Origin of the sequence: Pandoraea sp. (genome assembly GCF_041919235.1) — a bacterium.
Taxonomy (GTDB): domain Bacteria; phylum Pseudomonadota; class Gammaproteobacteria; order Burkholderiales; family Burkholderiaceae; genus Pandoraea.
Window position 1 is genome coordinate 1 of record NZ_JAYRUC010000002.1, and the last position, 56447, is coordinate 56447.

Annotated in this window: 57 protein-coding genes and 1 tRNA gene (1 of these 58 running past the window's edge); 33 read left to right on the forward strand and 25 right to left on the reverse strand. The window is 64.7% G+C overall.

The features are described from left to right. The 3 genes from ACE3UG_RS01505 to ACE3UG_RS01515 form a co-directional block, all read left to right on the forward strand. The coding region (locus tag ACE3UG_RS01505) for an autotransporter domain-containing protein (protein WP_374618674.1) at nt 1–2059 on the forward strand (2059 nt) is incomplete at its 5' end. A 146-nt stretch (nt 2060–2205) separates the two neighbouring features. Next, nucleotides 2206–2670, forward strand: coding sequence for a DUF488 domain-containing protein (locus ACE3UG_RS01510; RefSeq protein WP_374618677.1), 465 nt, complete (start codon nt 2206–2208; stop codon nt 2668–2670). A gap of 356 nt (nt 2671–3026) precedes the next feature. After that, a complete protein-coding gene (locus ACE3UG_RS01515) occupies nt 3027–4397 on the forward strand; it encodes an MFS transporter (protein WP_374618679.1) in 1371 nt (456 codons plus the stop codon). 130 nt (nt 4398–4527) lie between these two features. Here the strand turns inward: ACE3UG_RS01515 and purU are convergent, their stop codons facing one another. The 5 genes from purU to phnF all read right to left on the reverse strand — a co-directional run bounded on the left by purU (nt 4528) and on the right by phnF (nt 8738). Then, nucleotides 4528–5400 carry a formyltetrahydrofolate deformylase gene (gene purU / locus ACE3UG_RS01520; protein ID WP_374618681.1) on the reverse strand — a complete coding sequence of 291 codons (873 nt, stop codon included), beginning with the start codon at nt 5398–5400 and terminating at the stop codon, nt 4528–4530. A 79-nt stretch (nt 5401–5479) separates the two neighbouring features. Continuing rightward, nucleotides 5480–6331, reverse strand: coding sequence for a DUF4743 domain-containing protein (locus ACE3UG_RS01525; protein ID WP_374618684.1), 852 nt, complete (start codon nt 6329–6331; stop codon nt 5480–5482). 237 nt (nt 6332–6568) lie between these two features. Next, nucleotides 6569–7141, reverse strand: coding sequence for a phosphonate metabolism protein/1,5-bisphosphokinase (PRPP-forming) PhnN (gene phnN / locus ACE3UG_RS01530; protein ID WP_374618687.1), 573 nt, complete (start codon nt 7139–7141; stop codon nt 6569–6571). Next, a complete protein-coding gene (locus ACE3UG_RS01535) occupies nt 7138–7980 on the reverse strand; it encodes a DUF1045 domain-containing protein (RefSeq protein ID WP_374618689.1) in 843 nt (280 codons plus the stop codon). Before ACE3UG_RS01535 ends, phnN begins: the two co-directional genes overlap by 4 nt. After that, entirely contained in the window at nt 7977–8738 is a 762-nt protein-coding gene (phnF, locus tag ACE3UG_RS01540) for a phosphonate metabolism transcriptional regulator PhnF (protein WP_374618692.1), read from the reverse strand. The genes ACE3UG_RS01535 and phnF overlap by 4 nt, the downstream gene beginning before the upstream one ends. Nucleotides 8739–8832: 94 nt before the next feature. Here phnF and phnG point away from each other — a divergent pair, with 94 nt between their 5' ends. The 7 genes from phnG (at nt 8833) to ACE3UG_RS01575 (ending at nt 14926) form a co-directional block, all read left to right on the forward strand. After that, entirely contained in the window at nt 8833–9315 is a 483-nt protein-coding gene (gene phnG / locus ACE3UG_RS01545) for a phosphonate C-P lyase system protein PhnG (protein WP_374618694.1), read from the forward strand. Beyond that, complete coding sequence (gene phnH / locus ACE3UG_RS01550; RefSeq protein WP_374618697.1) at nt 9316–9951, forward strand: phosphonate C-P lyase system protein PhnH; 636 nt, start codon at nt 9316–9318, stop codon at nt 9949–9951. Further along, a complete protein-coding gene (locus tag ACE3UG_RS01555; RefSeq protein WP_374618699.1) occupies nt 9951–11210 on the forward strand; it encodes a carbon-phosphorus lyase complex subunit PhnI in 1260 nt (419 codons plus the stop codon). Before phnH ends, ACE3UG_RS01555 begins: the two co-directional genes overlap by 1 nt. Continuing rightward, the gene (locus ACE3UG_RS01560; protein WP_374618702.1) at nt 11207–12124 is read left to right on the forward strand and encodes an alpha-D-ribose 1-methylphosphonate 5-phosphate C-P-lyase PhnJ; all 918 of its coding nucleotides are present in this window, start codon (nt 11207–11209) and stop codon (nt 12122–12124) included. Before ACE3UG_RS01555 ends, ACE3UG_RS01560 begins: the two co-directional genes overlap by 4 nt. Continuing rightward, entirely contained in the window at nt 12121–12963 is an 843-nt protein-coding gene (gene phnK / locus ACE3UG_RS01565; protein ID WP_374618705.1) for a phosphonate C-P lyase system protein PhnK, read from the forward strand. Before ACE3UG_RS01560 ends, phnK begins: the two co-directional genes overlap by 4 nt. Nucleotides 12964–13067: 104 nt before the next feature. Next, nucleotides 13068–13772 carry a phosphonate C-P lyase system protein PhnL gene (gene phnL / locus ACE3UG_RS01570; RefSeq protein WP_374619281.1) on the forward strand — a complete coding sequence of 235 codons (705 nt, stop codon included), beginning with the start codon at nt 13068–13070 and terminating at the stop codon, nt 13770–13772. 17 nt (nt 13773–13789) lie between these two features. Further along, nucleotides 13790–14926: an alpha-D-ribose 1-methylphosphonate 5-triphosphate diphosphatase gene (locus tag ACE3UG_RS01575; protein WP_374618707.1), complete on the forward strand. Its 1137-nt coding sequence runs from the start codon at nt 13790–13792 to the stop codon at nt 14924–14926. Nucleotides 14927–15126: 200 nt separating this feature from the next. Here ACE3UG_RS01575 and phnE read toward each other — a convergent pair whose 3' ends face one another. The 6 genes from phnE to ACE3UG_RS01605 all read right to left on the reverse strand — a co-directional run bounded on the left by phnE (nt 15127) and on the right by ACE3UG_RS01605 (nt 22648). Next, nucleotides 15127–15933, reverse strand: a complete 807-nt coding sequence (gene phnE / locus ACE3UG_RS01580; RefSeq protein WP_374618710.1) for a phosphonate ABC transporter, permease protein PhnE — start codon at nt 15931–15933, stop codon at nt 15127–15129. Between the two features lie 169 nt (nt 15934–16102). Further along, nucleotides 16103–17071 (reverse strand): phosphonate ABC transporter substrate-binding protein, encoded by a 969-nt coding sequence (gene phnD / locus ACE3UG_RS01585; protein WP_374618713.1) that lies wholly within the window; start codon nt 17069–17071, stop codon nt 16103–16105. 16 nt (nt 17072–17087) lie between these two features. After that, nucleotides 17088–17954: a phosphonate ABC transporter ATP-binding protein gene (gene phnC / locus ACE3UG_RS01590; protein ID WP_374618715.1), complete on the reverse strand. Its 867-nt coding sequence runs from the start codon at nt 17952–17954 to the stop codon at nt 17088–17090. Between the two features lie 601 nt (nt 17955–18555). Then, the gene (locus tag ACE3UG_RS01595; protein ID WP_374618717.1) at nt 18556–19794 is read right to left on the reverse strand and encodes an NAD(P)/FAD-dependent oxidoreductase; all 1239 of its coding nucleotides are present in this window, start codon (nt 19792–19794) and stop codon (nt 18556–18558) included. A 16-nt stretch (nt 19795–19810) separates the two neighbouring features. Then, nucleotides 19811–21337, reverse strand: a complete 1527-nt coding sequence (locus ACE3UG_RS01600; protein ID WP_374618719.1) for an amidase — start codon at nt 21335–21337, stop codon at nt 19811–19813. Nucleotides 21338–21361: 24 nt separating this feature from the next. Then, nucleotides 21362–22648, reverse strand: coding sequence for an MFS transporter (locus ACE3UG_RS01605; RefSeq protein ID WP_374618721.1), 1287 nt, complete (start codon nt 22646–22648; stop codon nt 21362–21364). A gap of 105 nt (nt 22649–22753) precedes the next feature. Here ACE3UG_RS01605 and ACE3UG_RS01610 point away from each other — a divergent pair, with 105 nt between their 5' ends. Continuing rightward, nucleotides 22754–23404 (forward strand): helix-turn-helix domain-containing protein, encoded by a 651-nt coding sequence (locus ACE3UG_RS01610; RefSeq protein WP_374618723.1) that lies wholly within the window; start codon nt 22754–22756, stop codon nt 23402–23404. On the opposite strand, the gene ACE3UG_RS01615 is transcribed toward ACE3UG_RS01610, so the two are convergent. From ACE3UG_RS01615 to ACE3UG_RS01630, 4 genes are all read right to left on the reverse strand, one after another. After that, complete coding sequence (locus tag ACE3UG_RS01615; protein WP_374618726.1) at nt 23394–24149, reverse strand: DeoR/GlpR family DNA-binding transcription regulator; 756 nt, start codon at nt 24147–24149, stop codon at nt 23394–23396. The two genes, ACE3UG_RS01610 and ACE3UG_RS01615, sit on opposite strands and share 11 nt — an antisense overlap. An 83-nt stretch (nt 24150–24232) precedes the next feature. Beyond that, entirely contained in the window at nt 24233–24847 is a 615-nt protein-coding gene (locus ACE3UG_RS01620; RefSeq protein ID WP_374618729.1) for a LysE family translocator, read from the reverse strand. A 60-nt stretch (nt 24848–24907) separates the two neighbouring features. Next, on the reverse strand, nt 24908–25459 hold the full coding sequence (locus tag ACE3UG_RS01625; protein WP_374618732.1) for an adenine phosphoribosyltransferase: 552 nt from the start codon (nt 25457–25459) through the stop codon (nt 24908–24910). Nucleotides 25460–25668: 209 nt separating this feature from the next. Further along, nucleotides 25669–27651: a cation:proton antiporter gene (locus ACE3UG_RS01630; protein WP_374618734.1), complete on the reverse strand. Its 1983-nt coding sequence runs from the start codon at nt 27649–27651 to the stop codon at nt 25669–25671. Nucleotides 27652–27841: 190 nt separating this feature from the next. Between ACE3UG_RS01630 and ACE3UG_RS01635 the strand changes: the two genes are divergently transcribed. The 11 genes from ACE3UG_RS01635 (at nt 27842) to rapZ (ending at nt 36945) form a co-directional block, all read left to right on the forward strand. Beyond that, nucleotides 27842–28822 (forward strand): KpsF/GutQ family sugar-phosphate isomerase, encoded by a 981-nt coding sequence (locus ACE3UG_RS01635; protein ID WP_374618737.1) that lies wholly within the window; start codon nt 27842–27844, stop codon nt 28820–28822. 125 nt (nt 28823–28947) lie between these two features. Then, on the forward strand, nt 28948–29433 hold the full coding sequence (locus ACE3UG_RS01640) for a KdsC family phosphatase (protein WP_374619283.1): 486 nt from the start codon (nt 28948–28950) through the stop codon (nt 29431–29433). A 23-nt stretch (nt 29434–29456) separates the two neighbouring features. Then, entirely contained in the window at nt 29457–30116 is a 660-nt protein-coding gene (lptC, locus tag ACE3UG_RS01645; RefSeq protein WP_374618740.1) for an LPS export ABC transporter periplasmic protein LptC, read from the forward strand. Next, nucleotides 30113–30808, forward strand: coding sequence for a lipopolysaccharide transport periplasmic protein LptA (gene lptA, locus ACE3UG_RS01650; RefSeq protein WP_374618743.1), 696 nt, complete (start codon nt 30113–30115; stop codon nt 30806–30808). The genes lptC and lptA overlap by 4 nt, the downstream gene beginning before the upstream one ends. 25 nt (nt 30809–30833) lie before the next feature. Beyond that, nucleotides 30834–31604 (forward strand): LPS export ABC transporter ATP-binding protein, encoded by a 771-nt coding sequence (lptB, locus tag ACE3UG_RS01655; protein WP_374619285.1) that lies wholly within the window; start codon nt 30834–30836, stop codon nt 31602–31604. A gap of 94 nt (nt 31605–31698) precedes the next feature. Then, a complete protein-coding gene (locus tag ACE3UG_RS01660; RefSeq protein WP_374618746.1) occupies nt 31699–33198 on the forward strand; it encodes an RNA polymerase factor sigma-54 in 1500 nt (499 codons plus the stop codon). A gap of 142 nt (nt 33199–33340) precedes the next feature. Next, on the forward strand, nt 33341–33694 hold the full coding sequence (hpf, locus tag ACE3UG_RS01665; protein ID WP_017232648.1) for a ribosome hibernation-promoting factor, HPF/YfiA family: 354 nt from the start codon (nt 33341–33343) through the stop codon (nt 33692–33694). A gap of 226 nt (nt 33695–33920) precedes the next feature. Continuing rightward, the gene (ptsN, locus tag ACE3UG_RS01670; protein WP_374618750.1) at nt 33921–34376 is read left to right on the forward strand and encodes a PTS IIA-like nitrogen regulatory protein PtsN; all 456 of its coding nucleotides are present in this window, start codon (nt 33921–33923) and stop codon (nt 34374–34376) included. Between the two features lie 78 nt (nt 34377–34454). Then, nucleotides 34455–35420: an HPr(Ser) kinase/phosphatase gene (gene hprK, locus ACE3UG_RS01675; RefSeq protein ID WP_374618753.1), complete on the forward strand. Its 966-nt coding sequence runs from the start codon at nt 34455–34457 to the stop codon at nt 35418–35420. A gap of 155 nt (nt 35421–35575) precedes the next feature. Then, a complete protein-coding gene (locus tag ACE3UG_RS01680; protein WP_374618756.1) occupies nt 35576–35896 on the forward strand; it encodes a PsiF family protein in 321 nt (106 codons plus the stop codon). Nucleotides 35897–36069: 173 nt separating this feature from the next. Beyond that, nucleotides 36070–36945, forward strand: a complete 876-nt coding sequence (gene rapZ / locus ACE3UG_RS01685; RefSeq protein ID WP_374618758.1) for an RNase adapter RapZ — start codon at nt 36070–36072, stop codon at nt 36943–36945. 14 nt (nt 36946–36959) lie between these two features. On the opposite strand, the gene mutY is transcribed toward rapZ, so the two are convergent. Then, a complete protein-coding gene (gene mutY, locus ACE3UG_RS01690) occupies nt 36960–38132 on the reverse strand; it encodes an A/G-specific adenine glycosylase (RefSeq protein WP_374618761.1) in 1173 nt (390 codons plus the stop codon). Nucleotides 38133–38214: 82 nt separating this feature from the next. Further along, nucleotides 38215–39045, reverse strand: coding sequence for a bifunctional DNA-formamidopyrimidine glycosylase/DNA-(apurinic or apyrimidinic site) lyase (gene mutM / locus ACE3UG_RS01695; protein ID WP_374618764.1), 831 nt, complete (start codon nt 39043–39045; stop codon nt 38215–38217). A gap of 79 nt (nt 39046–39124) precedes the next feature. Here mutM and ACE3UG_RS01700 point away from each other — a divergent pair, with 79 nt between their 5' ends. From ACE3UG_RS01700 to pth, 7 genes are all read left to right on the forward strand, one after another. Continuing rightward, a complete protein-coding gene (locus ACE3UG_RS01700; RefSeq protein ID WP_374618766.1) occupies nt 39125–41065 on the forward strand; it encodes a tetratricopeptide repeat protein in 1941 nt (646 codons plus the stop codon). Then, nucleotides 41065–41709: an outer membrane lipoprotein LolB gene (locus ACE3UG_RS01705; RefSeq protein WP_374618768.1), complete on the forward strand. Its 645-nt coding sequence runs from the start codon at nt 41065–41067 to the stop codon at nt 41707–41709. The genes ACE3UG_RS01700 and ACE3UG_RS01705 overlap by 1 nt, the downstream gene beginning before the upstream one ends. Nucleotides 41710–41850: 141 nt before the next feature. Then, nucleotides 41851–42720 (forward strand): 4-(cytidine 5'-diphospho)-2-C-methyl-D-erythritol kinase, encoded by an 870-nt coding sequence (gene ispE, locus ACE3UG_RS01710; RefSeq protein WP_374619287.1) that lies wholly within the window; start codon nt 41851–41853, stop codon nt 42718–42720. Nucleotides 42721–42773: 53 nt separating this feature from the next. Next, nucleotides 42774–42850 (forward strand) — tRNA-Gln (locus tag ACE3UG_RS01715). A gap of 49 nt (nt 42851–42899) precedes the next feature. Continuing rightward, the gene (locus ACE3UG_RS01720) at nt 42900–43847 is read left to right on the forward strand and encodes a ribose-phosphate pyrophosphokinase (protein WP_374618771.1); all 948 of its coding nucleotides are present in this window, start codon (nt 42900–42902) and stop codon (nt 43845–43847) included. 154 nt (nt 43848–44001) lie between these two features. Further along, entirely contained in the window at nt 44002–44622 is a 621-nt protein-coding gene (locus tag ACE3UG_RS01725) for a 50S ribosomal protein L25/general stress protein Ctc (RefSeq protein ID WP_374618774.1), read from the forward strand. A gap of 123 nt (nt 44623–44745) precedes the next feature. Further along, nucleotides 44746–45342 carry an aminoacyl-tRNA hydrolase gene (gene pth, locus ACE3UG_RS01730; RefSeq protein WP_374618776.1) on the forward strand — a complete coding sequence of 199 codons (597 nt, stop codon included), beginning with the start codon at nt 44746–44748 and terminating at the stop codon, nt 45340–45342. Between the two features lie 38 nt (nt 45343–45380). Here the strand turns inward: pth and ACE3UG_RS01735 are convergent, their stop codons facing one another. The 3 genes from ACE3UG_RS01735 to rsmD all read right to left on the reverse strand — a co-directional run bounded on the left by ACE3UG_RS01735 (nt 45381) and on the right by rsmD (nt 46846). Beyond that, nucleotides 45381–45638, reverse strand: a complete 258-nt coding sequence (locus ACE3UG_RS01735; protein WP_374618779.1) for a YfhL family 4Fe-4S dicluster ferredoxin — start codon at nt 45636–45638, stop codon at nt 45381–45383. A gap of 64 nt (nt 45639–45702) precedes the next feature. Next, nucleotides 45703–46197, reverse strand: coding sequence for a pantetheine-phosphate adenylyltransferase (coaD, locus tag ACE3UG_RS01740; RefSeq protein ID WP_374618781.1), 495 nt, complete (start codon nt 46195–46197; stop codon nt 45703–45705). Nucleotides 46198–46252: 55 nt separating this feature from the next. Beyond that, nucleotides 46253–46846 carry a 16S rRNA (guanine(966)-N(2))-methyltransferase RsmD gene (gene rsmD / locus ACE3UG_RS01745; RefSeq protein WP_374618783.1) on the reverse strand — a complete coding sequence of 198 codons (594 nt, stop codon included), beginning with the start codon at nt 46844–46846 and terminating at the stop codon, nt 46253–46255. A gap of 272 nt (nt 46847–47118) precedes the next feature. On the opposite strand from rsmD, the gene nodI reads away from it, so the two are divergent. Together nodI and ACE3UG_RS01755 are read left to right on the forward strand one after the other, a co-directional pair. Then, nucleotides 47119–48036: a nodulation factor ABC transporter ATP-binding protein NodI gene (nodI, locus tag ACE3UG_RS01750; RefSeq protein WP_374618786.1), complete on the forward strand. Its 918-nt coding sequence runs from the start codon at nt 47119–47121 to the stop codon at nt 48034–48036. A gap of 55 nt (nt 48037–48091) precedes the next feature. Then, a complete protein-coding gene (locus ACE3UG_RS01755) occupies nt 48092–48898 on the forward strand; it encodes an ABC transporter permease (RefSeq protein WP_374619290.1) in 807 nt (268 codons plus the stop codon). 116 nt (nt 48899–49014) lie between these two features. On the opposite strand, the gene ACE3UG_RS01760 is transcribed toward ACE3UG_RS01755, so the two are convergent. Together ACE3UG_RS01760 and ACE3UG_RS01765 are read right to left on the reverse strand one after the other, a co-directional pair. Further along, the gene (locus ACE3UG_RS01760; protein ID WP_374618788.1) at nt 49015–50454 is read right to left on the reverse strand and encodes a M16 family metallopeptidase; all 1440 of its coding nucleotides are present in this window, start codon (nt 50452–50454) and stop codon (nt 49015–49017) included. 12 nt (nt 50455–50466) lie between these two features. After that, nucleotides 50467–51885, reverse strand: coding sequence for a M16 family metallopeptidase (locus ACE3UG_RS01765; protein ID WP_374618791.1), 1419 nt, complete (start codon nt 51883–51885; stop codon nt 50467–50469). 171 nt (nt 51886–52056) lie between these two features. On the opposite strand from ACE3UG_RS01765, the gene ftsY reads away from it, so the two are divergent. Continuing rightward, nucleotides 52057–53517 (forward strand): signal recognition particle-docking protein FtsY, encoded by a 1461-nt coding sequence (ftsY, locus tag ACE3UG_RS01770; RefSeq protein WP_374618793.1) that lies wholly within the window; start codon nt 52057–52059, stop codon nt 53515–53517. A 117-nt stretch (nt 53518–53634) separates the two neighbouring features. Here the strand turns inward: ftsY and ACE3UG_RS01775 are convergent, their stop codons facing one another. Next, nucleotides 53635–54261 (reverse strand): LysE/ArgO family amino acid transporter, encoded by a 627-nt coding sequence (locus tag ACE3UG_RS01775; protein WP_374618795.1) that lies wholly within the window; start codon nt 54259–54261, stop codon nt 53635–53637. A 15-nt stretch (nt 54262–54276) separates the two neighbouring features. Beyond that, complete coding sequence (gene maiA, locus ACE3UG_RS01780) at nt 54277–54924, reverse strand: maleylacetoacetate isomerase (protein ID WP_374618798.1); 648 nt, start codon at nt 54922–54924, stop codon at nt 54277–54279. 191 nt (nt 54925–55115) lie between these two features. Between maiA and ybiB the strand changes: the two genes are divergently transcribed. Continuing rightward, nucleotides 55116–56072, forward strand: a complete 957-nt coding sequence (ybiB, locus tag ACE3UG_RS01785) for a DNA-binding protein YbiB (RefSeq protein ID WP_374618801.1) — start codon at nt 55116–55118, stop codon at nt 56070–56072. Nucleotides 56073–56293: 221 nt separating this feature from the next. Here ybiB and ACE3UG_RS01790 read toward each other — a convergent pair whose 3' ends face one another. Further along, on the reverse strand, nt 56294–56447 hold the 3' portion of the coding sequence (locus ACE3UG_RS01790) for a nuclear transport factor 2 family protein (RefSeq protein WP_374618804.1). 230 nt of this gene lie beyond the right edge of the window; the window shows 154 of its 384 coding nt (coding positions 231–384); its start codon lies off the right edge, out of view; the stop codon is at nt 56294–56296.

Below are 56447 nucleotides of genomic sequence, written 5' to 3' on the forward strand. Positions count from 1 at the left end.
CACCCTGAGCGGCGACGTCTCGGGCAACGGCGGGCTCGCGCTGAACGACTCGCAAGGCATCACGCTCGGCGGCAACAATAGCTACACGGGCGGCACAGCCGTCAACGGCGGGACCGTGGCCGTCACCTCCCCGACCGGTCTCGGCAGCGGCGCGCTGACGATCTCGCAAGGCACCGTGACTACGCAGGGAGTCGACGTCGCGTTGCCTTCACTGAGCGGCACGGCGCAAGGGGGCCTCGACATCAACGGTGGCTCGGTAACGCTTGCAGCCGGTAACTTCCCGGGCAGCATCTCAGGCAGTGGCGCGCTGACGAAAACCGGCAGTGGCACGCTCACGGTCGGCGTGCAAAACCCGCTCGCCGGTCCGACCACGGTCGCGGGCGGCACACTCAGTATCGGCAACCTCCCCAACTCGCCAGTGTCGGTGCTCACGGGCGCTACGCTGATGACTCCCGCCTCGACCCCGCCATTGCAGGCCGGCGGCAGGCTGCTGCGCCTCGCCGCCAGCGGTGCAGGCGGGCAAACCGGGTCGCTGAGCGCTGCGAGCGGCAGTCAGATCATTGTCAGCGCGCCGGGCGCGATATTGGTCGTCAATGGCAATCTCACGTTGGACCCGGGTTCGACGTTGCAAGTGAGTGTGACCCCCGGCACCGCACCCAGTCAGGTGGATGCGACCGGCAGCGCGTCGATCGGCGGCAGCAATCTCGTCGTCAACGCGACGCCGGGCACGCAACCGGCCGACGTCTCGGGGGCCGTGGTCGTCTCGGCGCCGGGCGGCGTCTCGGGGACGTTCGCGTCGGCGTCGACCAATCTGCTCTATCTCACGCCGCAGGTCACTTACACGCCAACCACCGCGCTGTTGTCATTCGCGTCCAACGGCACGCCGTTCCCGACTGGCGCAGTCACCCCGAATCAGAAGGCGGCGGCAGGCGCGGTCGAGGCACTCGGTGCGGGCAGCGCCCTGTATCAGGCAGCGCTTGGCCTCACCGCCGACACGGCGCCGGCCGCTTTCGAGAGTCTTGACGGCAGCATGTATGCGTCGATCAAATCGATGCTGCTGAGCCAAAGTCAGGTGGCGCGCGATGCCGTCTCACAACGACTACGCGAGAGTCTCTCGCCTGGGCAGGATTGTGACGACGCATCGTCGGACGACGAGCCGTCGCTCACGGGTGTGGCTCCGGTCAAGCGCGCTAGCGACTGCCGTGCACAGCATCGGGTGACACAAGCATGGGCGTCGGTCTACGGTAACGATGGTCAGTTGCGCCCCGAACCGGTGGCCGACGGCGGCTCCGGCGCCTCGACATTGCATCGGCGCGGCATGGGCGTGCTTGCCGGTGTCGACGTGCCGCTGGGCGACACGTGGCGTGCAGGCGGGTTCGGTGGTCTCGGACACAGCACGTTCAACACAGGGTCGAGTGCTTCCGGCAAAAGCAACGATGCGCAGATCGGCGCTTACGTGAATCGTCGGTTCGGACGCTTGGGCGCCACGCTCGGCGGTGCCTACGCATGGCAGCAAATCAGTTCGCAGCGCGGCATTTCCATCGGCCCCATCGTGCAGACGGCGCGGGGGAGCTACGACGCATCGGTGTGGCAGATCTTCGGAGAAGCCGCATGGCGATTGGACGCTGGCCCCGCCAGCATCGAGCCGTTCGCCAACCTGGCCTACGCACGTATGCGCTCCGGCGCGTTCGACGAAACGGGCAGCGTCGCCGCGCTTCACGCCGACGAGCAATCGCAAGGCATCACGTTCTCGACTGCCGGCCTGCGTGGCGAGATGGCCTTCGGCACCGGCTCGGCGGCGGCGGGACGCGTGCGTTTGTCAGCAGGCTGGCGCCACGCCTATGGCGCGGACACGCCGGACATGCGCCTGGCATTCTCCGGCACTTCGACAGCCTTCACGGTGGCGGGCGTTCCCATTGCCCGGGATGCTGCGGTGCTCAGCGCCGGTATCGATGCCTTCATCGGCGCCGCGCTGACCCTTGGCGTGAGCTATACAGGTCAGTTCAGCAGCAAGCTCAGTGACAATGCCGTGTACGGCAACCTCAACTGGCGCTTCTGACGGGTGCCTTGTCAGCCACACGCGGGCGAAAGCTCGCGGCATTCGGACGAGACGCCGTGGGGCGGCGGCACTCGCCGGCATCGCGCCGCTCCGGTAAGCTCTGGGGTGTCGCGCGTTCGCGCGCTCACTCCGGAGGGCCGTGCGTCATGCCGTCGACGAAAACCACTCACGCAGCACCATCGGCCAAGGCCAGTGCCGCACGCAAACGCATTGCCAAGCACCTCGCCATTCAATTCAAGCGCGCCTACGACGCCCCCGATCCCGCCGACGGACAACGCATCCTCGCCGACCGCCTGTGGCCACGCGGACTCGCCAAAGCCAAGGCCCACATCGACTACTGGGCTAAAGACGTGACACCGAGCACGCCGCTGCGACAGTGGTTTCATCAGCATCCGACGCAGTTCGACGACTTCCGTCAGCGCTATCTCGATGAACTCGCCGCGCTCGATGCCGAACACAATGCCACCCTCGCGGACCTTCGCGCACGATTGGCCGAAGGCCCGGTCACGTTGCTGACGGCGGCCCATCGACTCGAAGACGGCGACGCACACACCCACCTTCACGTGTTGCGCGACTTCCTCGCATCGCGTCAAGCGAAGGTGTCGGCGTAGGCGAAGGCGTAGGCGAGCACATGCTCACCGGCATCGCCCGCATCACCGGCATGCCGTTGCCAGCTCAGCGGTTCGCCAGTCAAAACAACGTATCGAGATACGACACAGCATTCCGCCCTTCAAAACGCCGGTGCACGAGACAAGTGCTGCGAAAGCCCGCGTGCGCGCTGGCGCCACACGTCAACGATACGCACAGGCGCGAAGTTTGCTATAAGACACGGAGCGCCGCCGTCGCGTATGCCACGCCCGGCGCTGCCTCCATGTCATCGGTTACCCCCCGGCCACGCACAGCGTCTCGTGCGCGGTGCCGATAGTCCAATGCTTATCCGGTTGCCGCGACGGCAACGCCATGCCTCATGCTTGTTCCACTGATCGTTGCCTGCGCGCTGTTCATGGAGAACATGGATTCGACCGTGTTGTCCACCTCGTTGCCGTTGATCGCGAAAGATTTCGGCGAGAGCCCGATCACGCTCAAGCTCGCGCTCACGACTTACCTCATCAGCCTGGCCGTGTTCATTCCGATCAGCGGCTGGATTGCCGATCGCTTCGGCACGCGCAATGTCTTTCGCACCGCCATCGGCGTATTCGTGCTCGGTTCGATCTGCTGCGGGATCTCGACCAATCTGCCGGAACTGGTAATCGCGCGTTTCGTGCAAGGCATGGGCGGCGCGATGATGGTGCCGGTAGGACGGCTTGCGTTGCTCAAGTCCGTGGAGAAGCGCGACATGGTGCGCGCGCTCAACTACCTCACCATTCCTGCACTGGTCGGCCCGGTGCTCGGCCCACCGCTTGGCGGCTTTATCACCACCTACTGGCATTGGCGCTGGATCTTCTTCATCAACATTCCGATTGGCGTGCTCGGCTTCATCCTCGCGACGAAGTACATTCCCGATCTGTATGAAGACGACATGCCGCCGCTCGACGTCAAGGGCTTCGTGCTGTCGGGCCTCGGACTTTCGCTCGTGATGCTGGGCCTGTCCACGATCGGCCGCCATCTGATTCCCACGCCGCTGGCGCTCGGGCTCGTCGCCATCGGTGCGGCGCTGCTCGGTGCGTATCTGCGTCACGCGAACGGGCTCGCCCATCCGCTGCTGCGACTCGACCTCTTCCGCATCCCCACGTTTCGCGCGGGTGTCGCGGGCGGCAGCCTGTTCCGGATTGGCGTTGGCGCCACGCCGTTCCTGCTGCCGTTGATGCTTCAACTGGGATTCGGTCTGACGCCGATGGCGTCGGGCGCGCTCACGTTCATTTCGGCCGCGGGCGCCATGTTCATGAAGACGCTCTCGCTGCGCATTCTGCAACGCTGGGGCTTTCGGCGCGTGCTGATGACCAACGCGCTCATCGCCTCGGCGACCCTCGGCGGCTACGGTTTGTTTACCGAGCAGACGTCGCATCTGGCAATCCTCGGCACGCTGCTGTTCGGTGGATGCTTCCGTTCGTTGCAGTTCACCAGCCTGAACGCCATCTCGTACGCCGACGTGCCCGGGAATCGCATGAGCCAGGCGACGAGTCTGGCCAGTGTCGCGCAGCAGGTGTCGCTTACCCTGGGCATTACGATTGGCGCGGCCGTGTTGCAAACGTCGTCGTGGCTGCATGGCCGCGATCACGTCACCGGCGTCGACTTCCCGTGGGCGTTCCTGACAGTGGGGCTGATTGCCATGAGCTCGACGATGTCGATCGCCCGGTTGGCCAGCGACGCGGGCAGCGAGCTGGCGCGACGCAGCTAATGTTCCGTTCGCTCCGTTCGCCTCATCCGCTGCGTTCGCTGCATTGGGGAGCGCGCCGCGACGACCGACGGCAACGCCCGGAACCTGGCGTCCCGGGGGCGTCGCGTGCTGTGACTGGCGGGCGCGCCGCTTAGCGGAAGATCACCGTCTTGTGGCCGTTGAGCAGAATGCGATGCTCAGCGTGGAAACGCACGGCGCGCGCAAGCGCCACGCATTCCACGTCGCGCCCGATGGCGCTGAGTTGCTCCGGATCCATCGTGTGATCGACGCGCTCGACCTCCTGTTCGATGATCGGACCTTCATCGAGATCGGACGTCACGTAATGTGCCGTCGCCCCAATCAGCTTCACGCCACGGTCGAACGCCTGGTAGTACGGCTTCGCGCCCTTGAAGCTGGGCAGGAACGAGTGGTGAATGTTGATCGCGCGGCCCGCAAGCTTCTTGCACAGATCGCTCGAGAGCACTTGCATGTAACGCGCCAGGACCACCAGATCGATGTTGTTGTCCTGAACCAGCTCGTAGACCTTGGCTTCCTGCGCGGCCTTCGATTCCGGCGTCGCGTTCATGAGCGGCAAATGATGAAACGGAATGTTGTAGCTCGCCGCGAGTTGGTAGAAATCCTTGTGGTTCGAGACGATCGCCGGAATTTCGATGTTGAGCTGCCCGGTCTTGTAGCGAAACAGCAGATCGTTCAGGCAATGGCCGATCTTCGAGACCATCAGCATGACGCGCGGCTTGATCGCTGCGTCGACCAGTTCCCACTGCATCTCATACTGCTCGGCGAGCGGCGCAAAGTCGCGCTGCAACGTCGCCAGATCGGTTTGACCCGGCAGTTGCTCGAAGTGCACGCGCATGAAGAAACCGCCGGTGAAGCGATCGTTGAATTGGGCCGAGTCGAGAATGTTGCCACCGCGCTCGACCAGGAAACCGGCCACCGTGTGGACGATACCGGGACGGTCCGGGCAGGACAACTTCAGAATGTAGCTGTTTTCGATCGGTGCCATGGATGCTCCTGCGCAAAGGCTTGCAATGTCGTTGCAGTGTTGAAATTCGTGTCGGTGGCCGTGCAGCCGCTTGCCTCGATTACTCGTCTGCCGGCTTGAACAGTGCCTCGATGCCGGCGCAGTCCTTCGCGTGAACGACCCCCTCGCGCAGCAGGAAATCGAGGCTCGCGAGGCCCGCGTCGACGGTCATCTTGCCGCGTCCGATCATGTCCCGCACCTCGCCGGCCAGGCACAAGCCGTGCGCGCTCGCCTCGCCGTCCTGGTTCTCGGGCACGAAGCCGCGCGGCAGCGCGAGATCGTAGACGAAAATCTGCTCCCACTGCACCCCCTCCGGAATCTCCGCGAGGATATGCAGCGTGCGGCCGGGCCGCGCCTCGTTGGTCAGATGCGCGGGAATCCCGGCTTCTTCCCAGCACTCCTTGACGAGCGTGTCGCCCACACCGATCCCGTTGCCGATGCCACCGGCCGCCGTATTGTCGAGACACCCCGGATCGGTCGCCTTGTGCACACTACGCCGCGCAATCCACAATGCCGGCGCTTCGCCGACGAAGCGAGACGGCACATAGCCGTTCACATGCACGGCGAACGTGCGCGTGCCGAAGAAACGAGAGGCCGCGCGCTCGATCCACGCCATCGGCGCGTCGTAGAGCCGCTGACGGATCGCGTAGCGCTCGTTGCGCCAGCCGGTAATGCGTCCCTGCTCCGCCAGCGCCTCGATCACCGACGCCAGCGCCGCCGTGCGGGCTTCGCAGGTGTCGTGGCGCGGATGAATACGCACCGCCAGCGAGTTGATCTCGAACACGTCGGGCCAGCGGCGCAGCGACTCGACGTCGCGACGGCGAATCCACCCATAACGCTGCGAACCGATCACGAGCGGCAGATGCGCCGTGTAGTCGAAGCGGCGCGCCGCCGCAATACAAGCAAAAGACATACGTCGGAGACCGGACGCACCTCCATCGGAGGCACGCGAAATCGAAGCAAAAGCGGCATTTTACAGAAGCGGCGGCAAGTCCGCCTGCGTTGCGCGTCGCGGTGTGCCACGACGCCGAGGCGATCTGCCGTGTCGCGCGCCAGTTCAACGCCTTCTCAAGCGCCCATTGCCGTGCAAACCATCGTCGACACATGCGCGACGGACTCGCCATGAGGTCCTCGATGTCCCGTGCGCCGCTCACGTGAGCGGTGGCTGCATCAGCACGCCGACCAGACGATCGCCCGCCTCGGCGAGCGGCCCGTCGTTGTCGATGACGCACAGCGGAACATCGCCTGGAGGCGACCAAACCACGTTGTGAGAAAGGCGTTCGTCGAGGGCATCGCCCGTTTCGCGGCCTCGACGCGCTAGGCGCAGGGCACGCACCTTTGGGTCGACACGAATCTCCACCAGAGAGAGACGTTCGCCATAGCGATGCACGGCCTGCGCGAGAAATTCACGAGAGCCGTTGACGACGACGCTCGCTCCGGCGGACATCCAGGCATCGATCTCGATGCCGACGCCATACCGGCAGTCGTGGCTTTCCCAGTCGAGCGCGAAGCACCCCAGCGAGTGCCGCACCGCAAATTCGGCGGGCGACAACGCGATGTGGTTTTCGCCCTCGGCGGGCGCCCGCGTAATGTAGCGGTGCGCGAAAAGCACCGGCATGCCGCCGGTCGGCGCAGCATCGATCCGCCCGCGGGCATAGGTCAGCAACGAATCCTTGCCTGCACCCGACGGGCCAATCACGTAAAAGAGACGCGGGCGACTCATGCGACCTCCGCGAAGTCAAAGCGCTCGTGCATTATGAATGGTTGACCGGGCGACGGTTGAACGAAGAGCGCCAGGCCGTCCACGCGCATCGGCCCGAGCGCCTGCACGCGAGGTTGCCACCAATCGACGATCGCAGCAGCGTCGCTCGCGTCGACACGGTCGGACAGCGTCATATGCAAACGGAATTCGTCGAGCACGTACGGATAGCCCCATTGGGCGAGCCTCTCGCGCTGCCGCGCCGTCAGCGGCTGCGCATGGCGCTTCGCCAGTTCGTCGCCGCTGGGCGGCGCGCGCAGGTTGTCGAACGCTTGCACGCAGTCGGCGGCGAGCGCATCGACGGCTTTCGCGCCAACAGTCTCGCCCACGGGACGCAACGTGACAAAGCCATGCCGCGTGCCATGGTCGGTTCCCATGACGTCAATGCGCATTGGGAGATCGAACGGCGCATGGCGCGCGGCCACCGCCGCCGCGACGCCTGACAGATCGCGACGTTGGACGTGCGGTGCGAGGCGCATCGGTGCCTTGAGCGTGGCATGCCATCCGTAACGCCGCGCGTCGACCGTCAGGTCGTGAAGCGCACGCGACAGACCGGGGACTTGCGGCGCATCGAGCCTGCGCCCGGTGATCGCATCGCACCCCAGCCACCGGCTGCCCTCGTTCCACCAGCACGAACCCGCAGGCGGCGCGTAATAGATCGCAAAGCGCGCCTGGGAGAGGTCGAGCGCCTGATCGACCTGATCGCCCTGATCGCCCTGATCGACCGGATTGCCCGGATTGCCCATATCGGCCCCAGTATCGCGCGTAGGGTGCGTACGGCGCGCATCGTGCAGATCACTCATTGCGTCTCTCCTTGCACAACAAGCTGCATGCGATCCGCGGGGAAATAGGCGATGCCGTACTTGATCGGCTGGTTCGCGTCGTCCACATCGGTGCTCTCGACGCTCAGCACCGGTTGCTGACGATTGATGCCGAGATGGCGCGCGATATCGGCGTCGGGAAGCCGGGCGCCGATGCGGCTCTCGCGGCGTGTGTAGTCGGTAACGCCAAAGCTCGCGAGCGCCGCACTGATCGACGTGTGCTGCGCAACGACATCCGCGAAGTCGGGAAAGCGCGCCGCCGGAAACCAGTTCTCGCTATACGCGAGCGGCAGCTCGACGCCTTGTGCATCGAGACTGCGACGCGTGAGCGCCACGCGATAGACCGGTGCGCCCACGCGCAGCCCGAGCGCGTGCGCGACGGTCGCCTCGGCCTTCACTTTCCGAGCCGTCAGAATCTGCTGCGCCGTCTTGAGATTGTGCTGCGAGAGATTCTCGGTAAAGCGCGTGCGGCGTCCGATCGCGTAGCCGATCGCCCCCGCCTGCACGAAAGTGCCTCTGCCATGCTCGACATTCACGAGACCCTGCTCCGCGAGCCCGAGAATGGCGCGGCGGACCGTGTGGCGGTTCACCCCGAAGCGTTGCGCGAGGTCGGTCTCGCTGGGCAGACGGTCGTCGGGCAAGCCTTCGCCATAGCGACGCTGACCGATTTCCGTCGCAAGAATCTGCGCAATCTGCCGCCAGACGGCGACACCGCCACCACGTTCGAGTTGTGCTGTCATCAAATTGACACCCGGCAAAGTTGTAATGATTTCGCGTGCACCCCCTCATTCGAGGTCATTGCGATCATACACACGTCTATACGACTAGACAATTATGCCGAACCCATCTTCCAACACTGTGCGTGACGAAGGCCAGCGCGCCGCGCCTGCCCGTGCGCAATGGCTCGCGCTGCTTGCGCGGGCCACGCGCGACGAACTGGACATCGCCATCGCTCGCTGCCCGGATGCCCCCGAGTTCGTCTGGCTGCGCGCGCCACAGACCGGGCTGGTGATGGTGCAGGGGCGCATCGGCGGCAGCGGCGAGCGCTTCAACCTCGGCGAGACGACCGTGACGCGTTGCACGTTGCGTCAGCACGACGGCGTCGTCGGCACCGGCTACGTGCTGGGTCGCGATGCCGCGTGCGCGGCGCGCGTGGCCCGTCTGGACGCGCTCATGCAGATGCCGCAGCACCGCAACACACTCGCCGCTGGCCCGCTGGCGACGATTGCTGCACGGCTGGCGGCCGCCGCCGCCCGGAACGAAGCCGACGCGGCCGCAAGCCGCGTCGAATTCTTCACGCTGGTAAGGGAGGCCTGAATGTCCATGGCATCGATGCCGGACTGGTCGCAATTGCAGCCAGGTTTTGCCGACCCGGTCCATGACGCGCAAAACGTGTTTCGCGCAGTGCTCGATGCGCTCGCGCGTCCCGGCCGGCTGCGCGGCGTCGGCAGTCGGCTTGCGCCGAGCGAGGAAGCCAGCGTCGCGGCGCGCGCCACCCTCCTCGCGCTGGCCGACGCCACGACCGCCGTCTGGCTGCAGTGTGTGCTGCCGGAACTCGCGAGCGCGTTGCGCTTCCACACGGGCGCGCCGCTGCTCGACGATGCGTCCGCGTTGTCGGGCGCGCATTTTGCGCTGCTCACCGATCCCGCGCATTGCCCCGCGCTCGAGCGCTTTGCGCTCGGCACCGCCGAATCGCCCGAAGACAGCACCACGCTGATCGTCGACGTGCCGACGCTCGCGGCCGGACACACCGGTTGCGAGGGGTTGCGCCTGCGTCTGCGTGGCCCGGGCATCGCCACGCATGCCGACGTCACCGTCGGCGGACTCGACGCCGCGTTCTGGCAGGCGCGTGCCGCCCTCGCCTCACGCTTTCCCGCCGGGCTCGATCTGCTGATCGGTGCAGGCGATACGGTGCTCGGGCTGCCGCGCACCACGCATGTGGAGGTTTGCTGATGTACGTCGCAGTCAAAGGGGGCGAGCGCGCCATCGAACGATCGTGGGATCTGCTGGCGAAGGCACGGCGCGGCAATCCCGAGGTGCCCGCGCTGAGTGTCGCCCAGATTCGCGAGCAAATGCGCCTCGCCGTGGCGCGCGTGATGAGCGAAGGCGCGCTGTATGACGAGACGCTCGCCGCGCTGGCGATCAAACAGGCGGCGGGCGATCTCGTCGAAGCGATCTTCCTGCTGCGCGCCTATCGCACGACGCTTCCGCGCCTGGGGACCACCCAGCCCATCGATACCGCCACGATGCGTCTGTCGCGGCGCATCTCCGCCACGTTCAAGGACGTTCCGGGCGGTCAGGTGCTTGGCGCCACGTACGACTACACCCAGCGGCTGCTCGACTTCGCGCTGCTCGCCGAAGGCGAGACGCACGACGGCGCAGCGCATGACGCAATGCAGGGAGAAGTGCGGACCGAAGCAACCCGGGAGGTCGAGTCGGGCGAGGCGACGGCGACAACGTTCGACGAGGTCGCCATTCCGCCTGTACCGCCTGTACCGCCTATACCGCCTGTACCGCCTATCGCCGCCATCCCACGCGTGACCGACCTGCTCGGACGCGATGGCCTGCTCGAAGCCTCGCACGCGCACGCCAGCGACCCCGAACCCCAGGACCTCGTGCGTTCACCGCTCTTTACACCGGCGTCACGCGCGGCGCGCTTGCAGAACCTCGCGCGCGGCGACGAAGGCTTCCTGCTTGCCCTCGGCTATTCGACGCAGCGCGGTTACGGCAACGATCACCCGTTCGCCGGTGAAATCCGCATCGGGCAGGTGGCCGTCGAGATCGTGCCGGAGGAACTTGGCTTCGCGATCGACATTGGCGAGATGGCGGTGACCGAGTGCCAGATGGTCACGCAGTTCGGCGGCAATCAGTCCGTGCCGCCGCAGTTCACGCAGGGCTACGGTCTTGCATTCGGCCATAACGAGCGCAAGGCGCTCGCCATGTCGCTCGTCGACCGTGCGCTGCGCACCCAGGAGCTTGGCGACGCCGTCACCTCTCCCGCCCAGCAGCAGGAGTTCGTGCTTTATCACAGCGACAACGTCGAGGCGTCCGGCTTCGTGCAGCACTTGAAGCTGCCGCATTACGTCGACTTTCAGGCCGAGCTGGAACTGGTACGCCGACTCCGCACCGAGCATGCGGCCAAATACGCAATGCAATCCACTGACGACGACGACGTCAGCTCTGCCGTGCACAACACCCAGGAGGCGGCATGAACGACGGCGCTGCTTTGCGCGGCACCTCGCGCGACACCTTGCAAACGCTCCCCTGCGCGGGCGCTGCCACCACGGCGCAGGGCTACAACTTCGCGTTCCTCGACGAGCAGACCAAGCGCATGATTCGGCGCAGCCTGCTCAAGGCGGTGGCGATCCCCGGTTATCAGGTGCCCTTCGGCAGCCGCGAGATGCCACTGCCCTATGGCTGGGGCACCGGCGGCATTCAGGTCAGCGCGGCCGTGATCGGCCTTGGCGACACACTCAAGGTCATCGACCAGGGGGCGGACGACACCACCAACGCCGTCAACATCCGCAGCTTCTTCACGCGCACGGCCGGGGTGGCCACCACGACGAAGACGTCGGACGCCACCGTCATCCAGACCCGCCATCGCATTCCCGAAACCGCGCTGCGCGAAGGCCAGATCATGGTCTATCAAGTGCCCATGCCCGAACCGCTCTTCCGGCTCGAGCCACGCGTCGCCGAGACGCGCAAGCTGCACGCGCTCGGGGAGTATGGCCTCATGCGCGTGCGTCTGTACGAGGACATCGTGCGCCACGGCGCGATCGCGACGACCTACGACTATCCGGTCATCGTGAACGGGCGCTATCTCACGTCGCCCTCCCCGATTCCGAAATTCGACAACCCAAAACTGCATATGAATCCGGCGTTGCAACTCTTTGGCGCGGGACGCGAGCGTCGCCTTTACGCGATTCCCCCCTACACGCCAGTCGAGAGCCTCGACTTCGACGATCACCCGTTCGACATCCAGAAGTGGGACGCCCGATGCGCCCTGTGCGGTGCGACCGACAGCTTCCTCGACGAGGTCATCACCGACGACGCAGGCACCCGCATGCACGTGTGCTCCGACAGCGACTACTGCGGTAGCCGCACGGCGGCCGGGGAGGTCGCATGAACGCGCGCTCGGGCAACGCGCCGCGCGCGACGCCACCGGCCGACGAACCGTCGCTGCCGTTGTTGCCGTCGTTGCCGTTGTTGAGAGTGGCCGGGCTCGGCAAACGCTACGGCGAGCGCATCGGCTGCGCCGACGTGACGTTCGATCTCTGGCCCGGCGAAGTCGTGTGCGTCGTCGGCGAATCGGGGTCGGGCAAATCGACGCTGCTGAGTGCATTGGCGCTGCGCCATGAGATCGACGCGGGCACGCTGCACTATCGCGGCACCGACGGGACGCTGCATGACCTGTGCGCGCTGGACGACGCGCACAGGCGTCGCTTGCTGCGCACCGAATGGGGCTTCGTGGAGCAGAATCCGCGCGACGGATTGCGCATGAACGTCTCCGCTGGCGGCAACATCGGCGACCGCCTGATGGCGGTGGGCGCGCGCCACTTCGGCGACATTCGCGCCAAAGCGTGCCACTGGATGGCGCAGGTCGAACTCGATCCGGCGCGCGTGGACGACATGCCCGGCGCGTTCTCCGGCGGCATGCAGCAACGTCTGCAGATCGCCCGGAATCTGGTCACCGAGCCGCGACTCGTGTTCATGGATGAACCGACCGCCGGCCTCGACGTGTCGGTGCAGGCGAGATTGCTCGACCTGCTGCGCTCGCTCGTGGAGCGCCTTCATCTTGCCGCCATCATCGTCACGCACGATATCGGCGTGGCGCGCCTCATCGCACATCGCCTGATGGTGATGCAGGCCGGCCGCGTGGTCGAAGCCGGGCTCACCGATCAGGTGCTCGACGATCCCCAACATCCCTACACGCAATTGCTGGTCTCCTCGGTACTGCCCGCATGAACTCCGGAACGACCTCTCCAACGTTCGCGCCCGGCGCGACGTCTCCCGGCACAGCGGCGCTCCGGCAGGACGCCGTGTCGCTCGCCACGCGAGAGCGCGACGTCATGCTGCGCGCGCAGGCCTTGCACAAAACCTTCCGGCTGCACGCCCAGGGGGGCGCGGCGATTCCGGCGCTCGACGGTGTGGATCTGACGGTGCGGCGCGGCGAATGCGTGGCGCTCGTGGGCCCCTCGGGCGCGGGCAAGAGCACGCTGTTGCGCTGTCTTTACGGCAACTACCTCGTGAGTGAAGGCCGCATCGAGATCCGTCATGACGACGGCCACGCCCAGCGCTGGGTCGACCTGGGCACTGCCAGCGCCCGCGAGGTGCTCTCGGTGCGCCGCACCACGCTCGGTTACGTCAGCCAGTTCCTGCGTGTGATTCCGCGCGTGCCCACGCTCGACCTCGTGGCCGAGCCGCTGCGCCGGTTGGGGTGCGACGCGCACGACGCCGCGGAACGCGCCCGCGATCTGCTCGCCCGTCTGAACATTCCCGAGCGGCTGTGGACGTTGGCGCCGGCGACGTTCTCGGGTGGCGAACAGCAGCGCATCAATATCGCGCGCGGGTTGATCGCTGCGGCCCCCGTGCTGCTGCTCGACGAGCCGACCGCATCGCTCGACGCCCAGAACCGCGCCGTGGTCGCGCAACTGATTGCCGAGGCGCGTGCCGCCGGCAGTGCGATCGTCGGCATCTTCCACGACGAGGCGACCCGCGACGAAGTCGCCACCCGCGCGCTCGCCATGCGCCCCGTGCTGCGCCCAGCCCATTGATTCCCCGGAGTTTGTCCATGCTCATCAAGAACGCCCGCATCGTCACCCCCGAGACCACTTTCACCGGGGTCGTCGAAGTGCGCGAAGGGCGCATTCACCGCGCCGACGAAGGCACGACGCAAGTGCCCGAAGCCATCGACTGGGCGGGCGATCATCTGGTGCCCGGTCTGGTCGAGTTGCACACCGACAATCTCGAGAAGCACCTCGCCCCGCGTCCGGGCGTGCAGTGGAACACACATGCCGCGTTCGCGATTCACGACGCGCAAGTCGCCGCCGCCGGCATCACCACGGTCTTCGACTCGCTGGTCATCGGCGAGCGCGACGCGCCCGGCCTGCGCAGCAGGCAGTTGCAGAACGAGTGCGGTCAGGCGCTGCTCGACACCGTCGCAGCCGGTCTGTTCCGTGCGGACCACTTCCTGCATCTGCGCTGCGAGGTCGCCACAAGCGACGCGGCCGACGCGTTTGCCGAGATGAGCGATCACCCGCTGCTGCGTCTCGTGTCGGTCATGGATCACACGCCCGGGCAGCGCCAGTGGCAAGACCCGGTGCAATATCGCCAATACCACGAGCGCAACGGCAAGGTGTCGGATGAGACCTGGCAAGCGATGCTGGTCGAACTGAAGGCGCAACAAGCCGCGTTCGCGCGGCCGCATCGACGCACGATCGTGGCGATGAGCCACGCGCGCGGACTGCCCCTGGCGAGCCACGACGACACATCGCTCGAACACGTGGACGAAGCGGTGCGCGACGGCGTGGCGCTCTCGGAATTCCCGACAACGCTCGCCGCCGCCCGCGCGGCGCGCGAGCGGTCGATTGGCGTCATCATGGGCGCACCGAACGTCGTGCGCGGCGGGTCGCACTCGGGCAACGTGGCGGCGGCCGATCTCGCGCGCGACGACATGCTCGATATTCTGTCGTCGGACTACGTGCCATCGAGCCTGTTGCAAGCGGCGTTCCAATTGCACAGCGAGCTTGGCTGGCCGCTGTCGAAGGCGCTGCGCACCGTGTCGTTGAACCCGGCGCGATCGGTGGGCCTCACCGACCGTGGCGGCATCGTTCCGGGCTTGCGCGCCGACATGGTGCGCGTTGCCGTGCGCCCCGGCATGCCGCCGGTGCCGCGCGCAACTTATCTTGAAGGACAACGGGTCGCCTGATACCCTCGCCATCGATTGTCGACGGGCCGCGCATGCGGCCTGCCGTGCCGCTCCAGCCACAAAAAAATGACGCCGGTCTCGACAGACCGGCGTCATGCTTGCTGCTTGCTGCTTGCTGCTTGCTGCTTGCTGCTTGCTACTCGCGGCTTGCTGCGTGCTTTGCTGTTCATCGCTTGCGACCGGGGCGGTCGCGCGTGGCGTCAAATCACGGCCTTGCGCACGCGGGCGGAGAACACATCGATGCACGTCACGACAACGATCATGATCAGCATCACGGCACACGTCTGCGCGTACTCGAAGCTGCGAATCACTTCGTAGAGCACGACACCGATGCCGCCCGCGCCCACCATGCCGACCACCGACGCCGACCGCACGTTCGACTCGAAGCGGTACAGCGTGTACGAGATCCACAGCGGCATGACCTGGGGCAACACGCCGTACAGGATTTCGTCGATGGCACGCGCCCCCGTGGCACGTACGCCCTCGACCGGGCGCGGATCGATCGCTTCGACCGCCTCGGCGAACAACTTCGAGAGCGTGCCCGTCGTGTGCACCCACAGCGCAAGCACCCCCGCAAACGGACCGAGACCCACGGCCACGATGAACAGCATCGCGAAGACCATCTCGTTGATTGCGCGGCAGGCGTCCATCACGCGGCGCACCGGCTGATACACCCATGCCGGCACCATGTTCGATGCCGAAAGCAACCCCATCGGAATCGAGCACACCACCGCGAGGACAGTCCCCCATACGGCGATGTGAATGGTCACGAGCATCTCGTGCACATACACACGCCAGTCGCGAAAATCGGGCGGAAAGAAATCGTGCGCGAACTGACGCATGTTGCCGGAATCGCGAATCAGATCGAGCGGACGCATATCGGCACCGCCCCACGACCACACGAGAATCAGAAAGAAGCCCCCCCAACCGATCAAGGACAGCCACGAACGCTTGGGCGGCTCGCCCGGCAGGCGGCCATTTGCGGTGAGAGATACGCTGGGGTTCATGTCGAGTACCACAAGTCATACCGGCGCAGCATCGGCCGGCGATTAATCGAACTGCAAGGCAAAGGCATCGACGCGACCCGGTCGCGCAGCCTGCCGGAATCGAGTGCAGGACAACACACCCGTGTTGCCCTGCGTCCTCGCTTCGGATCAGCGCCGAAGGCGCAGGCGCTTACTTCGTCTTGCTCATTTGCTGGTCGAGTGCGGCGAGCTTCGCGTCGATGTCGGTCAATTGCGACTGCTTCTTGGCCGCATCGAGGTTGGCATCCGAGGCGATTTGCTGCTTCTGCTTGAACAGCTCGAGCTGGCGAATCGGCAACAGTTGCGCATTGCTCGATGCGCGGAAGCCGCCGTAGTTGTAGATGTTCTTCAGCACTTCCTTCTCGTGCGCGTTCTTGCCATAGGCCAGGAAGAAGTCGCGGATCTTCGTCTTCGTCGCTTCCGGCAGATCCTTGCGCCACACCATCGGGTCCGACGGGATCAGCGGCGATTTCCAGATCACCTGCACCTGCTTGGCCTTCTCCGGTTGCGTCGCCTCGAGCTTGGCAATCTCTTCGGTGTTGTTGGTGGCCACGTCGACCTGGTTGTTGAGCACGGCCATCAGGTTCGCACCGTGGTTCGAGCTGCGCGCGGTCTTGAAGTACGTGCGCGGATCGATGTTGTGCTTGGCGAACACGTAGTATCCCGGCACCAGCGTGCCCGACGTGGACGTCGGATCGCCCAGGCCGAAGTTGATCTTCTTGCCGTTCTTGATCACATCGTCGAGCGTCTTGTACGGGCTCGCCTTGTTGGCGATCAGCAGCGAGTAGTAGCCTTCGGTGCCGTCGGCGTACATGATCTTCGCGAAGACCTCGCCTTGCGAGCGGTCCACCGCTTCCATCGCGGCCTTGTTACCCAGCCACGCGAGCTGCACCTTGTTGAAACGCATGCCTTCGATCACGCCAGCGTAGTCGGTGGCGAAGAACGGGGTCACCTTCATGCCCGTTTGCTTCTCCATGTCGTCGATCAGCGGCTGCCAACGCTGACGCAATGCTGCGCTCGAGTCGGTCGAAATGATGCCGAAATTGATTTCCTGCGCGTGCGCTGCCGCCACCGAGGCGATCATGGCCGCGCCAGCCATCAAGGTTTTCCACAGTTTCATGAGAACAAGCTCCTGGTCAGGTAAAGCTTAGGGACATCGAGGTAAGGAAGGGGGCTTCTGCCTCGGCCGGCGCAGGGTCCGCCACGCCCGCCGAAGCATCGGATGTTTCGTCGAGTAGTTCGCTCGCCTGCACGCCGTAGAGGCGCCGCAGCAGGTCGGGCGTGAGCGCCGACGACGGGCCGTCGTACACCACGCGCCCCTGATGCAGCGCAACCGTGCGCACGCAGTAGCGCATGGCCACGTCCACCTGGTGAAGCGAGACGACGACGGTCAGTTTGTGATCGCGGTTCATGCGCGCAAGCATGTCCATCACCTTGCGTGCCGACTCCGGATCGAGCGACGCAATCGGTTCGTCCGCGAGAATGATCTTCGCGCCTTGCACCAGCGTGCGAGCCAGTGCAGCGCGCTGCTGCTGGCCGCCCGAGAGCGTGCTCGCGCGCTGGAACGCCTGGTCGGCAATGCCCACTTCAGCGAGCGCCGCCAGCGCCGCCCGGCGCTCAGCCGGTGTGAAGCGGAACAAGAGACTGCGCCACAGCGGCACGCGCGCCAGCACGCCCGTCAGCACGTTGGTGATCACCGGCAAGCGGCCCACCAGATTGAACTGCTGGAAGACAAAGCCGATGTCGCGGCGAATCTGACGCACTTCGCGCACAATCCGGCCGTCGCGCTGGATCGGGCGGCCGAGAATCTCGATGCTGCCCGGTTGTTGGTCGGCCGCAACGAAGCCCGCAATGTGACGCATCAGCGTCGACTTGCCGGAGCCCGATGCGCCGATCAGGGCGACCATCTCGCCCGGCATGACTTTGAGCGCCACTTCGTCGAGCGCACGGCGGCCGCCCCCGAAAGTCTTGGTCAGTCGCTCGATTCGAATCGCTTCGTCCACGGTTCACCTGTCCATCGAATCGCCGGCCGGGACCGATGTCTTCCAGCCACCCGCCCCCTCCTTTGCAGAGAAGAAGCGCGTCGCCCGCATCGCTCGACTAGCTGTTTTGTGGCAATTTGTGCCAAAAGTGAACGCAGTCTAAAAAGCGCCGATGACAACACAGTGACAATCGACCAGCTTTTTGGCGGACGTCGAAAACCTCATCCGGTCAATGCTTTGGCCACGTTTTCAGCGATGGGGCGAACGTCGCCACATGCTCGTCACAGTCACGCCGGGCGAGCGGTGGCTAGCTCGCGTTTGAGCTTGCGCGGAGATTTTGTCTACATATTCCGGAGATGCCGGAAACGCCACGTCGGCGTGCCAGGCACGGCGCAAGGCCGTTCCATCGGCATCCGGCACAGCGCTCGGCAAGACGCACCTGTCACGGCGCGCGCAAGGCGTGGCGACGTGTGGCGTGCTGCGGCGACCTATGGCGACCTATGGCGACCGGCGCCGACCTATGGCGACCGACGGCGAGCGATGGCGCGTCTTGCGCAGGTGGGCAGCATGCGAGGACGGGGTTTCGCGCCGGGGATACCCAACGTCAACGGCGTTGCGTCGATCAACACTTGAAGCGATCGGCGCGGAACGGGCGCGGGTCCGCGATCGGGTCCGCCCCGACCATCATCTCCGCGAGCAAGCGGCCAGTGACGGGGCCGAGCGTCAGCCCATGATGGGCGTGTCCAAAGGCGAACCACAGGTCCTTGTGCCGACTCGCGGGTCCGATGACCGGCATCATATCGGGCGTGCAAGGACGACTGCCGAGCCAGGGCTGCGCGTCGAGACGCTCGCCCAGCGGAAACAGCGCACGCGCGATGGGTTCGATCGCGTCGAGTTGCACGGGCGTGGCGGGCGCGTCTCGGTAGGCCAGTTCCGCCCCCGTCGTCAGGCGGATGCCACGTGCCATCGGCGTCATCATGTAGCCGATCTCGGCGTCGAGCACGGGCTGATTCAGGTGAGCGCCGTCGCGCGCCGCGTAGTGCATGTGATAACCGCGCTTGACGGCCAGCAAAAACCGATAGCCCAGGCGCGCCGTGAGCACATCCGACCACGGCCCCAGCGCGATCACGGCGGAATGGGCATCGATGCGCCCCGCGTCGGTATCGACACTCCACTGCGGTGCGAGGGTCTGCGCGTCGCCGATGAAAATTCGTCCGCCAAGGGCCTCGAAGTAACGAGCGTACGCGGCGACCAGCGCATTGGGGTCGCTCACGGAGTCCGCCTCGGTGTAGCGCAATGCGCCAATCAAGGCATGCCCCAACGATGGCTCGTCACGCCGGAGTTGCGCCGCATCGAGCGGCTCGAACGCGACGCCGTATTCGGCGCGCCATCGCTCGGCCGTGCGCAACTCCGCCTCCTGCTTGCGCGCGCTGCGAAACGCCTTGAGCCAGCCGCCCGTGCGCAGCAGTGCCTGAGCCCCCGAGGCTTCGATCAACGCGCGATGTTCGTCGACACAATGCTCGATCAATGTCGAATACGAACGGGCAATGGCCGCGTGACGGTCTGGACGGGAGTGGTACCAATACCGATACAGAAACGGAAGCACCTTCGGCATGGCGCGCGCGTGATAGCGCACGTCGAGCGAGCGGTTGCGCGCATAGCGCATGAGCGTGGCGAGATCGCGTGGCAGTGCGTAAGGATAAACACCCTCGCGCTGAATCAGTCCCGCGTTGCCGAACGACGTCTCGTTGCCCGGCGCCTTGCGATCGACGAGCGCGACGCGTAGCCCGCGCCGTTGCAGATGCACGGCCACGCAGACGCCTACCATGCCTGCGCCGAGGACAATCGCATCGAATTTCATGACGGACTCGCCGGATTCAAACGGATGACATCCCGGATCGATGCTCGCCGGCCGAACTCAGGATCGGCGGCGCGGTGACGATCGACTTGAGGGCCGGATTCGGCTGCGCAAGCTTCGACAGATCTGGGCGTGGGCGGCGCAGGTCGGGTTCCGACGCGAAGGCACCCTCCATCGCGCGCGCCACGCACAGCGTCTTCAGATCGCCGCGAAACGGACCGACGATCTGCAAGCCGAACGGCATACCGGCGAGATCGACGCCGCATGGCAGCGAGATTGCGGGATGCGTTGTGAGCGTCACCACGTACGTCAGCGCGAGCCATCGATAGTAATTCTCCTGTGCACGGCCGTTGATATGCGTGGCATAGAGCTCACGCCACGAAAACGGCGAGACGGGCGTGGTCGGCGAAACGATCACGTCGTAGCGCTCAAACGCTGCCTGAAAGCGCCTGAAAATGCGTGTCTGCTCCGCTTGCGCCCACGCGCTGTCGGCCAGCGTCATTGCCGCGCCCATTTCGTAGTTCGCCCGGGTATTCGGCCCAAGCGCCCCAGGATCGCGCGCATACGCGTCGCGCAGTCCCGCGACGAAACTCTCGGCACGGATGACGTCGAACGCGCGGTGCACATCACCCAGCGCGAAATCGACAGGCTCGCATGTTTGCACGCGCCGGCCAAGCGCCGCCATGCGCGAACGAAACACCGCGCGAATGCCGTCGTCGACATCGCACGAACCGAAGTCTTCCGTATAGCCAACGCGCAGCGTGGCGAGATCGAGCGTAGGCAGTGCCGTGAAGCCAGACGCATCGACATCGTAGCCGAGCGGGTCGCCGATCGACAGGCCAGCCGTCGCGGCGAGCTGCAATGCGGCTTCGTCGACGTTGCGCCCCATCGGACCAACGACTGAAATGGGTGTCCATCCGAGCAGCCGCCGTGAGTTCGGCACGAGCCCCGGCGATGGTCTGAAGCCCACAACGCCACATTTCGATGCCGGTATGCGCAACGAACCGCCGGTATCGGAGCCGGTGCACACGGGCAGCATATCGCAAGCGAGCGCCGCAGCCGACCCGCCCGACGACCCGCCTGCGTTCAAGTCCGGATCGAACGGATTCCCCGTCGCGCCCCACACGGGATTGCGCGTGTTCGCGCCCGCGCCAAGCTCCGGCACGTTGGTCTTTCCCACGAGAATGGCACCTGCCGCGCGCAACCGTTCAACGAGCACCACGTCGCGCGACGGCACGTGCCCTCGCGACATCGGCGAGCCGTAGGTGGTGAGCAGATTCGCCGTGTCCTCGAGGTCCTTCACGCCCATCGGCAAGCCGTGCAGCAGTCCGAGCGGCGAACCCGCCATCACCTTGCGTTCGGCGGCTTTGGCGGCGGCACGCGCAGCGTCGTAGCACGTTGCCGTGATCGCGTTGACGGCCGGATTGATCGCTTCGATCCGCTCGATGCAAGCGTCGAGCAATTCGACGGGCGAGATCTCCTTCGCGCCGATCATGCGTCGCAGCTCGACGGCACTGCGGCTCACGAGGTCATCGTTATCTGACATGGGAATCCTCGATGTAGTGAAGTTTCAGTCGAGCGCTTCGCCGGTGCGATCGCGCAGCCAGATCACCGGCACGAGCGAGACCGCGCATGCCGCCGCGACATACCACGCCGGCGCGAGAACGTTGCCGGTGCGCGCCACCAGCCAGCTCGCAATGAACGGCGAGAACCCGCCAAAGAACGACGCGCTCACGACGTACGTCAGTGCGATACCTGTCGCCCGCACGTGCTTCGGGAACAGCTCCGGGATCATCACGAGCACAGGCACGATCTGTCCGGCGACGAACACTGCAAGAAACGCGGACACCGCGCACAGCAGCCACATCGAAGGCTGGGCCGAGAGCCACGCGAATGCCGGATAGATGCTCAGCAACAGGATCACCCGCGACACCACGAGGACACGCTTGCGGCTGTAGCGGTCGGCAAGAATTCCGGCAAGGGGCGCCGCCGCGAACAGCACCAGTGAACTGACCACGCCCGAGACAACCGAGGCCGTCGCGGAAAGATGCAGTGTGCGCACGGCGTGGCTCGGCAGAAAGAAGGCCGTGATGTACACGGACACCGAGCCGCCAAGCTCCGCAAACGTGCCGAGAATCGTCAGCTTCAAGTGCGTGGTGAGCGCCGCCTTCAACGCACCGCACCGAGCCGTGCCGCGGGACGACGCGCCGCTGAGCGTTTCTTCAAGTCGACGGCGTATCAGCATGCCGACAGGCGCCGCCACGATGCCGAGCACGAACGGAATGCGCCAGCCCCACGCCAGCACAGCCTCCTTTGAAAGCATCACGTTGACGAGCGTCGCGACACCCGCGCCCATCGCGAGCCCGAGCGCTGTAGCCGAGAAGTTCCAGCTAGCAAAGAAGGCGCGTGTCGAATCGGACGCATATTCGACGAGTAACGTGGTGCCTGGGCCGAATTCGCCGCCCGCTGCGAAGCCCTGGATCAATCGCGCGGCGAGCACGATGAACGGCGCGGCCATGCCCGCGACCGCATACGTGGGCGCGCTGGCAATGAGCGCGCAACTGAGCGCCATCAACATGATGGTCAGCACCATCGCCTTCTTGCGTCCCACGCGATCTGCATAGGCGCCGATCACAATGCCACCCAGCGGCCTGACGACGAAACCCACGCCGAATACGCCGATCGACAACAAAAACTGGTTCACGGGCGATGCCGACGGGAAGAACAACTGCCCGATCTGAATCGCAAAGAAGCTGTAGATCGTGAAATCGTAGAACTCCAATGCCGTGCCCAGCGTCGTCGCGACAATGACTTGGGTCCTCGATAGACCGGCTTTTTCCATGGCAAGCGTGTACACGGCGACGGCTCCTTCGGAGTGGGTCCAGATTGCGAGTTATCATATACGAGAAAAAAATATTTCTCGTATACGACAAAACCCGCATCCCGATTCGAGAGACCGACGATGGTCAAATCCGCTGTACGGAAGGCCCCTGCCCCCGCCGATATGTCGGCGCAGATCGATCGCAAAGTGATTGGCGCGCGGCTGCGCGAAGCGCGCAAGGCGCAAGCATTGACGTTGATGATGTTGTCGGCGCGGTCCGGCATCGCCGTGTCGACGATCTCGAAGGCCGAGCGCGGCGACATCGCGCTGACGTACGACAAGTTTGCCGCACTCGCCCACGCGTTGGAACTCGGCATCGATGCACTATTCGAACGTACGCCGCGTGCGGCGGCGAGTCGCATCGTGCCGACCTTCACGGCGTCGGACCAGCAAATGGTCTACGACACACCGAATTACGAATATCACATGCTCGCCAGCGAACTGACGGGCAAGCGCATGGTGCCGATGCGGGGGCTGGTGCGGGCACACGCGCTGTCCGACTTCCCCGACTACATTCGCCACAGTGGCGAAGAGTTCGTGTTCTTGCTCAAGGGCTCGCTGGAGCTGCGGTTCGAAACCGGCGCGACGTTCAAATTGAAGCCGGGCGACAGTCTGTACTTCGACAGCGCCGTTGGGCACGTCTACCTGAGCACTGGCAAGACGCCTGCCGAAGTTCTGGTGTGCTGTGTGGGCGCGGACGCGCACCGGCCTGCCGATACGATCACGCGATGAGGAGTTCCGGGCCGCGAGCGCGCAACTGCGTCAGCATGCTCTTGTGCGGCGCGGCGTCGCTGATGAGGTAACGCGCGGCCTCGAAATGGCGGATACGTACAGGCGTCACACGGCCGAACTTGGTGTGGTCCGCCACCACCGCCGACACGTTCGCGCACAGCAGCATGCGCGCACGAAGCTCGGCCGCTGCGCGGTTGAAGTCGGTAATGCCGCCGTCCTCGGTCACGCCCCCCACGCCGATGAACGCGAAGTCGGCATGGTATTGCGAGATCTGGTTGATGGCGTCCCAGCCCTGCACGGCGTCTTCGTTGTCCTGCAATTCGCCACCGAGCAGCGTCACCCGGTTGTCGTGATGACGCCCGAGCAGACGCGCGATCTGCCAGTCGTTCGTGTAGATGCGCAGGCGGTGTTTGGACAGCAGCGCCTGCGCCACTGCCCGCGTGGTCGTGCCGTAGTCGATGATCACCGACGCGCCATCGGGCACGAGTTCCGCCGCGCGCGCGCCAATGGCGCGCTTGCCCACGGCGTTGACGTTCTCGCGCAGCGTCCAGTCGGGCTCGCTGCGGTCGGCCGCCAGCGCGCCGCCGTGCGTCATGAGCAGCAGCCCGCGCGCTGCAAGCGTATTCAGATCGCGACGTACGGTCTCCCGCGAAACACCCAGTTCGCGCACCAGATCGCTGATCGCGAGTGCACCGGTTCTGGCGAGTTGTTCAAGCACGTATTGTTGACGTTGTTCGGCAAGCATGATCTGGCAATGTCGGTTGAACTACGAAATCTGTGCGGCATCGGCAGCATCCGCTGCCGGTCATGCACATGCACTCGTGCGCACTAGCCCTGCAACGCGACACGCAACCCCAGGCCGATGAAGATCGCACCGGCCACGCGATCGAGCCAGCGCCCCACCCCCGGCCGGCGTTTGAGCCACGCGCCCAACACGCCGGCGAACCAGCCGTAAGCGCTGAACACAACGATCGTCTGCCCCATGAACACCAGACCGAGCAGCAGCATCTGCCAGCCCGGATGCCCGGCGTCGGCGCTCACGAACTGCGGCAGGAATACGAGGAAGAACAGGGTGACCTTGGGGTTGAGCATGTTCGCCAATACGCTTTGCCGGAAGATCGCAGCGAGCGGTTGTGGCGTCGCCTCGCCGGCCCGCGCCATCGCACCGCGCGCGCGCAAGGCCTTGACGCCGATCCAGATGAGATAGGCGGCCCCGGCCAGCTTGATCGCCTCGAAGGCCCACGCGGACGAACGCAACACGGCGGCAAGGCCCACCGCCGCGACCGTCGTGTGGAAGAGGCAACCGAACGTGAAACCGGCAGCAGCGGCCAGCCCCGCGCGACGGCCCTGCGCAATGCCGCGCGCAATGACCTGCATGTTATCCGGGCCCGGCGCGAGCGTGATCGCCACCGAGGTCAGCAGGAACAGCCAGAGGTTGGGCATCGGCGCGTCCGGGTCGAAGGAGGGAAAGGGTAAAGAATGAAAGCCCTGGGGCAATTCGGGTCAGTGCCCTTCGAACGAACACAGCAGGAACAACGGCAGGCCGGCGTCGCGAATCAGACGCGAGCCGCCCAGCTCCGGCAAGTCGATAATGGCAGCGCCTTCGATCACGGTCGCGCCCAGACGCTCCAGCAACTTCTTGCCGGCAAGCATCGTGCCGCCGGTGGCGATCAGATCGTCGATAAGCAGCACGCGATCGCCCGGGCCGCACGCATCGGCATGAATCTCGACCGTCGCACTGCCGTATTCCAGTTCGTATTCTTCCGCGACGGTCTGATACGGCAACTTGCCCTTCTTGCGAATGGGGATGAATCCGATATTCAACTCGTACGCCAGGATCGAACCGAGAATGAAACCACGCGCGTCGAGGCCCGCAATGTAGTCGGGACGCTGCGCCATGTAACGGTGCACGAACACATCGATGAGCACCCGCAAGGTGCGCGGATTCTTGAGCAACGGGGTAATGTCGCGGAACTGCACGCCCGGCGCGGGCCAGTCCGCAACGGTGCGAATCTGGCTCTTGATATACGCGGCAGGGGACTCATCGATCTGCACGGGGATCCTTCGTCGGATACTGAGGGAAAACACGCCACATTATGCCAAAAATGGCCAGGCGCCCCGCAGACGCTCCGTCAATCCTCACTGCCGCAAGCCCCGACGCCCCCGGACGCACGACCGCTTTGTGGCTTGTTGGCGGCCTGCGTGTGCCCTCCGTGTGCCCTGCGTGTGGCTTGTGCGTGGCTTTTTCGCGACCTGGCCGGCGTCTAATCGTGCCCGAGCAGACGCCGTTGGGCCGCCACCAGCTTGTCGGGCAAGCCGCGCAGCACCACGATGTCCTCGGCCATCAAACGCGTCTCCGACACCGGTTCGACGCCGCGAATGCCGTGTCGACGGATGGCCGTGACCGTCACCCCCAGCTTGTCGAGCCGCAGCTCGCCGAGCGTGCGTCCGACTGCGTCTGCCTCGAGGGGCAGCGGAACCGATTGCAGACGCACCTGCTCGCGCTCGCCCCCCTCGTCCTCGTCGTCGAGACCGTGGAAATACCCGCGCAGCAAGCTGTAGCGCTCGTTACGCGCCTGCGCGACCCGGCGCAGCACCCGGCGCATCGGCACGCCCATCAGCACCAGCGCGTGCGACGCCAGCATCAGACTGCCCTCCACGATCTCGGGCACGACCTCGGTCGCGCCTGCGGCGAGCAGATCGTCGATGTCCGTCTCGTCGAACGTACGCACGACCACCGGCAACGTCGGCTCCAACGCCTGCACCTGCGCCAGCACCTTCAGTGCGGCCGGGGTGCTGTCATACGTCACCACGACGCCCGCAGCACGGTGAATTCCCGCCGCGACCAGCGCCTCGCGACGGGCGGCGTCGCCGAACACCACCGACTCACCGGAACTGGCCGCTTCCATCACACGGTCGGGGTCGAGATCGAGCGCCACATAGCCGATGCCTTCCTGTTCGAGCATGCGCGCGAGATTCTGGCCACACCGGCCGTAGCCGCAAATGATGACGTGGCCCGACGTCTTGATGCTCTGCGTGGCGATCCTGGTCATCTGCAACGACTGCATCATCCATTCGTTGGCGACGAAGCGCAGCGCAATACGGTCGGCATTGATGATGAGAAACGGTGCGCACAGCATCGAGAGCAACATGCCCGCGAGCACAGCCTGCGACAGCGACGGATCGAGCAGGTGCCGGTCGATCACCAGATTGAGCAGCACGAAGCCGAATTCGCCCGCCTGCGCCAGGCCCAATCCCGTGCGAATCGCCGTGCCGGGCGGGCTGCCGAACACACGCGCCAAGCCCGCAATGAGCGTGAATTTGACGATGAGCGGACCCACGAAGAACAACAACACGAGCCACGGCTGCTGCAACACGATGGCGGGATCGAGCAACATCCCGGTCGTGATGAAGAACAGGCCCAGCAGCACGTCGCGGAATGGCTTGATGTCGTCTTCCACCTGGTGGCGGAATGGCGTCTCGGCAATCAGCATGCCGGCGATGAACGCGCCCAGCGCCATCGACAGGCCAAGGTGTTCGGTGATGTAGGCAAGACCGAGCGTGAGCAGCAGCAGGTTGAGCATGAACAGCTCTTGCGAGCGCCGCGCCGCAACGATGTGAAACCAGCGCCCGACCAGCTTTTGGCCAATCCACAGCAACAGCGCGAGCGCGCCCGTAATCTTGAGCGCCGCCAGCGACAACGCCAGCACCAGCGCCTTCGAGTTTCCGCCAAGCGCGGAAATCACGATCAGCAACGGCACGACCGCCAGATCCTGGAACAGCAGCACGCCCATGATATTGCGCCCGTGCTCCGTCTCGAGTTCGAGACGCTCCGCCAGCATCTTGGTGACAATGGCGGTCGAGGACATGGCGAGCGCACCGCCCAGGGCCACCGACGCCTGCCACGAGAACGACCAGAAAAGGTTGACGAGCGCCCCCAGTCCCACCGCCACGAGCAACGTCCCCACTACCTGGGAGACGCCCAGCCCCAACACCACGCGGCGCATGCTCTTGAGCTTCGGCAGAGAAAATTCGATGCCGATGGAGAACATCAGGAAGACAACGCCGAACTCGGCGAGGTACTGCACGCGCTGCGTGTCGGCGGCCAGCCCCAACGCGTGCGGGCCGATCACGATGCCTACGCTCAGATAGCCAAGCATCGGCGGCAGATGGAGCATGCGAAACAGCACCACCCCGACGCAGGCGGCAAACAGAAGACCGAGAGTGAGTTCGAGCGGTGATGCCATCGACTAAGGTGGGCTTCCTGAGTGAATCCGAATGAGTTCAGCGCGTGTCACGCAAATGCCGTGCCAGATCGCGTCCGAGCGGCGGGGTCCGAGGAGGAAACGGGCCGCTTCGAGCGCCGTCCGGAACGTCGCAGGGCCAAGCCTGGCGCGGCTATCCTCGGCGCCGCGTCCATTTTGATATACTCCGCGCATGATAGCGAAAATCAATCCAGGACGGGCACTTGAGGTCGCCCGAGAGGTGTTGCGCACGGAAGCCGACGCCATCGAACGCGTCTGCGAACACCTCGACGACAGCTTCTTCGAAGCGGTCTCGCTGCTGCTCGCCTGCCGCGGCCGCGTGGTCGTCACCGGAATGGGCAAGTCGGGCCACATCGGCCGCAAACTGGCCGCCACCTTCGCCAGCACCGGCACCCCCGCATTTTTCGTTCACCCCGCCGAAGCCAGCCATGGCGACCTGGGCATGATCACGGCCGATGACGTCGTCGTCGCCCTGTCCAACTCCGGCGAGACGGGGGAACTCGTCAGCATTCTGCCGATGATAAAGCGCATCGGCGCGAAGCTCATCGCCATGACCGGCAACGCCAAGTCGAGCCTGGGCCGCTTGTCCGACGCGCACCTCGATGCGCACGTCGACAAGGAAGCCTGTCCGCTGGGCCTGGCGCCGACGGCCAGCACCACGGCGGCCCTCGCGTTGGGCGATGCCCTTGCGGTTGCCTTGCTCGACGCACGCGGCTTCGGTGCCGAGGACTTCGCCCGCTCGCATCCCGGCGGCGCGCTCGGCCGGCGCCTGCTCACGTTCGTGCGCGATGTCATGCGCACCGGCGATCGCATTCCGCGCGTGCGCGCCGACGCCAGCCTGTCCGAAGCCCTGCTCGAGATGACCGCCAAGGGACTCGGCATGACGGCCATTGTCGACGCCGACGATCGCGTCGTGGGCATCTTTACGGACGGCGACCTGCGACGCCTGTTCAAGCGTACGCTCGATTTCAGCACGCTCACACTGGCCGACGTCATGAAAGCCGGGCCGCGCAGCATCGGCCCCGATCACCTGGCGGCCGAAGCCGCCGAACTGATGGAGCGTTTCGGCATCACGCAATTGCTCGTGACCGAGAACGACCGCCTCGTCGGGGCGCTCAATGTCCACGACCTGTTCGCGGCCAAGGTCGTGTGAGCTCCCTGCCCATGAGTCAACCCAGCATCGCCCAGTCTGCTCGTTCCGCCCAGACCGCACAAACCACCCAGACCGTCTCGTTCGACGCCGCCGCCGCTGCGGCACGCGCCGCGCGACTGCGGGTCATGGCGTTCGACGTCGACGGCGTCCTCACCGACGGCGGCCTGCGCTATGGCCCGGCCGGCGAGGTCATCAAGACCTTCGATTCGCTCGACGGCCACGGCCTGAAGCTGCTCGCCGAGGCAGGAATCGTCACGGCCATCATCACGGGTCGCCAGTCCGATATCGTGGCCAAGCGCGCGGCGGATCTTCGCGTCGCCCATGTCTATCAAGGCGTGCAGGACAAGCGCGCCGCGTTCGAAGACCTGTGCGCCAAGGTGTCGGTGACGGCCGATGTCTGCGGACATATCGGCGACGACTGGCCCGATCTGCCCGTGCTCATGCGCGTCGGCTTCGCGGCCTGCCCGGCCAATGCCCACGCCGAAGTCAAGGCACGCTGCCACTGGATTGCCGGCACGCGTGGCGGCGAAGGCGCCGTACGCGAGTTGTGCGACTTCATCCTGCGCGCTCAGGGACGTTACGACGCCCTGCTCGCCGAAGCGCTCGCCTGACGCGTCCCCGGAGCCGATCATTCATGGCCACGCAACGCGTCTCGCCCGCTTCCCTGATCGCCATCGCCATGCTGGCAGGCCTGGCCGCCGGCACGTACTGGCTCGTGCAACGTACGCTGCCGTCGGATGCCGATCGCGCGCCGTACGTGAAGCAGCACATTCCCGATTACTACGCCGACGACATGGTGATCTCCATGCTGTCGGCGAGCGGCCTCACGCAATACCGTGTCAATGCCGTGCACATGACGCACTACGAGGACGATCAGACCACGGCCATGACCCTGCCCGCCGTGCGCGCGTTCACCCCCGATCAGCCGGAAGTGACCGCGACCAGCCAGCGCGGCACGCTCAATGCCGACATGTCCGTTGTCGATTTGTACGATCATGCGGTCGTGGTACGTCAGGCCGGGCCACGCGATCCCGAAATGCGCGCGCTGTCCGAACATTTCCAGGTGCTCGTGAACGAAGACATCGTGCGCACGGAAATGCCCGTCCAACTCTTTCGCGGTTCGTCCGTGATGTACGGCGATGGCATGATTTTCAATAACATCTCGCGCGCCGTACAATTGCTCGGCAATGTTCACGGCACGATCCAGCCGGCGGAACTCCGCAGCAATCGTCCGGCACCGTCCGCCGCGCCGAGCGCGCCACCTCAGACCAAACCGGGCCCCAAGACCCCATGACCGATCGCCGCCACCCGCGCCCCGCTTCCGTGCCTGCGCGCGCCTTGCGCGCACTGGCCACCGCCTTCGTCGTGCTCGGCGCACTCGCGCCGCTCGCCCACGCAGAACGTGCCGACCGCGACAAGCCGCTCAACATCGAGTCGGATCACATGAGCTACGACGACCTCAAGCAGGTCAACATCTTCACCGGCAACGTGACGATGACCAAGGGGACGATTCTCCTGAAGGCCGATCGCGTCGAAGTGACTCAGGATCCGGAGGGCTATCAGTACGCCACCGCCTACTACAAGCCGGGCGGCCCGCTCGCCTACATGCGCCAGAAGCGCGACGGTGTGGACGAATACATCGACGGCTGGGGCCAGACGATCTACTACAACGGCAAGACCGAAGTCGCCACGCTCACCACGCAAGCTACGCTCAAGCGTCTGGCCGGCGGCACGAAGGTGCTCGACGAAATTCATGGCAGCGTGATCACGTACGACACCTACAACGAGGTCTATACCGCGAACAGCGGTGCCGATCAGATCAACGCCAACAATCCGAACGGCCGCGTGCGCGCCACGCTCGCCCCGCGCAATGCAACCGGTGCGAACCAGGCGGCGTCCGGCGGCGCGAGCAAGCCGGCGGCAGCGCCCAAGGGCGACCTGCCGCCGCTGTCTCCCTCCAAAAGCATCGGGAATCCGCGTGAGTAATCCTGCCAACAGCAAGGCCTCGACGATCAATCCGGGCGCCGGCCCGTCGGGCAAGCCGAGCGCACTCGTCGTGCGCTCGCTCAAAAAGCAATACGGTGCGCGCACCGTTGTCAAAGACGTTTCGCTGGACCTGAAGAGCGGCGAGGTTGTCGGTCTGCTCGGCCCGAACGGCGCGGGCAAGACGACATCGTTCTACATGATCGTGGGCCTCGTGCCCGCCGACGACGGCGAGATCCAGCTCGACGGCAACGTGATCAGCGAGTTGCCGATTCACGAGCGCGCTCGCATGGGCGTGTCGTATCTGCCGCAGGAAGCGTCGGTATTCCGCAAGCTCTCGGTCGAGGACAACATCCGCGCCGTGCTCGAATTGCAGCTCGACGCACAGGGCAAGCCGCTCAAGCGCGACGAGATCGAGCGCCGCATCGAAGCGCTGCTCGACGAGTTGCAGGTGAGTCATCTCCGCGAGAACCCGGCGATGTCGCTCTCGGGCGGCGAGCGACGCCGCGTGGAAATCGCCCGCGCGCTGGCCACGCAACCGCGCTTCATTTTGCTTGACGAACCGTTTGCCGGCGTCGATCCGATCGCCGTGCTGGAAATCCAGCGAATCGTGCGCTTTCTCAAGGACCGTGGTATCGGTGTCCTGATTACCGACCACAACGTTCGAGAGACGCTCGGTATCTGCGACCACGCCTACATCATCAGCGAAGGCTCGGTGCTCGCGTCCGGAACGCCCGACCAGATCGTGGCCGACGAAAGCGTCCGGCGCGTGTATCTGGGCGAAAACTTCCGGATGTAAAGCAAATTTTTCGCATGTAAACCCTGCCTCCGATAGGGGGTCGGGCTGGTTCCGTTGGCGTGACAAAGCCTCTACAATGAAGGCGAGAAACGCTATGAAACCGACTCTTCAACTCCGCACCTCCCAGCACCTGACCCTCACGCCGCAGTTGCAGCAATCCATCCGGTTGCTGCAACTGTCGACGCTCGAACTTCAGCAGGAAGTCGAGCACGCCCTGACCCAGAACCCGATGCTCGAGCGCGAAGACGATTGGCTCACGGGTTCGGTCCGCGTGGGCACCGACGGGTCGCTGCGCAACGAGCGGAGTACGTCGGCCAGTAGCTCGAACGACAGCCCGGCGTCGGCCAACGATCATGGCGAAGCGCGCGAACTCGATGGCGAAACCCGCTTCGACGACAACGGGCAGGACAGCGGCAGCGGCAACGACTGGAGCCTGAACGACTTCGCCCGCTCGGGCAGCGCCTCCTCGGATGACGACGACGACAATGGGCGACCGCAACTCCACGTCGAGCATCCCAATCTTCGCGAACACCTGCTGGCCCAGTTGCGCCTGACCCAGGCCAGCCCGCGCGACCGGGCGTTGGTGGAATTCCTGATCGAATCGCTCGACGAAGACGGCTATCTCGGCACCACGCTCGACGAAATTCAGGCGGAAATACCCGAGGAACTGGCGCTCGAGACCGAAGAGATCAATGCCGCGCTCGCCTTGCTGCAAAGCTTCGACCCGGCGGGCGTGGGTGCCCGCAGCCCGTCCGAATGTCTGCGCCTGCAACTCCAGCGACTCCCCGCGAGCAACGTGCGCACGCTCTCGCTGCGCATCGTCTCCGATCACCTGGAACTGCTTGCCGCGCGCGATTACACGCGCTTGCGCCGCCTGCTGGGTGTGAGCGAAGACAGCCTGCGAGCCGCCCACCAACTGATTCGCTCCCTCGACCCGTTCCCCGGTGCCGCCTACGGCACCCCACAGGCCGATTACGTGATCCCCGATGTCCTCGTGCGCAAGCAGGGCAGCGGCTGGACCGCCGAGCTCAATCCCGAGGTCATGCCGCGTCTGCGCATCAACGAGATGTATGCGCGCATTCTCCGAAACAACCGCAACGCACCGGGGACCGGCAATCTTCAGCAGCAGCTCCAGGAAGCGCGCTGGCTCATCAAGAACATCCAACAGCGATTCGATACGATCCTGCGCGTGTCGCAAGCGATCGTCGAGCGCCAGAAGAACTTTTTCACGCATGGCGAAATCGGCATGCGGCCCTTGGTTTTACGCGAGATTGCTGATACGCTGGGTTTACATGAATCCACGATTTCACGCGTGACAACCAGTAAGTACATGCTCACTCCATCCGGAACCTTTGAGCTGAAGTACTTCTTTGGGTCACATGTGGCCACGGAAGCGGGCGGCGCAGCGTCATCGACCGCCATCCGCGCCCTCATCAAGCAACTCATAGGAGCAGAAGACCCGCAGACCCCCCTTTCCGACAGCCGTATCGCGGAACTGCTGGCAGAGCAAGGGTTCGTGGTGGCGCGGCGCACTGTCGCGAAATACCGCGAGGCCATGCGAATTCCCGCAGTGAACTTGCGCAAATCTTTGTAGGACAGTCCTGGTGCGCCATGTTGGCTCGCTGGGGCATTACGCCGCAGTGCGACATTGCGTCACGTCGATGGCTTGCACTCCCGCTCGCCGGCGTCGCTCATGACGCGGCCTGCACTTCGGCATTTCAGCAAGGAGAGCAGCTATGAATCTGAAGATCAGTGGACACCATCTCGAACTCACGCCTTCGCTGCGAGAATTCGTGGTCAACAAGCTCGAACGCGTGTTGCGCCATTTCGACCAGCTCATCGGTGCCGAGGTGATCCTCTCTGTCGACAAAACCAAGGAGAAGACCGGACGCCAGATCGCCAGCGTCACCGTGTATCTCAAGGGCAAGGAAATTTTCGTCGAGAAGTGTGACGAGAATATGTACGCCGCCATCGACAAGCTGATCGACATGCTCGACCGCAAGGTAATGCAGTACAAGGACAAGGTTCAGGATCATGGTCGTGAGGCCCTTAAGCACCAGGAACCTCCCGAGGCAGAACCCCTGCAATGAGTCTGTCCGGGCATGGTCGCCATATTGACTGACGCTGACGACAGTTCGCGCGGAACCACTCGAGCGCACCGACGTCTGTGACAAGTCTGGCATCACCCACCGCGGGGCCGTTGAACGGCCCCTTTTGTATGCTCCCGCGCGTCGCCGCGACCACGGCGAAGGGTGGTCTATAATGCGAGGTCAATCGGGGGTTGGAGGGCGACTAAGCGTTCGCCCGCATTACAAGATGAACCGTTTAGTCAAACTCTTACCTGCGTCCAACATCCTGCTTGGACTGTCCGTCACCAGCAAGAAGCGCGTCTTCGAGCAAGCCGGGCTGCTCTTCGAGAATAATGCCGGCCTGTCGCGCGCCCTCGTCACCGACAATCTGTTCGCGCGCGAGCGTCTCGGCTCGACCGGACTCGGTGAAGGCGTGGCCATTCCGCACGGCCGCATCAAGGGCCTCAAGCATCCCATGGCCGCATTCGTGCGCCTCGACGATCCGATTCCCTTCGAAGCCCCCGACGCACAGCCCGTTTCCTTGCTGTTCTTTCTCCTGGTCCCGGAGCAGGCCACGCAGCAGCATCTCGAGATTTTGTCCGAAATTGCACAGTTGCTCTCCGATCGCTCGATGCGCGAGACATTGAGCCAGGCACCGAGCGCCGAAGCCATTCACGCGGCGCTCGCGAACTGGCAGCCCTGAGTCCGCGTGTGCGCGGGTATCGGCCGCGAGAATAGACGAATTCCGTAGCTCCCACACCCAACCGAACGAGGCGACGCGGTGGAACTGACCGGCATCAACGCGCAAAGCATTTTCGACGACAACGCCGCGACGCTGCGTTTGTCGTGGCTGACCGGCCACGAGGGGTGGGAGCGCGGCTTCACGCCCGAGAGCGTCGCCAACGCCACGTCCAGCGCCGACCTCGTGGGTCACTTGAACCTCATCCATCCGAACCGGATCCAGGTTCTCGGTGAGGCCGAGCTGCGCTACTACCAGCGCCTGACCGACGAAAACCGCAAGCGCCACATGGGCGAAGTCATCGCCCTCGAGCCGCCGTTCCTGGTGGTCGCCGACGGCCTGGAAGCCCCGCCCGACCTGGTGCTGCGCTGTACCCGTTCCTCCACGCCCCTGTTTACCACCCCGATGTCGACGGCGGCGGTCATCGACAGTCTGCGTCTGTACATCTCGCGTGTGTTCGCCCCGCGATGCACGATGCACGGCGTATTTCTCGACATTTTGGGCATGGGAGTGCTGCTCACGGGCGATTCCGGCCTCGGCAAAAGCGAACTCGGCCTGGAACTCATCAGCCGTGGTCATGGGCTGGTCGCGGACGATGCCGTCGATTTCGTTCGCCTCGGACCGGATTTCGTCGAGGGCCGTTGCCCACCGCTGTTGCAAAACCTGTTGGAAGTCCGTGGTCTCGGCCTGCTCGACATCAAGACCATCTTTGGCGAAACCGCAGTACGCCGTAAGATGAAGCTCAAGCTGATCGTTCAGTTGGTGCGTCGCCCCGACGGCGAATTCCAGCGACTGCCGCTCGAAGCGCAAACGGTGGATGTGCTCGGACTGCCGATCAACAAGGTGATTCTGCAGGTCGCGGCCGGACGAAACCTCGCTGTGCTGGTCGAAGCCGCCGTGCGCAACACGATCCTGCAACTGCGCGGCATCGACACCCTCAAGGACTTCATGGAGCGCCAGCGCCAGGCCATGCAGGACCCGGACGGCATGCAGAGCAAGCTGCTCTGAGCACGCGACAGGTCGACCCAACGCTCGAATGACCCGGGTTTACCGCCATTTCTGCGTCTTTCTGTCAACGCTACGCGATTGCCGTGCGTTTTCTTTCATGTTGTAATCGCCACGCGGTCCATTCCCGTGCGTGTCGACCTTATGGAGAGACGAACATGAAAAAAGCATTCGCTGCATTGCTTCTGGTATCCCCGCTGCTCGCATCGCCCGTGTTTGCCCAGACAGCCGCTCCCGCGCCCGCGCCCAAGGCCGCCAACGCTCAGCAGAGCAAAATGGGTGTCTGCAACACCCAAGCCGGCAGCAAGAAAGGCGACGATCGCAAGGCCTTCATGAAGGAATGCCTTTCGAACAAGCCCGCTGCCAAGCAGACTCAGCAGGAAAAGATGAAGACCTGCAATGCGCAGGCCGCCGGCAAGAAGGGCGACGACCGCAAGGCCTTTATGAAGTCGTGCCTGTCGAATAAGCCGGCGCCCTGAGGCTTTTCCCACGCCAACGCCGATTCAACGGCGCCCCTTGCGGGCGCCGTTGTCGTCTGTACAACGTCATTTCTCTCGATCCGTGAGAGAACGCACGGAGCATTCTGGCGCGCAGCCGCTCGACACCCCGACGACACAATCGCTTACCATGAGGGTTGCCTCGGGGAAATGTCATGAAGATCGTACTGATTACCGGCGTTTCGGGCTCTGGCAAGTCGCTCGCCCTGAACGTCCTCGAAGATGCGGGCTACTACTGCGTCGACAATCTACCGTCGCGCTTTTTGCCTGAACTCGCCGAATATCTCGAAACCCAGAACTACACACGTCTCGCGGTCGCCATCGACGCGCGCAGTGGCGGCTCGCTCGCCGATCTGCCACCGATCATCGGCGGCCTGCGCCGCTTCGGCCACGACGTGCGTGTGCTGTTCCTCAACGCCACCACCCAAACGCTCGTGCAGCGCTTCTCGGAGACGCGCCGCCGCCACCCGCTCTCCGTCATGGACGACGGCACCGTCTCGGCCAATGGCTCGCTTGTCGAGGCCATCGAGAAAGAACGCGAAATGCTTAACAGCGTGGCCGAACTCGGTCACCAGATCGACACCAGCAATTTGCGCGCGAGTGCGCTGCGCCGCTGGATACGCGAGTTCGTCCAGCACGATCACACGGGGCTCACCCTGATGTTCGAATCGTTCGGGTTCAAGCACGGCGTACCGCTCGACGCAGATCTCGTATTCGATGTCCGCTCACTGCCCAACCCCTACTACGACGTACAACTACGCCCGCTGACCGGTCGCGATCAACCGGTGATCGACTTTCTTTCGGCCGTCCCCGAAGTCGACGAGATGATCCACGATATCGGCGCCTATCTGCAGAAGTGGCTGCCAAGCTACATGCGCGATAACCGCAGCTACCTCACGGTGGCGATCGGCTGCACGGGCGGCCAGCACCGCTCTGTGTTCATTGCCGAAACGCTCGGCAGGCGCTTTCGCGCCGAAGCCGGTGTGCTCGTGCGCCATCGCGAACTCGCTCCCGTCGACGCGACAAGCTGACGCGACCAACTGAGTCAGGTCGGCAGGCAAAGCTGGCCATCGTCCGCAGAAATCGGAGACAGGGCGTCGGCAATCTTGCGGATCGGCGACGGCAAGCCAGCGCCCGCAACCCCAGCCGCGTCCAACCAGGCATGGCGCGAGTCCGTCGCTCGCGCCTCGGCGGTGCGCTTCGCCATGGGCGCGGACACCGTCACCTGCCACGGCCGCAAGTGCAGCCGGAAATGCGTAAAGACGTGCGTGAAGCCACGCAGCGGCGCGAGTGAGTCCACCGTCCCCTGACCCGCCACGAGCGCGGCGGCATGTGCCGTCAACCGCGCGCGCAGCGACGCATCGTCCGCCTCGCACGCGGACGTCGGCGGCGTGAGCTCCGGCAGGCTCCACAGACCGCCCCAGATGCCGCTGTCCGGACGCCGCTCGAACAACACGTGCGCCCCTGAGCAAATCGCCAGCACATCGACATAACGCTCCGGCTGCACCTTCTTGGGCTTGGACGTCGGCAATGTCCGCTCGCGCCCCGTGGCATGGGCGACGCAATCGCTATCGAACGGACACTCGCCGCAACGTGGCTTGCCGCGTGCACAGAGCGTGGCGCCCAGGTCCATCATTCCCTGTGTATAGGCCGGCAGCCCGCTTCGTGGCAGCAACGACTCGGCCAGCGCCCACATGTCCCGCTCGATCTTCGGCGTGCCCGGAAATCCTTCAATGCCGAACACACGCGCGAGCACCCGTTTGACATTGCCGTCGAGAATCGCAGCGTGCGCATCGTAGGCGAAGGCGGCAATCGCCGCCGCCGTCGAGCGGCCAATGCCCGGCAGCGTGGCGAGTATGTCGGGGTCGCACGGAAACTGTCCGCCGTGTTCAGCGACCACCACCTGCGCGCAACGATGCAGGTTCCGCGCCCGAGAGTAGTAGCCAAGGCCGCTCCAGAGAGCCATGACATCGTCCTGCGGGGCGCTCGCCAGCGCGGCAACGTCGGGGAAGCGCTCGAGAAACCGCTTGTAATACGGAATCACCGTCGCGACCTGCGTCTGCTGCAACATGATCTCGGAGAGCCAGATGCGGTAAGCGTCGCGCGTGTTCTGCCACGGCAGATCGTGACGTCCGTGCTCGGCCTGCCAGGCAATCAGTCGTTCGGCGAAGGTGCCGGCCAGCGAGCCGGTGTTGGAATCGTGGGAAGCGTCGCTCATATCGGTTTCGGGGGGGGCGTCGGATGAAGCGGCTAGATCAGGCGCGCCGTTGGCAGCACTCGATCCGCCGTCGCGGCGTGTGCTATTTCTGACAATGCGGGCAGAAGAACGTTGAGCGCTGGCCCTGCACGATCTGACGGATCGGCGTGCCACACACGCGACATGGCTGCCCGGCGCGATCGTAGACGAAATACTCCTGCTGGAAATAGCCGCGCTGGCCGTCGCTGCCGACGAAGTCACGCAATGTGCTGCCGCCCTTTTCGATCGCGGCAGCAAGCACGTTCTTGACCGCTTGCGCGAGCTTTTCGGCGCGCGGCCGGGAAAGCTTGCCCGCTGGCATGCGTGGATGGATACCGGCGCGAAACAGACTCTCCGACGCGTAGATATTGCCCACCCCCACCACAATGCTGCCCGCGAGCAACGCCTGCTTGATGGCGACGGTCCGCCCGCGCGTGCCCGCATAAAGCCATTGACCGTCGAAGGCGTCGGTCAGCGGCTCGACGCCCAGACGCGCGAGCAGCGGATGGGCCAGCACATCGCCCGCCGAGCGCGGATGAAACAGGACCGCGCCGAAACGGCGCGGATCGCGATAGCGCAATGCGCATCGTTCGAACACGAGATCGATGTGGTCATGCACACCGGCAGCGGGTAGCGCCTGGGGCTCGGACATGACGCGCAGCGTGCCGGTCATGCCCAGATGCACGAGCAGCCACCCCGGGGCGTATTCGAGCAACAGGTATTTGCCGCGACGGGTCACGCCTACCAGCATTTCGCCGCGCAGGAGCGTGTCGAGCCCGTCCGGCACCGGCCAGCGCAACGCGGCGTTGCGCACGTCAATACGCGCAACACGCGTGCCCGCCACGTGCGGCGCGATACCGAGGCGGGTCACTTCGACTTCTGGGAGTTCAGGCATGCCTGCGAACGTTTGCTGAGGATTTAGACTCTATTGTATCGGGCGCGCTACAATCGCTCGAAACCTGCCGTGGATCCCTATGCCGAACACCCGATTCCAGTCCATCCCCGCCGCTTCCAATGCTGCGGCAACCGTGGCACCTGTGGTTTTGCGCCTGCGCGGCGCCCTGTCACGCGGGGCGTGGGCCGGTGCAACGGCGCTCGGCGTGACCTGCGCCAGCGCCATCGTGGCATTCCTGCCCGCCTCGAACGCGTTCGCCCAGGCCGGACCGGCGATTCAGACGGCCCCCGCCAGCGCACCGTCCACCAGCCCGGCCAAGACTGACGCACCGGAAACTGCCAGTGCCGCGAGCGCCGAGGTCGGCGGTGCGGCCGCATCGCCCGACGCCAGCACGCCACGCGAAAAACTCCCGAACGTCGCACTCTCCAGTGAGATCGTCTTCGAAGTGGTAGCCGCCGAGTTGAGCCTGCAGCAAGGCGATCTGGCCCCCGCGTTCAACACTTACATCGCGCTGGCAAATCGCACGAAGGACCCGCGCATGGCGCGCCGTGCCGTCGAGATCGCGCTCGGCGCCCGCCAACTCGGCGATGCACTCATCGCCGCCCGGCTGTGGCATCAGCTCGATCCGGCATGGCGTCCGGCATCGCAGTTGCTCGCGAGCCTCGACGTCGGCACCGGACATCTGGCCGAAGCGGAGCCGCTGCTCGTCGAGGAGTTGAACAAGGTGCCTGACGCGCGTCGCGGCCAGGCCATTCTCGAACTGCAGCAAATGATTGCGCGCAGTCCGGAGCGGGCCACGGGCATCGAATCGCTCAAGCGTATGCTGGCGAACGACATGCAACGCCCCGAGGCGCAACTGGCCATCGCCCGTTCGCAACTCGATGCAGGCGACACCGCCGAGGCACGCGCGTCGCTCGAAAAGGCGCTCAAGCTCAAGCCCGATTACGAAGCGGCGGCCCTGCTCTACGGCCAGATGGGGCCGGAAGAGCGCAGCAGCGCCATTGCGGGACTGAAGACGTTCCTCGATCGCAATCCGAACGCCAAGGAAGCCCGCTTCGCCTACGCCAAACTCCTGCTCGCAGACAACCAACTCGACGCGGCGCAAAGCCAGTTCGAAACGCTGGAAAAGCGTTACCCACATGAACTCTCGACGCTGATGGCGCTCGCGCTGCTCAATCTGCACGCCAAACATCCGGCGCAGGCCGAACGGTATCTGCAGAAATACGCGTCGGAAGCCGAGCAGCAGAACACCGATGGCGCGCAAGCCTATATCTATCTCGCGCAGATCGCGCAGGATCGCAAGGATTATCCGGCCGCCGACAAGTGGCTCTCGCAGATTCGCGAGGACAGCAACGTCTATCTGCCCGCGCAGATCGGGCGCGCACAGTTGCTCGCCGATCAAGGCAAGGTCGACGAGGGCCGCGCGCTGTTGCATGGCATCAAGTCCAGCGATCCGCGTGAGCAACTCGCGCTAAAGCGCGCCGAGTCGGACCTGCTCGTCAAGGCAAAGCGCTACGACGACGCGGAAAAGCTGCTCGCCGTAGAGGTCAAAGGTCATCCCGACGATCCGGACCTGCTTTATCAATACGGCATGGTGGCCGAACTGAACAAGCATTACGACGTCATGGAAAAAGCGATGCGCCGTGTCATGGCATCGCAGCCGGACAACGCGCAGGCCTACAACGCACTGGGCTATTCGCTGACCGAACGCAACACGCGTTTGCCAGAGGCGCTCAAGCTGCTGCAAAAGGCGTCGACACTCGCGCCGCAAGATCCGTACATCATGGACAGCCTCGGCTGGTTGAAGTATCGCCTCGGCGACAAGGCGCAGGCGCTCGAGCTGTTGCGTCGCGCCTATGGCATTCAGGCGCAGGCGGAGATCGGCGCGCATCTGGGTGAGGTGCTGTGGGAATCGGGCAAGCAGGACGAGGCACGCAAGACCTGGCGTGAAGCGTTCAAGCTCGATGGCGACGACGACACGCTGCGCGCCACGATGAAACGCTACAACGTGGCGCCGTAATGCGGAAGATGTCGACGTTTGCGCGGCAAGCCGCGCCGTTTTCGTGGGTCGCATCGCGTTCGGCCCGTGCCGTGACCCTGACCTTGGCGTGTGCGCTCGCTGTGCTGGCCTCGGGCTGCGCGAGCCTCGCCCCGCCTGTGCCCGTCGCGCCATCGGCCGGTGCCAGCATCGAGCACTATCGCGGCCGCTTCGCCGTGCGTTACGAGCAAAACGGCGAGGCGCGCAACACCTACGGCAATTTCGACTGGCAACAGAATGGCGAAAACGCGACCGTCCAGTTGCTCAACCCGCTTGGGCAAACCCAGGCCATCGTGCGTGAGACACCGCGCAGTGCGTCGCTCGAACTGCCCGGCAAGGCGCCGCTGACCGGCCCACGCCTGGAAGATGTCATGAACGACGCACTGGGGTTCGCGTTGCCGGTGGGTGGCCTGCGTTACTGGCTGCGCATGCAGAGCGCACCGGGATCGCCAGCGAGCATCGAGCGCGATCCGCAAACGCAACGGCCGACGCATTTGAAGCAGGACGGGTGGACGATCGACTATCAGGCCTTCTTCGATAGCGCGCCGCTGCGAGTCAAGCGCATCGATCTCTCGCGCGATCTCGGCGGCTCGCCGCTCGCCGTGCGACTCGTCATCGACGAGTGAGATTCGAAGACGTGCCTCGTCTGACCGTCTTCTCGGAACCTATCGCGTCGACCCTGCCCTTTTGCGCCTTGATCCACCGCACGGACACCGATGTCGCATCACCACGATCATCGCGTTCGCCAACCCTCGTTTTGCATCGCCATGTACGAAATCCTGCGTGACTGCCCGGCCCCGGCCAAGCTGAACCTGTTCCTGCATATCGTGGGGCGCCGGCCGAATGGCTATCACGAACTGCAAACCGTCTTCCAATTGATCGACTGGGCGGATACGCTGCACTTCGAGCGCCGCGCCGACGCGCGGATTGTGCACACAAACCCGCTGCCGGGTGTGCCGCCCGAGACCGATCTCACGGTTCGGGCGGCGCGCCTGCTGCAGGCGCATTGCGGCGTGCGCTTCGGTGTGGAGATCGCCATCGAGAAGCGGCTGCCGGCCGGCGGCGGTATCGGGGGCGGCAGCTCCGATGCTGCCACCACCCTGCTCGCGCTCAATCGCATGTGGCAACTCAATCTATCGCGCGCCGAACTCCAGACGCTCGCCCTGAAGCTCGGCGCCGACGTGCCGTTCTTCGTTTTCGGCCACAATGCGTTTGCCGAGGGACTCGGCGAGGACCTGCACGCGGTGGATCTGCCGCAATGGCACTTTCTGGTGGTCAACCCCCGCGTACACGTCGCAACCGACAAAATATTTCGCGATCCTCTGTTGACAAGGGATTCGAAGATCGTCACAATGGCGTTCTTTCTCGGGCACGTCAGCAAAAAGCTGTTCGAAACGGATGAAATTTTCCGTAACGACATGCAGGCAGCGGTCACTCGAGAATACGCGGAAGTCGCTGCGGTGATTGACTGGTTCAGCACCTTCACCACGGCTCGTATGTCAGGCTCCGGCGCCAGCGTGTTTGCGGTATTCGACACGAAGGCGGAAGCGGAAGCGGCATGCAAGCGATTGCCGGAGCGCTGGCTCGGTCAAGTGACCTCCAGTCTGGCCGAACACCCGCTGTTCGCATTCGCGTGACGAGTTTTACTTTGGTGCGTTTCCTACGACGCAACAAAGGCATCGGTTAGTGTAGGGGAGTCGCCAAGTTGGTTAAGGCACCGGATTTTGATTCCGGCATACGAGGGTTCGAGTCCTTCCTCCCCTGCCAATTTCTCTGTCGTACAGTCTCAGCACCCAAACGTTCCGCAGGCAGCCAGATGAGTAGTGATAACCTAATGGTATTCACCGGGAACGCCAATCCCGCCCTGGCCCAAGCGGTCGTAGACACTCTCGGCATTCCGCTCGGCAAAGCCATGGCGAGCCGGTTCTCGGACGGTGAGATTCAGGTCGAAATTCAGGAAAACGTGCGCGGCAAGGACGTCTTCGTTCTTCAGTCGACGTGTGCACCGACCAACGACAATCTGATGGAACTGATGATCATGGTCGACGCGCTCAAGCGCGCTTCTGCCGGCCGGATCACCGCTGCCATCCCGTATTTCGGCTATGCCCGTCAGGATCGCCGCCCCCGTTCGGCGCGCGTGGCGATCTCGGCGAAGGTCGTGGCCAACATGCTGCAAATCGCAGGCGTCGAGCGCATCATCACGATGGACCTGCATGCCGACCAGATTCAGGGTTTCTTCGATATCCCGGTCGACAACATCTACGCCTCGCCGCTGCTGCTGGCCGATGTGCGTGAGCAGAACCACGAAAACCTGCTGGTGGTTTCGCCGGACGTCGGCGGTGTGGTGCGTGCCCGTGCCCTCGCCAAGCAATTGCATTGCGACCTGGCCATCATCGACAAGCGCCGTCCGAAGGCCAACGTCGCTGAAGTGATGAACATCATCGGTGAAGTCGATGGCCGTACCTGCGTCATCATGGACGATATGGTCGACACGGCGGGTACGCTGTGCAAGGCTGCACAGGTGCTGAAGGAACGTGGTGCGCAGAAGGTCTACGCGTATTGCACGCACCCGGTGCTCTCCGGCGGTGCCGCGGCACGCATCAACGCCTCGGAACTGGACGAAGTGGTCGTCACGGATACGATTCCGCTGCGCGACGACTCGAAGGGCGGCAAGATCCGCCAGTTGAGTTGCGCCAATCTGCTCGCCGAGACGTTCTCGCGAATCCGTCGTGGCGACTCGGTCATGTCGCTGTTCGCGGAGTAAGCGTTCGGTCAAGTTTTGCGACGGCGCCTGTGGGGCGCCGTTGTTGTGTCGGCGGGGAGCATCTCCCCGCCTTTGTCGTTCCTGAAGCCGATGTTTTTTGCACGGGATTCGGGAAGAAATCGCTGCCTGGTCGCGGGCAGTACAAGGAGTTGTTATGAAAGTCGTCGCTTTTGAGCGTAATCTGCAAGGTACGGGTGCGAGCCGCCGCCTGCGCAATGCCGGTAAGACCGCGGGCATCGTGTACGGTGGTAACGTCGATCCGAAAATGATCGAACTCGATCACAACGCCCTGTGGCACGCCCTCCGCAAGGAAGCCTTCCACTCGTCGATTCTCGAGCTGGAAGTGGCCGGCAAGACCGAACAAGTGCTGCTGCGCGATGTGCAGTACCACCCGTTCAAGCAATTGGTTCTGCACGTGGACTTCCAACGTGTCGACCCGACCAAGTCGATCCACGTGAAGGTGCCGCTGCACTTCCTGGGCGCCGAGAACGCCCCGGCCGTGAAGCTGGCTTCGAACGTGATCAGCCACACCGTGAACGAGCTGGACATCAACTGCCTGCCGGGCAAGCTGCCGGAATTCCTGGAAGTCGATCTGTCGAAGCTGGAAGCCGGTCAGTCGGTGCACGCGAAGGACGTCAAGCTGCCCGCCGGCGTGACGCTCACGCTGCACGTCGAGCAAGAAAACCCGGTGGTCGCACAAGCCGTCCAACCGGCAGGTGCTGCTGCTGACGAAGCGGCCGCCCCGGCTGCCGCAGGCGAAACGCCGGCTGCCTAAGCTCCCGCGCCAGCCTTCAGCGGCGACGCTGGACGCAAGACCCGCCGCGACGTCATGTCCGGCGGGTTTTTTTATGGTGGCGCACGTGCCTGATCGGGCGCGCGCCAAAATGCTGACACCGAAATGATCAAGCTGATCGTAGGGCTCGGTAATCCGGGCGCCGAGTATACAGCGACGCGTCACAACGCCGGCTTCTGGTTCGTCGAAGCGCTGGCGCAGCAATGCGGCACGTCGCTCACGAACCAGAAGCACTTCCATGGCTTCGCCGCAAGAGCGCGCATCGCCGGACAGGAAGTGTGGCTGCTCGAACCGCAGACCTTCATGAACCGCTCGGGGCAGTCGGTGGTGGCACTGGCGCGCTTCTACAAGATTCTGCCGGACGAAATCCTCGTCGTGCACGACGAACTCGATCTGCTGCCCGGCACCGTAAAGCTCAAGCGTGGCGGCGGCAGCGGGGGGCACAACGGCTTGAAGGATATCGCCGCGCATCTGACGACGCCCGAGTTCTGGCGCCTGCGCCTGGGTATCGGGCATCCGCGCACGCTGCAACCGGCGGGCAGCCAGCAGCAGGTGGTGGACTTCGTCCTCAAGCCGCCGCGCAAGGAAGAGCAGGCACAGATCGACGACGCCATGTCGCGCTCACTCGACATCGTCGATCTCGTCGTCAAGGGCGAGATGGAAAAGGCGATGATGCGTCTGCACGCCACGCCAGGCAAGTAGGCAAACCGAACCGGAAGTCAGGTCGGCCCAGACGCCGCTCAGGCCGTCTTGGCCGTTTGCAGGTGGGTGTACTTCTCGAGCAGTTGCTCGGGCGTTTCGACGTGCGCCGGATTGATGGGAATGCACTCCACCGGGCACACCTGCACGCACTGCGGCTCATCGAAGTGCCCGACACACTCGGTGCACTTGTTCGGATCGATCTCGTAGATCTCGATCCCCATCGAAATCGCGTCGTTCGGGCACTCTGGCTCGCACACGTCGCAATTGATGCATTCGTCGGTAATCATCAAGGCCATACGGCACCTCCAGCCGTATCGCGGCGCCGGCCGAGCGCAAGGCCCGGACCGGCGTACACGATACTTATCCGCTCGTCGCCTGGCCGCCGACTTTCGTCATCAGCCATCTTTCGACGGAAGGAAACACAAACTTGCTGACGTCGCCGCCCAGTTGCGCGATCTCGCGCACGATCGTGCCCGAAATGAACTGATATTGGTCGGACGGCGTCATGAACATCGTCTCCACATCGGGCAGCAGATAGCGATTCATCCCTGCCATCTGAAACTCGTACTCGAAGTCGGACACGGCGCGCAGGCCACGCACGATCACACGGGCCTGATGCTTGCGCACGAAGTCCTTGAGCAGCCCGGAAAAGCCCTCCACGCTGACATTCGGATAGTGACCCAGTACTTCACGCGCAATGTCGATACGCTCGTCCAGCGTGAAGAACGGCTTCTTGTTTCGGCTATCGGCCACGCCGACGACAAGCTTGTCGAAGATCCCGGCCGCGCGGCGGACCAGATCTTCGTGCCCTCGGGTCAGCGGGTCGAACGTCCCCGGATAGATCGCCACTACCATGCCAACGTCTCCTCGCGGCTGGGGGCCGGTGCTGCGTACTTGTTCATTGTGGTCTCTAGATTTTTTGAATCGATTCAAGCAAATGATAATGCACCGCTCCAGCTTTCGCCCGTCGCACACATCCAAGGCCGAGCGCGGCAAGCGCCTCGTCCTCCAGCGCGACGTCCGATTCGGCGTAGATCACCCCGTTCGGGGCGAGCAGACGGGCGGCAGGGGCCAGCAAGTCGCTCAGCCAGCCGCTCGCAAACGGCGGATCGAGAAACACCACGTCGAAAACCCCAGGCGAGAGTGTGGTTATCAGACGCCTGGCATCGGCCTGCACGATCTCGATCTGGCTGGCCCCGAGCTTGGCCTGGTTGGCGCGCAATTGCCGAGCGGCCGGTGCAGCCTGCTCGATCATCAGCACCCGGGCGGCGCCACGCGAGGCCGCCTCGAATCCCAGCGCGCCGCTGCCGGCAAACGCGTCGAGGCATTGCATGCCGCTCAGGTCCTGCCCAAGCCAGTTGAACAGCGTTTCCCGAACGCGGTCGGGCGTGGGCCGCAAACCGTCGCCCGGCGGCACCGGCAGTGGCGTACGCTTCCACTGACCGCCAATGATGCGCACCTGCTGCGGCGCGCCCCGTGCCACATTTCCCGAACCGGACTTCATATCGCCCCCCGTGGCGCAACGCTGCCGGAGGCATCTCCGTCCGTGCAAAAATGAGATCGCGCGCGCCGCTGCGCACGCCAGGAATCCAAAATCATCGCAATTCACGCTACATTGTTGAGGCGAAACATACCACATCGCCCGCGGCACCTGCCCCATACGGGCACCCAACGCACGCGGCCATACGTCAATCCCGGCGAATGCGCGTGCGCCAATGCGGCGGTGCTGCACAGGCGAAGCGCCTCGCCACTCAACCGGAGACCGGCTGATTCGTCATGACCGATGCCGCCATCGAAGTCACAGATCTGTGCAAGGCCTACGACGGCCGTCCCGTGGTCGATCACCTGTCGCTGCGTGTCGCGCCGGGCGAGTGCTTCGGCCTGCTGGGTCCGAATGGGGCGGGGAAGACCACCACATTACGTATGTTGCTGGGCCTGGTCACGCCCGACAGCGGTGACATCCGCCTCGGCGGCATGCCTGTCCCGCGAATGGCACCAGAGGCGCGACGCCGCGTGGGTGTCGTGCCCCAATTCGACAACCTGGACCCCGATTTCACCGTGCGCGAGAATCTCGCCGTCTTCGGCCGTTATTTCGGACTCTCCAGCGCCGCCCTCCGGGAGCGCGTGCCCGCCCTGCTCGCGTTTGCGCGCCTCGAATCGAAGGCCGATGCCCGCGTCGGCCAACTCTCGGGCGGCATGAAACGCCGCCTCACGCTCGCTCGTGCTCTCGTCAACAACCCCGATCTGCTGGTGCTTGACGAGCCCACCACTGGCCTCGATCCGCAGGCACGGCACCTGATCTGGGAGCGACTCAAATCGCTGATGAACGAGGGCAAGACGATTCTGCTCACCACACACTTCATGGAAGAAGCCGAACGCCTATGCCATCGCCTGTGCGTGATCGACGCCGGCCGCAAGATCGCCGAGGGCACGCCCCCTGAACTCGTCGCGCGTGAAATCGGTTGCGACGTCGTCGAGCTGTTCGGCGAAGTACCGCCCGCCCTGCTCACCCGACTGGCGCCGTTGGCCGAGCGCATCGAAACGAGCGGCGAGACGCACTTCTGCTACGTGCGCGATGCGTCTCCGGTCGTGAGCGCGCTGCAGGATCAGCCAGGCGTGCGCTATCTCCACCGGCGCGCCAATCTGGAAGACGTTTTCCTAAAACTCACCGGACGGGAGATGCGCGATGACTGATCACGACGCTCACACGCCCGGCCGTCCACCGGACCGCGTGGGCGCCGACGTCTCGATGGCGGGCGCGCCACCCGGACACCGCCCCGAGGCGCCGCGCTATCTCCCGGGCGCCACGCCCTGGATGGGCGTCTGGCGGCGTAACTTCCTCGTCTGGCGCAAGCTCGCGATCGCGTCGATTTTCGGCAATCTGGCCGACCCGATGATCTATCTCTTCGGTCTGGGATTCGGACTCGGCATGATGGTCGGCGAAGTCGATGGCACCTCATACATCGCGTTTCTCGCCGCAGGCACCGTCGGCTCCAGCGTGATGTTCTCTGCCAGCTTCGAGTCAATGTACTCGGGCTTCTCGCGCATGCACGTACAACGCACGTGGGAGGCGCTCATGCACACGCCGCTCACCTTGGGCGACGTGGTGCTCGGTGAAGTCGTGTGGGCCGCCAGCAAGGCCGTGCTCTCGGGGCTTGCCATCCTGCTGGTGGCAAGCGTGCTCGGTTATGCACGCCTCGACGCCCTGCCGATCGTGCTGCCAGCGGTCGTGCTGGCGGGACTGGCATTCGCGAGCCTGGCAATGGTGATGACAGCGCTCGCGCCGAGCTACGACTTCTTCATGTTCTATCAGACGCTGGTGATGACCCCGATGCTGCTTCTCTCCGGGGTGTTCTTCCCGTTGGCGCAACTCCCGGCGGCGGCGCGTCATGTGACGGAGTGGTTACCCCTGGCGCACGCCGTCGCCCTGATTCGCCCAGCCATGCTCGGACGCCCCATCGATCTGCCGTGGCTGCACGCTGGCGCGCTCGCCGTCTACGCAATCGCCGGGTTCATCGTGGCGCTGGTGCTACTGCGTCGGCGCATTCTTCGCTGAGACCGCGCCGCGCCTCTGGGTCTATCGTCGCCCGATCAAAAAAACGAAAAAAACGGCACCGGGAATCTCCGGTGCCGTAATTCGATCGGCGCTACGGCCGGGGACCCCTGCAACGATCATTTCGTGGGCGTGCGTGCCGCAGGCTTGCTCCCCGGCGGCGCGGTGGCCGCGCTCGCTGCATCGAAGACACCACTCGGTCCCACCACGACGGTGACAAGCCGGTCCGGCTGCACGTGACGCGCAAAGGCGTCCCTCACCTGCGCGGCGGTCACGGCTTCGATCTTGCTCGTCCACGTGTCGAGATAGTCCAGCGGCAGATTGTAGAAGCCAATCGCGGCCACGTTCGCCAGCAGCTTGCGGTTGCTGTCGAGGCGCAGCGGAAATCCATTGGTCAGGTTGTCCTTCGCGGCCTGCATCTCAGCGTCGGTCGGCCCATCTTGCACGAACCTGGCGAGCGTTTGACGCACCACCGTGAGCGCTTCGCGCGCTTGCTCGCGCCGCGTCTGCAAACTGATCTCGAACGGCCCCTCCTGCAACTGCGGCAAAAACCCGCTCGACACGCCGTATGTCAAACCGCGCTTCTCACGCACTTCCGCCGTCAAGCGCGATACGAACCCGCCGCCGCCCAGCACGTAGTTCCCCACGAGCAACGGGAAGTAATCGGGGTCGCTACGGGCCACCGACGCCTGTCCCGTCACGATATGCGCCTGCTCTGCCGGGTGCGGCAAATCGATCTGCACAGCACTGCGCAGCGGCGCGACGGCCGGCATCGCCGGGGGCGTCACCCCGGCCGGCATGGCGTCGATGAGCGTGGCGACGAGCTTCTCCGCTTGCGCGCGATCGATGTCGCCAACGATCGTGACGACGGCCCGCTTCGGGCTGTACATGTCGCGGTAGAAGCGCAGCAGATCGTCGCGCGTCACGGCGTTCACGCTGGCCACCGTCGGGCTCACGCCATAGGGATGCCGACCGTAGATCGCACTGCGAAATGCCTTCGCCGCGATCGCCTCGGGCTTCGTGTCGGACTCCGCAATCGCCGATGACAGGCGCGCCGTTTCGCGCTTGAGTACGGCGTCGGGGAACGTGGGATGTTGGAGAAACTGCGCCACCGTCCCCAGCGCGGCATCGCGCTCGGCCGCCGACGACAACGTGCGCACGGTGACGGTCGCAGCGTCGCGTCCGGCACTCGTCCCCTCCATCGCCCCAACGTCGGCAAAGCGGTCGGCAATCTGCGCCTCGCTCAACGCGGGACGCCCTGCCGCCGCGGCTGCGCCAGCGTCAAGCAAGCCCGCCGTGAGCAATGCCAACCCAGCCTTGCCCGGCGGATCGTAGCGGCTGCCAGCATCGAAATCGATGTTCAGGTCGATCATCGGGATCGACCGGCTCTCCACGAGCAGCACCTTGGCCCCGGACGGCGCGATCCAACGCTGGATCGGCAGCGCCGCGCGGGCGGACAGCGGCACGGCGGCGATCAGGGCGCCTGCCGCCACGCACGCCAGAAGCCCCGTACGGGCAGGCAAGCAGAACGCACGCAAACGTGCGGAAATTTTCATCATCGTGTGGCCCTCTCAGCGCATGTTCTTCAGGTCTTGCGCCCCTTGGGCGCGGCGCTTGCGTGTCGCTTCGTCGATCGGCTGCGGCACCAGCGTCGCCACGGTCAAGGACTCGTCGCCGAAATACTTGCCAGCCACCGCCTGCACCTGTGCTGGCGTCACCGCTTTCACCTTTTCCAGCATGCGATCGATCTGCCGCCACGAGATCCCCGACATTTCGTTCAGGCCGATTTCCATCGCCTGCCCGAACACCGAGTCTCGCTTGTAGATCTGGGAGGCCACCACCTGCGCCTTCACGCGCTTGAGTTCGGCGGCCGTCACGCCATGCGCCGCAATGTCGGCCACCTGCGCGCGCAGCGCCTTCTCGATCTGCTCGGGGGTCTTGCCTTGCGCGGGTGTGCCGTCGAGGATGAAGAACTGCGGACCACGGCCAACACCGTCATAGCTCGCGCCGACATCGTTCGCGATGCGCTGCTCACGCACGAGACGGCTCGTCAGGCGTGCATTGCCATAGCCGTCCAGCACGGCGGCGAGCACTTGCAGCGCGTAGACATCGTTATCCTTCTCGACATCGGTCAGACGCGGCGCACGCCACGCGAGCATCACGTTCGGATTCTCGGCCGGCGCCTTCACGAACACCCGGCGCACGCCCATTTGCGCCGGCTCGTTCTGCGCACGGCGCTCCGGCAATGCATGCGGCTTGATCGGTCCGTAGTACTTCTCGGCGAGTTGCCTGACTTGCGCAGGCTCCACGTCGCCACTCACGACCACCACGGCATTGTTCGGCGCGTACCATCGCGCATACCAGTCGCGCGTGTCCTGAACGGTCATGTGCTGAAGATCGTCCATCCAGCCGACGATCGGGCGACGGTACGGATTGGCGACGAGTGCCGACGCCATCAATTGCTCGTAGAGCAATGCGCGCGGCTGATCGTCCGTGCGAAGACGGCGCTCTTCCATGACCACCTGTATCTCTTTTGCGAACTCGTCGCCAGAGAGCGTGAGATTGGCCATGCGGTCGGCCTCGAGACGCATCATCTCCGGTAGACGCGACTTCTCCGTCTGCTCGAAGTAACCCGTATAGTCCTTGCTGGTGAATGCGTTCTCACGACCGCCCAACGCCGCAACCTGACGCGAGAACTGGCCGGGCCCGACCGTTTTCGTGCCCTTGAACATCATGTGCTCCAGCACGTGGGCGACGCCCGTGGTGCCGTTGAACTCGTCGAGCGAGCCGGCGCGGTACCAGACCACATGGGCCACGGTCGGCGCCCTGTGGTCTTCGCGCACGATCAACCGAAGTCCGTTCGATAGCGTGAATTCCGACGTGTTATCCGTCGTTTTGCTGCCGGTCGCCTCGGCCGCATGGCCAAGGCTCATCACACCGGCCAAGGCCAGCCCGGCAAAGGCATGTCGCCAGCGCATGGTTCCCGTCATGGATCCCCTTTCGCCCGTACTGGACGTTGATTCGCGTCTGATAAAATACGTCGCATTTCCCGCGTCGGAAACAACGACCCGCCCATTGTAGGGCGTTTTGTGCGGCGCGAATGGCAGGACAAATCACAGACGCATGCCCATCGCGTGCGCTCACGTCGAGTTCTTCACCCCATGTTCAGCTTCTTCAAGCGCTTCAAGTCGGGCGGCAGCAAAGCCGCCGAGACGAGTCCCGCATCGGCCGAGTCGCCGGAATCCGTCCAGTCCATCGAGTCCGTCGAGTCCGGTAATACCGTTGAACCCGCTGCGGCGGCCGCTCCGGCGCCTTCAACGAAATCGCCGGAAGCACCTCAAGCACCTCAAGCACCGGAAACACCGGAAACACCTGAAACGCCGAAATGGCCGGCGTCGTCGGGCGTGACGCTCGAGCGCGACGCGGCGAGCTCCGACGCCCCGCAGGCCCAGCCCAACGCTTCGTCACCCGCGACCCCACCGGCTTACGCCACACCTGCGGCCGCTCCGGCCGACGCGCTTGCGCTCGCCAGCTCCGTAGAAAACGCGGCGCATTCCGAGCCCGCACCGGTGAACGTCCCAACGCCCGGGCCTGCTGCGCAGCCTGCGCCTACGCTCGCCGAGCCGATCGCAACGCCCGCAGCGCGGGCGCCCATCGTCGTGACGGATGCCCACGGTGACGCCATCGGCGAGATCGTCGCTGCGCCTGCCCAGACATCGGCAGCCAAGCGCTCATGGCTCACGCGCCTGAAGGCCGGACTATCGAAGACGAGCGCCGGCCTCACGGGCATCTTCGTCGGCGTGAAGGTCGACGAAAGCCTGTTCGAGGAGTTGGAGGGCGCTTTGCTGATGAGCGACGCTGGCGTGGAAGCCACTGCGTTCCTGATCGACGCATTGCGCAAGAAAGTCAAAGCCGAACGGCTGGCCGAAGGCGAACAGGTCAAGCGCGCGCTGCACGATCTGCTGGTCGAATTGCTGCAACCGCTGGAGCAGAGTCTGGTACTCGGTCGCGAATCGCCGATGGTCGTGATGATCGCTGGCGTGAACGGCGCAGGAAAGACGACGAGCATCGGCAAACTCGCCAAGCACTTCCAGCACTATCACCAGTCCGTACTGCTTGCGGCTGGCGACACCTTCCGCGCGGCGGCGCGCGAACAACTGACGATCTGGGGCGAGCGCAACAACGTCGCCGTGATTTCGCAGGAAGGCGGAGACCCTGGCGCCGTCGTGTTCGACGCCGTGAACGCCGCACGCGCGCGCAAGATCGACATCGTGATGGCCGACACCGCCGGGCGCCTGCCCACGCAACTGCATCTCATGGAAGAGCTCAAGAAGATCAAGCGTGTTCTGGGCAAGGCCGCCGAGGGTGCGCCGCACGAGGTACTGCTCGTGATCGACGCCAACACGGGACAAAACGCCCTCGCGCAGGTCAAGGCGTTCGACGACGCGCTGCAACTCACCGGGCTGATCGTGACCAAGCTCGACGGCACCGCCAAGGGCGGCATTCTCGCGGCGATCGCGCGTCAGCGCCCGGTGCCGGTGTATTTCATCGGCGTAGGCGAGAAGGTTGAAGATTTGCAGCCGTTCTCCGCTCGCGAATTCGCCGACGCCCTGCTCGGATAAGGGCAACGGGCGACGCCAACCCAAACGTCGGCCACCCTGCCAACGGCCCGTCCACGCGAAGTGACGGGCCGTTGGTTTTTCAGGCAGCGTGAAATATCGCTGCGGGCGAACCGGGCGTTACCACTGTTGGACGACGAGCCCCGCGCAAAGTCCCCACATCATCGTGCCGACAATGCCATCGAGGATCTGCCACGCACGGGCACGCGAGAACAGGGGCGCGAGCACGCGCGCGCCATAGCCGAGCGTGCAGAACCACAGGACGGAGGCCGTCATCGCACCCGAGGCGAACCAGACGTTGCCAGGCGGCGCCTCACGCGCGCCGATACCGCCCAGCAGAATCACCGTGTCGAGATAGACGTGAGGATTGAGCAACGAGAGCATCAACACGAGCACCAACGCTCGTTGCCAAGTCATCGCCTGCGTGGCGGCACGACTACCGTCGGCCTGCAACGCGCTCGCACCGCGAAAGGCCGCTCGCCAGGCACGCAGGCCGTACCAGAACAGGAACGCCGCACCGCCCCATGTTACCGCCGTCAGGAAGCGCGGATAGGCGGCGATCAGACCGCCCATACCGGCCACGCCCGCTGCGATCAAGGCCATGTCGCATATCGCACAGACGGCCACGACCACGCCGACATGACGCCGCAAAATGCCCTGGCGCAGCACGAAAGCATTCTGCGCACCAATAGCCATGATGAGGCTGCCACCGAGCGCCATGCCTCGCCAGAAAGCCGGATCCAGCATCGTGTGCCGCCTCGCCTATTCGGCGTCGGGTTGCGCCTCGGGCGCAGCACGGCGGAATGCGTCGAGCGTCAGACAATGTGCGTTGACAGCGGCAATGCGCGGGAATGGCGTCATGTCCACCTGGAATCGGCTGGCGTTATAGACCTGCGGCACAAGGCAGCAGTCCGCGAGCGTCGGCGTATCGCCGAACGCGAACGCGCCCCGAGCGGACTGGGCGGCCAGCCGGGCTTCAAGTGCCGTAAAACCTTCCACGACCCAATGTGCGTACCACGCATTCTTCTGTGCGTCGGTCACCCCCAGTTCGTGTTTGAGGTAACGCAGCACGCGCAGGTTGTCGATCGGATGGATGTCGGCGGCGATGTCGAGCGCCAGCGCCCGCACCTGGGCACGCGCCACCGGATCGGCGGGCAAAAGCGCAGGCGTCGGATGGACATCTTCCAGATATTCGATGATGGCCAGCGACTGATGAATGTTGGCATCGCCATCGACGAAGGTCGGCACCAAGCCATTGACATTGAGCGCGCGGTACGCCGGTTTGAGCTGCTCGCCGCCGTCACGCACCAGGTGCACCGGCACGGTATCGTATTCGAGTCCCTTCAGATTCAGCGCGATCCGTACACGATACGCGGCGGAACTGCGGAAATAACTGTACAGCGTGGACATGACTAACCTCGAATGCAGAATTTTGAATGACGCGGCGCGGTCAACCCGCCTCGGGCGTCGCGCCTGAGCACGAAATGGTACTGCAAGCGCTGGCCTCAAGGACACCGGATTGCGTATGATGGGCAAGTCTCTGCCTGCCGGGTCGTCGCAGCGCCGCCCCACAGCCCACCGAACACCGACTCCGACGTTTCATGACCTCTGCCGCCCCATTTGCCTGCGCGCCACTGCTCAAAATCATCGCCCGAGGGGCGAAAGGCGCGCGCGCGCTCAACGCCGACGAGACGCGGACCTTGTTCGACGCCATCCTCGCCGAACGTGTGGCCCCTGCAGAACTGGGCGGTGTGCTGATCGCCTATCGCATCAAGGGCGAGACGCCCGTCGAACTGCGGGCGATGCTCGACGCCGCGCATGCAACGTTCACACCGCTGGTCGCGCCTGCCGACGCCCCGCCGCCGGTCCTGCTGCCCAGCTACAACGGCGCGCGCAAACAACCGAATCTCACGCCGCTGCTCGCGTTGCTGCTTGCGCGCGAGGGCATTCCGGTGCTCGCGCATGGCCAGCATCACAGCGGCGCGAATCGCGTCGGCACGCAGGCGATCTTTGCCGCGCTGGGCCACGCCGCCTGCCAAACGGCGGCCGAGGCGGAAGCCGCGCTGCGGACACGTCGCGTCGCTTATCTACCGATTGCCGTACTTTCGCCGGCGCTGGAGCGGCTGCTGGAAATGCGTGCGGCGCTGGGCGTGCGCAACTCCGGGCACACCGTGGTGAAGCTGCTGCAACCGTTTGCCGGCCCCGCATTGCGGCTCGTGAATTACACACACCCGGAATATCGGGAAACGCTCAGCGAGATGTTCGGCGACGTGGCCAACAGCCCGGCGCCGGGGGTACTGCTCGCGCGCGGCACGGAGGGCGAACCGGTCGCGGATGCCCGTCGTCAGGCAGCCATCGATGGCTTTTCCGACGGCGCATACCGGCTGTGGCAAGCCGCGGAGGAAGGCACCACGGGCGTTCCTCCGACGCTGCCGACTGCCGACGCCCCCGCAACGGCACGATGGATCGAAGCCGTGTTGGCCGGCGACGTCCCCGTGCCATCCCCCATCGCCCGGCAAGTCGAGGTGGTTCGTCAGGCGCTCGGACGCGTCGCATGAGGGAAGCCGGCCTCGCGCGCCGGCACTCGAACGCTATTCGGTCACTTCATCACGCCATTCGGCCGGAAGTCAGCAAGAAACGCTGAAATCGAAAATTATTGTAATTTTTCGGAACATTTCATCCCGAAAGTCAGTCTTATCCACTAACTTTGAGAAGACGCCTTGCAAGTGACGAGGAAGATCGTCGCATGCTCGGTCGGCGGGCGTGGCCCGGCTGGGGCTCAGTCGGCGGACGCCATGCGGGTCGCCTGCCATGAGATGAGGTGCCATTCGTCGGCCTCGAGCACGTGTACCGCCGTATAGGCCATTTGCGATTCGAGCGAGCCGGTCGCCGTTTCCAGTTCCACCTTCAGCTTGCCGGTGACGACAACGGTG

Coding starts and splice junctions, on each gene's coding strand:
- ACE3UG_RS01510 (WP_374618677.1), top strand. CDS start 2,206: ATGCCGTCGACGAAAACCACTCACGCAGCACCATCGGCCAAGGCCAGT.
- ACE3UG_RS01515 (WP_374618679.1), top strand. CDS start 3,027: ATGCTTGTTCCACTGATCGTTGCCTGCGCGCTGTTCATGGAGAACATG.
- purU (WP_374618681.1), bottom strand. CDS start 5,400: ATGGCACCGATCGAAAACAGCTACATTCTGAAGTTGTCCTGCCCGGAC.
- ACE3UG_RS01525 (WP_374618684.1), bottom strand. CDS start 6,331: ATGTCTTTTGCTTGTATTGCGGCGGCGCGCCGCTTCGACTACACGGCG.
- phnN (WP_374618687.1), bottom strand. CDS start 7,141: ATGAGTCGCCCGCGTCTCTTTTACGTGATTGGCCCGTCGGGTGCAGGC.
- ACE3UG_RS01535 (WP_374618689.1), bottom strand. CDS start 7,980: ATGAGTGATCTGCACGATGCGCGCCGTACGCACCCTACGCGCGATACT.
- phnF (WP_374618692.1), bottom strand. CDS start 8,738: ATGACAGCACAACTCGAACGTGGTGGCGGTGTCGCCGTCTGGCGGCAG.
- phnG (WP_374618694.1), top strand. CDS start 8,833: ATGCCGAACCCATCTTCCAACACTGTGCGTGACGAAGGCCAGCGCGCC.
- phnH (WP_374618697.1), top strand. CDS start 9,316: ATGTCCATGGCATCGATGCCGGACTGGTCGCAATTGCAGCCAGGTTTT.
- ACE3UG_RS01555 (WP_374618699.1), top strand. CDS start 9,951: ATGTACGTCGCAGTCAAAGGGGGCGAGCGCGCCATCGAACGATCGTGG.
- ACE3UG_RS01560 (WP_374618702.1), top strand. CDS start 11,207: ATGAACGACGGCGCTGCTTTGCGCGGCACCTCGCGCGACACCTTGCAA.
- phnK (WP_374618705.1), top strand. CDS start 12,121: ATGAACGCGCGCTCGGGCAACGCGCCGCGCGCGACGCCACCGGCCGAC.
- phnL (WP_374619281.1), top strand. CDS start 13,068: ATGCTGCGCGCGCAGGCCTTGCACAAAACCTTCCGGCTGCACGCCCAG.
- ACE3UG_RS01575 (WP_374618707.1), top strand. CDS start 13,790: ATGCTCATCAAGAACGCCCGCATCGTCACCCCCGAGACCACTTTCACC.
- phnE (WP_374618710.1), bottom strand. CDS start 15,933: ATGAACCCCAGCGTATCTCTCACCGCAAATGGCCGCCTGCCGGGCGAG.
- phnD (WP_374618713.1), bottom strand. CDS start 17,071: ATGAAACTGTGGAAAACCTTGATGGCTGGCGCGGCCATGATCGCCTCG.
- ACE3UG_RS01595 (WP_374618717.1), bottom strand. CDS start 19,794: ATGAAATTCGATGCGATTGTCCTCGGCGCAGGCATGGTAGGCGTCTGC.
- ACE3UG_RS01600 (WP_374618719.1), bottom strand. CDS start 21,337: ATGTCAGATAACGATGACCTCGTGAGCCGCAGTGCCGTCGAGCTGCGA.
- ACE3UG_RS01610 (WP_374618723.1), top strand. CDS start 22,754: ATGGTCAAATCCGCTGTACGGAAGGCCCCTGCCCCCGCCGATATGTCG.
- ACE3UG_RS01615 (WP_374618726.1), bottom strand. CDS start 24,149: ATGCTTGCCGAACAACGTCAACAATACGTGCTTGAACAACTCGCCAGA.
- ACE3UG_RS01620 (WP_374618729.1), bottom strand. CDS start 24,847: ATGCCCAACCTCTGGCTGTTCCTGCTGACCTCGGTGGCGATCACGCTC.
- ACE3UG_RS01630 (WP_374618734.1), bottom strand. CDS start 27,651: ATGGCATCACCGCTCGAACTCACTCTCGGTCTTCTGTTTGCCGCCTGC.
- ACE3UG_RS01635 (WP_374618737.1), top strand. CDS start 27,842: ATGATAGCGAAAATCAATCCAGGACGGGCACTTGAGGTCGCCCGAGAG.
- ACE3UG_RS01640 (WP_374619283.1), top strand. CDS start 28,948: ATGGCGTTCGACGTCGACGGCGTCCTCACCGACGGCGGCCTGCGCTAT.
- lptC (WP_374618740.1), top strand. CDS start 29,457: ATGGCCACGCAACGCGTCTCGCCCGCTTCCCTGATCGCCATCGCCATG.
- lptA (WP_374618743.1), top strand. CDS start 30,113: ATGACCGATCGCCGCCACCCGCGCCCCGCTTCCGTGCCTGCGCGCGCC.
- ACE3UG_RS01660 (WP_374618746.1), top strand. CDS start 31,699: ATGAAACCGACTCTTCAACTCCGCACCTCCCAGCACCTGACCCTCACG.
- hpf (WP_017232648.1), top strand. CDS start 33,341: ATGAATCTGAAGATCAGTGGACACCATCTCGAACTCACGCCTTCGCTG.
- ptsN (WP_374618750.1), top strand. CDS start 33,921: ATGAACCGTTTAGTCAAACTCTTACCTGCGTCCAACATCCTGCTTGGA.
- ACE3UG_RS01680 (WP_374618756.1), top strand. CDS start 35,576: ATGAAAAAAGCATTCGCTGCATTGCTTCTGGTATCCCCGCTGCTCGCA.
- rapZ (WP_374618758.1), top strand. CDS start 36,070: ATGAAGATCGTACTGATTACCGGCGTTTCGGGCTCTGGCAAGTCGCTC.
- mutY (WP_374618761.1), bottom strand. CDS start 38,132: ATGAGCGACGCTTCCCACGATTCCAACACCGGCTCGCTGGCCGGCACC.
- mutM (WP_374618764.1), bottom strand. CDS start 39,045: ATGCCTGAACTCCCAGAAGTCGAAGTGACCCGCCTCGGTATCGCGCCG.
- ACE3UG_RS01700 (WP_374618766.1), top strand. CDS start 39,125: ATGCCGAACACCCGATTCCAGTCCATCCCCGCCGCTTCCAATGCTGCG.
- ACE3UG_RS01705 (WP_374618768.1), top strand. CDS start 41,065: ATGCGGAAGATGTCGACGTTTGCGCGGCAAGCCGCGCCGTTTTCGTGG.
- ispE (WP_374619287.1), top strand. CDS start 41,851: ATGTACGAAATCCTGCGTGACTGCCCGGCCCCGGCCAAGCTGAACCTG.
- ACE3UG_RS01720 (WP_374618771.1), top strand. CDS start 42,900: ATGAGTAGTGATAACCTAATGGTATTCACCGGGAACGCCAATCCCGCC.
- ACE3UG_RS01725 (WP_374618774.1), top strand. CDS start 44,002: ATGAAAGTCGTCGCTTTTGAGCGTAATCTGCAAGGTACGGGTGCGAGC.
- pth (WP_374618776.1), top strand. CDS start 44,746: ATGATCAAGCTGATCGTAGGGCTCGGTAATCCGGGCGCCGAGTATACA.
- ACE3UG_RS01735 (WP_374618779.1), bottom strand. CDS start 45,638: ATGGCCTTGATGATTACCGACGAATGCATCAATTGCGACGTGTGCGAG.
- coaD (WP_374618781.1), bottom strand. CDS start 46,197: ATGGTAGTGGCGATCTATCCGGGGACGTTCGACCCGCTGACCCGAGGG.
- rsmD (WP_374618783.1), bottom strand. CDS start 46,846: ATGAAGTCCGGTTCGGGAAATGTGGCACGGGGCGCGCCGCAGCAGGTG.
- nodI (WP_374618786.1), top strand. CDS start 47,119: ATGACCGATGCCGCCATCGAAGTCACAGATCTGTGCAAGGCCTACGAC.
- ACE3UG_RS01755 (WP_374619290.1), top strand. CDS start 48,092: ATGGCGGGCGCGCCACCCGGACACCGCCCCGAGGCGCCGCGCTATCTC.
- ACE3UG_RS01760 (WP_374618788.1), bottom strand. CDS start 50,454: ATGATGAAAATTTCCGCACGTTTGCGTGCGTTCTGCTTGCCTGCCCGT.
- ACE3UG_RS01765 (WP_374618791.1), bottom strand. CDS start 51,885: ATGACGGGAACCATGCGCTGGCGACATGCCTTTGCCGGGCTGGCCTTG.
- ftsY (WP_374618793.1), top strand. CDS start 52,057: ATGTTCAGCTTCTTCAAGCGCTTCAAGTCGGGCGGCAGCAAAGCCGCC.
- ACE3UG_RS01775 (WP_374618795.1), bottom strand. CDS start 54,261: ATGCTGGATCCGGCTTTCTGGCGAGGCATGGCGCTCGGTGGCAGCCTC.
- maiA (WP_374618798.1), bottom strand. CDS start 54,924: ATGTCCACGCTGTACAGTTATTTCCGCAGTTCCGCCGCGTATCGTGTA.
- ybiB (WP_374618801.1), top strand. CDS start 55,116: ATGACCTCTGCCGCCCCATTTGCCTGCGCGCCACTGCTCAAAATCATC.